This is a genomic window from Streptomyces sp. NPDC054813 (assembly GCF_053611365.1).
In genome coordinates, this window is sequence record NZ_JBSHAF010000008.1 from 275939 (window position 1) to 331711 (window position 55773).

51 protein-coding genes (1 of these 51 running past the window's edge) are annotated in these 55773 nt (G+C 72.7%); 24 read left to right on the forward strand and 27 right to left on the reverse strand.

Annotation, left to right across the window (positions count from 1 at the left end):
• Positions 1–225: 225 nt before the first annotated feature.
• The gene (locus ACWGJB_RS18695) at positions 226–2694 is read right to left on the reverse strand and encodes an endonuclease/exonuclease/phosphatase family protein (RefSeq protein WP_453381238.1); all 2469 of its coding nucleotides are present in this window, start codon (positions 2692–2694) and stop codon (positions 226–228) included.
• A gap of 171 nt (positions 2695–2865) precedes the next feature.
• Positions 2866–4005 carry an SGNH/GDSL hydrolase family protein gene (locus ACWGJB_RS18700; protein ID WP_453381239.1) on the reverse strand — a complete coding sequence of 380 codons (1140 nt, stop codon included), beginning with the start codon at positions 4003–4005 and terminating at the stop codon, positions 2866–2868.
• Positions 4006–4231: 226 nt separating this feature from the next.
• Here ACWGJB_RS18700 and ACWGJB_RS18705 point away from each other — a divergent pair, with 226 nt between their 5' ends.
• Positions 4232–4585: a VOC family protein gene (locus ACWGJB_RS18705; protein ID WP_453381240.1), complete on the forward strand. Its 354-nt coding sequence runs from the start codon at positions 4232–4234 to the stop codon at positions 4583–4585.
• Positions 4586–4619: 34 nt separating this feature from the next.
• Here ACWGJB_RS18705 and ACWGJB_RS18710 read toward each other — a convergent pair whose 3' ends face one another.
• The gene (locus ACWGJB_RS18710; protein ID WP_453381241.1) at positions 4620–5402 is read right to left on the reverse strand and encodes a DUF899 family protein; all 783 of its coding nucleotides are present in this window, start codon (positions 5400–5402) and stop codon (positions 4620–4622) included.
• Positions 5403–5683: 281 nt separating this feature from the next.
• Between ACWGJB_RS18710 and ACWGJB_RS18715 the strand changes: the two genes are divergently transcribed.
• The 4 genes from ACWGJB_RS18715 (at position 5684) to ACWGJB_RS18730 (ending at position 8925) form a co-directional block, all read left to right on the forward strand.
• Complete coding sequence (locus tag ACWGJB_RS18715; RefSeq protein WP_453381242.1) at positions 5684–6517, forward strand: GAF and ANTAR domain-containing protein; 834 nt, start codon at positions 5684–5686, stop codon at positions 6515–6517.
• Between the two features lie 49 nt (positions 6518–6566).
• Positions 6567–7418, forward strand: a complete 852-nt coding sequence (locus ACWGJB_RS18720; protein ID WP_453381243.1) for a YihY/virulence factor BrkB family protein — start codon at positions 6567–6569, stop codon at positions 7416–7418.
• Between the two features lie 21 nt (positions 7419–7439).
• Positions 7440–7781 carry a response regulator gene (locus tag ACWGJB_RS18725; RefSeq protein WP_453381244.1) on the forward strand — a complete coding sequence of 114 codons (342 nt, stop codon included), beginning with the start codon at positions 7440–7442 and terminating at the stop codon, positions 7779–7781.
• 142 nt (positions 7782–7923) lie between these two features.
• On the forward strand, positions 7924–8925 hold the full coding sequence (locus tag ACWGJB_RS18730) for an NAD-dependent epimerase/dehydratase family protein (protein ID WP_453381245.1): 1002 nt from the start codon (positions 7924–7926) through the stop codon (positions 8923–8925).
• Positions 8926–8956: 31 nt separating this feature from the next.
• Here the strand turns inward: ACWGJB_RS18730 and ACWGJB_RS18735 are convergent, their stop codons facing one another.
• Positions 8957–10069: a sensor histidine kinase gene (locus tag ACWGJB_RS18735; RefSeq protein ID WP_453381246.1), complete on the reverse strand. Its 1113-nt coding sequence runs from the start codon at positions 10067–10069 to the stop codon at positions 8957–8959.
• 1 nt (position 10070) lies between these two features.
• A complete protein-coding gene (locus ACWGJB_RS18740; protein WP_453381247.1) occupies positions 10071–10808 on the reverse strand; it encodes a response regulator transcription factor in 738 nt (245 codons plus the stop codon).
• 215 nt (positions 10809–11023) lie between these two features.
• On the opposite strand from ACWGJB_RS18740, the gene ACWGJB_RS18745 reads away from it, so the two are divergent.
• The 3 genes from ACWGJB_RS18745 to ACWGJB_RS18755 all read left to right on the forward strand — a co-directional run bounded on the left by ACWGJB_RS18745 (position 11024) and on the right by ACWGJB_RS18755 (position 13312).
• The gene (locus ACWGJB_RS18745) at positions 11024–11728 is read left to right on the forward strand and encodes a glycosyltransferase family 2 protein (RefSeq protein ID WP_453381248.1); all 705 of its coding nucleotides are present in this window, start codon (positions 11024–11026) and stop codon (positions 11726–11728) included.
• A 250-nt stretch (positions 11729–11978) separates the two neighbouring features.
• On the forward strand, positions 11979–12605 hold the full coding sequence (locus ACWGJB_RS18750; RefSeq protein WP_453381249.1) for a TIGR04282 family arsenosugar biosynthesis glycosyltransferase: 627 nt from the start codon (positions 11979–11981) through the stop codon (positions 12603–12605).
• Positions 12602–13312: a class I SAM-dependent methyltransferase gene (locus tag ACWGJB_RS18755; protein WP_453381250.1), complete on the forward strand. Its 711-nt coding sequence runs from the start codon at positions 12602–12604 to the stop codon at positions 13310–13312. Before ACWGJB_RS18750 ends, ACWGJB_RS18755 begins: the two co-directional genes overlap by 4 nt.
• Here ACWGJB_RS18755 and ACWGJB_RS18760 read toward each other — a convergent pair.
• Together ACWGJB_RS18760 and ACWGJB_RS18765 are read right to left on the reverse strand one after the other, a co-directional pair.
• Entirely contained in the window at positions 13201–13725 is a 525-nt protein-coding gene (locus ACWGJB_RS18760; protein ID WP_453381251.1) for a hypothetical protein, read from the reverse strand. The genes ACWGJB_RS18755 and ACWGJB_RS18760 overlap by 112 nt on opposite strands.
• Entirely contained in the window at positions 13725–14963 is a 1239-nt protein-coding gene (locus ACWGJB_RS18765; protein ID WP_453381252.1) for a molybdopterin-dependent oxidoreductase, read from the reverse strand. Before ACWGJB_RS18765 ends, ACWGJB_RS18760 begins: the two co-directional genes overlap by 1 nt.
• Positions 14964–15076: 113 nt before the next feature.
• Here ACWGJB_RS18765 and ACWGJB_RS18770 point away from each other — a divergent pair, with 113 nt between their 5' ends.
• Positions 15077–16420, forward strand: coding sequence for a hypothetical protein (locus ACWGJB_RS18770; RefSeq protein WP_453381253.1), 1344 nt, complete (start codon positions 15077–15079; stop codon positions 16418–16420).
• Between the two features lie 145 nt (positions 16421–16565).
• On the opposite strand, the gene ACWGJB_RS18775 is transcribed toward ACWGJB_RS18770, so the two are convergent.
• On the reverse strand, positions 16566–17042 hold the full coding sequence (locus ACWGJB_RS18775; protein WP_453381254.1) for a MarR family winged helix-turn-helix transcriptional regulator: 477 nt from the start codon (positions 17040–17042) through the stop codon (positions 16566–16568).
• Between the two features lie 112 nt (positions 17043–17154).
• Between ACWGJB_RS18775 and ACWGJB_RS18780 the strand changes: the two genes are divergently transcribed.
• Both ACWGJB_RS18780 and ACWGJB_RS18785 read left to right on the forward strand, forming a co-directional pair.
• Positions 17155–18231 (forward strand): substrate-binding domain-containing protein, encoded by a 1077-nt coding sequence (locus ACWGJB_RS18780; protein ID WP_453381255.1) that lies wholly within the window; start codon positions 17155–17157, stop codon positions 18229–18231.
• A gap of 136 nt (positions 18232–18367) precedes the next feature.
• Complete coding sequence (locus ACWGJB_RS18785; protein WP_453381256.1) at positions 18368–20068, forward strand: purine-cytosine permease family protein; 1701 nt, start codon at positions 18368–18370, stop codon at positions 20066–20068.
• A 16-nt stretch (positions 20069–20084) separates the two neighbouring features.
• Here ACWGJB_RS18785 and ACWGJB_RS18790 read toward each other — a convergent pair whose 3' ends face one another.
• Positions 20085–20690: a TetR/AcrR family transcriptional regulator gene (locus tag ACWGJB_RS18790; RefSeq protein WP_453381257.1), complete on the reverse strand. Its 606-nt coding sequence runs from the start codon at positions 20688–20690 to the stop codon at positions 20085–20087.
• Positions 20691–20888: 198 nt separating this feature from the next.
• On the opposite strand from ACWGJB_RS18790, the gene ACWGJB_RS18795 reads away from it, so the two are divergent.
• Complete coding sequence (locus tag ACWGJB_RS18795; protein ID WP_453381359.1) at positions 20889–21776, forward strand: aldo/keto reductase; 888 nt, start codon at positions 20889–20891, stop codon at positions 21774–21776.
• A gap of 172 nt (positions 21777–21948) precedes the next feature.
• A complete protein-coding gene (locus ACWGJB_RS18800; protein ID WP_453381258.1) occupies positions 21949–22860 on the forward strand; it encodes an alpha/beta fold hydrolase in 912 nt (303 codons plus the stop codon).
• 406 nt (positions 22861–23266) lie between these two features.
• Here ACWGJB_RS18800 and ACWGJB_RS18805 read toward each other — a convergent pair whose 3' ends face one another.
• Positions 23267–24394, reverse strand: coding sequence for an NAD(+)/NADH kinase (locus ACWGJB_RS18805; protein WP_453381259.1), 1128 nt, complete (start codon positions 24392–24394; stop codon positions 23267–23269).
• A 62-nt stretch (positions 24395–24456) separates the two neighbouring features.
• Positions 24457–24687: a response regulator transcription factor gene (locus ACWGJB_RS18810; protein WP_453381260.1), complete on the reverse strand. Its 231-nt coding sequence runs from the start codon at positions 24685–24687 to the stop codon at positions 24457–24459.
• 229 nt (positions 24688–24916) lie between these two features.
• On the opposite strand from ACWGJB_RS18810, the gene ACWGJB_RS18815 reads away from it, so the two are divergent.
• Positions 24917–27325, forward strand: coding sequence for a SpoIIE family protein phosphatase (locus ACWGJB_RS18815; protein ID WP_453381261.1), 2409 nt, complete (start codon positions 24917–24919; stop codon positions 27323–27325).
• A gap of 34 nt (positions 27326–27359) precedes the next feature.
• On the opposite strand, the gene ACWGJB_RS18820 is transcribed toward ACWGJB_RS18815, so the two are convergent.
• From ACWGJB_RS18820 to ACWGJB_RS18830, 3 genes are all read right to left on the reverse strand, one after another.
• A complete protein-coding gene (locus ACWGJB_RS18820) occupies positions 27360–28310 on the reverse strand; it encodes a serine/threonine-protein kinase (protein WP_453381262.1) in 951 nt (316 codons plus the stop codon).
• 201 nt (positions 28311–28511) lie between these two features.
• Positions 28512–28931: a TIGR03668 family PPOX class F420-dependent oxidoreductase gene (locus ACWGJB_RS18825; protein WP_453381263.1), complete on the reverse strand. Its 420-nt coding sequence runs from the start codon at positions 28929–28931 to the stop codon at positions 28512–28514.
• A gap of 15 nt (positions 28932–28946) precedes the next feature.
• Positions 28947–29588, reverse strand: a complete 642-nt coding sequence (locus tag ACWGJB_RS18830) for a phosphoribosyltransferase (protein ID WP_453381264.1) — start codon at positions 29586–29588, stop codon at positions 28947–28949.
• Positions 29589–29844: 256 nt separating this feature from the next.
• Here ACWGJB_RS18830 and ACWGJB_RS18835 point away from each other — a divergent pair, with 256 nt between their 5' ends.
• Together ACWGJB_RS18835 and ACWGJB_RS18840 are read left to right on the forward strand one after the other, a co-directional pair.
• Positions 29845–30285 (forward strand): SRPBCC family protein, encoded by a 441-nt coding sequence (locus ACWGJB_RS18835; protein WP_453381265.1) that lies wholly within the window; start codon positions 29845–29847, stop codon positions 30283–30285.
• A gap of 106 nt (positions 30286–30391) precedes the next feature.
• Positions 30392–31045 (forward strand): Crp/Fnr family transcriptional regulator, encoded by a 654-nt coding sequence (locus tag ACWGJB_RS18840; RefSeq protein ID WP_453381266.1) that lies wholly within the window; start codon positions 30392–30394, stop codon positions 31043–31045.
• A gap of 203 nt (positions 31046–31248) precedes the next feature.
• On the opposite strand, the gene ACWGJB_RS18845 is transcribed toward ACWGJB_RS18840, so the two are convergent.
• From ACWGJB_RS18845 to ACWGJB_RS18865, 5 genes are all read right to left on the reverse strand, one after another.
• Positions 31249–32400: an XdhC family protein gene (locus ACWGJB_RS18845; RefSeq protein WP_453381267.1), complete on the reverse strand. Its 1152-nt coding sequence runs from the start codon at positions 32398–32400 to the stop codon at positions 31249–31251.
• A gap of 124 nt (positions 32401–32524) precedes the next feature.
• Positions 32525–33982, reverse strand: a complete 1458-nt coding sequence (locus ACWGJB_RS18850) for an NCS2 family permease (RefSeq protein ID WP_453381268.1) — start codon at positions 33980–33982, stop codon at positions 32525–32527.
• A 146-nt stretch (positions 33983–34128) separates the two neighbouring features.
• On the reverse strand, positions 34129–36528 hold the full coding sequence (locus ACWGJB_RS18855; protein WP_453381269.1) for a xanthine dehydrogenase family protein molybdopterin-binding subunit: 2400 nt from the start codon (positions 36526–36528) through the stop codon (positions 34129–34131).
• Between the two features lie 5 nt (positions 36529–36533).
• Positions 36534–37103, reverse strand: a complete 570-nt coding sequence (locus tag ACWGJB_RS18860; protein WP_450765207.1) for a (2Fe-2S)-binding protein — start codon at positions 37101–37103, stop codon at positions 36534–36536.
• The gene (locus ACWGJB_RS18865) at positions 37103–37993 is read right to left on the reverse strand and encodes an FAD binding domain-containing protein (protein ID WP_453381270.1); all 891 of its coding nucleotides are present in this window, start codon (positions 37991–37993) and stop codon (positions 37103–37105) included. The genes ACWGJB_RS18860 and ACWGJB_RS18865 overlap by 1 nt, the downstream gene beginning before the upstream one ends.
• A 352-nt stretch (positions 37994–38345) precedes the next feature.
• On the opposite strand from ACWGJB_RS18865, the gene ACWGJB_RS18870 reads away from it, so the two are divergent.
• The 3 genes from ACWGJB_RS18870 to ACWGJB_RS18880 all read left to right on the forward strand — a co-directional run bounded on the left by ACWGJB_RS18870 (position 38346) and on the right by ACWGJB_RS18880 (position 41742).
• Positions 38346–40046, forward strand: coding sequence for a PucR family transcriptional regulator (locus tag ACWGJB_RS18870; RefSeq protein ID WP_453381271.1), 1701 nt, complete (start codon positions 38346–38348; stop codon positions 40044–40046).
• Positions 40047–40399: 353 nt separating this feature from the next.
• Positions 40400–41167: a hypothetical protein gene (locus ACWGJB_RS18875; protein ID WP_453381272.1), complete on the forward strand. Its 768-nt coding sequence runs from the start codon at positions 40400–40402 to the stop codon at positions 41165–41167.
• 74 nt (positions 41168–41241) lie between these two features.
• The gene (locus ACWGJB_RS18880) at positions 41242–41742 is read left to right on the forward strand and encodes a DUF2231 domain-containing protein (RefSeq protein ID WP_453381273.1); all 501 of its coding nucleotides are present in this window, start codon (positions 41242–41244) and stop codon (positions 41740–41742) included.
• Positions 41743–41934: 192 nt separating this feature from the next.
• Here ACWGJB_RS18880 and ACWGJB_RS18885 read toward each other — a convergent pair whose 3' ends face one another.
• Complete coding sequence (locus ACWGJB_RS18885) at positions 41935–42702, reverse strand: GntR family transcriptional regulator (protein ID WP_453381274.1); 768 nt, start codon at positions 42700–42702, stop codon at positions 41935–41937.
• Between the two features lie 163 nt (positions 42703–42865).
• Between ACWGJB_RS18885 and ACWGJB_RS18890 the strand changes: the two genes are divergently transcribed.
• Positions 42866–43690 carry a (2Fe-2S)-binding protein gene (locus ACWGJB_RS18890; RefSeq protein WP_453381275.1) on the forward strand — a complete coding sequence of 275 codons (825 nt, stop codon included), beginning with the start codon at positions 42866–42868 and terminating at the stop codon, positions 43688–43690.
• Between the two features lie 315 nt (positions 43691–44005).
• Complete coding sequence (locus ACWGJB_RS18895; protein ID WP_453381276.1) at positions 44006–45040, forward strand: DUF2637 domain-containing protein; 1035 nt, start codon at positions 44006–44008, stop codon at positions 45038–45040.
• 79 nt (positions 45041–45119) lie between these two features.
• Here ACWGJB_RS18895 and ACWGJB_RS18900 read toward each other — a convergent pair whose 3' ends face one another.
• The 3 genes from ACWGJB_RS18900 to ACWGJB_RS18910 form a co-directional block, all read right to left on the reverse strand.
• On the reverse strand, positions 45120–45569 hold the full coding sequence (locus ACWGJB_RS18900; protein WP_453381277.1) for an ATP-binding protein: 450 nt from the start codon (positions 45567–45569) through the stop codon (positions 45120–45122).
• A gap of 307 nt (positions 45570–45876) precedes the next feature.
• Entirely contained in the window at positions 45877–46341 is a 465-nt protein-coding gene (locus ACWGJB_RS18905) for a hypothetical protein (RefSeq protein ID WP_453381278.1), read from the reverse strand.
• Between the two features lie 133 nt (positions 46342–46474).
• Positions 46475–47095 (reverse strand): hypothetical protein, encoded by a 621-nt coding sequence (locus ACWGJB_RS18910; protein WP_453381279.1) that lies wholly within the window; start codon positions 47093–47095, stop codon positions 46475–46477.
• Between the two features lie 178 nt (positions 47096–47273).
• Between ACWGJB_RS18910 and ACWGJB_RS18915 the strand changes: the two genes are divergently transcribed.
• Positions 47274–48653, forward strand: coding sequence for a helix-turn-helix domain-containing protein (locus ACWGJB_RS18915; RefSeq protein WP_453381280.1), 1380 nt, complete (start codon positions 47274–47276; stop codon positions 48651–48653).
• A 1-nt stretch (position 48654) separates the two neighbouring features.
• On the opposite strand, the gene ACWGJB_RS18920 is transcribed toward ACWGJB_RS18915, so the two are convergent.
• A complete protein-coding gene (locus tag ACWGJB_RS18920; protein WP_453381281.1) occupies positions 48655–50397 on the reverse strand; it encodes a pyruvate dehydrogenase in 1743 nt (580 codons plus the stop codon).
• Positions 50398–50457: 60 nt separating this feature from the next.
• Complete coding sequence (locus ACWGJB_RS18925; protein ID WP_453381282.1) at positions 50458–52044, reverse strand: protein phosphatase 2C domain-containing protein; 1587 nt, start codon at positions 52042–52044, stop codon at positions 50458–50460.
• 487 nt (positions 52045–52531) lie between these two features.
• On the opposite strand from ACWGJB_RS18925, the gene ACWGJB_RS18930 reads away from it, so the two are divergent.
• Both ACWGJB_RS18930 and ACWGJB_RS18935 read left to right on the forward strand, forming a co-directional pair.
• The gene (locus ACWGJB_RS18930) at positions 52532–53512 is read left to right on the forward strand and encodes a helix-turn-helix domain-containing protein (RefSeq protein WP_453381283.1); all 981 of its coding nucleotides are present in this window, start codon (positions 52532–52534) and stop codon (positions 53510–53512) included.
• A gap of 21 nt (positions 53513–53533) precedes the next feature.
• Positions 53534–54019 carry a DUF456 domain-containing protein gene (locus tag ACWGJB_RS18935; RefSeq protein ID WP_453381284.1) on the forward strand — a complete coding sequence of 162 codons (486 nt, stop codon included), beginning with the start codon at positions 53534–53536 and terminating at the stop codon, positions 54017–54019.
• Positions 54020–54023: 4 nt separating this feature from the next.
• Here ACWGJB_RS18935 and ACWGJB_RS18940 read toward each other — a convergent pair whose 3' ends face one another.
• Complete coding sequence (locus tag ACWGJB_RS18940) at positions 54024–55205, reverse strand: SGNH/GDSL hydrolase family protein (protein WP_453381285.1); 1182 nt, start codon at positions 55203–55205, stop codon at positions 54024–54026.
• A gap of 325 nt (positions 55206–55530) precedes the next feature.
• Positions 55531–55773: the 3' end of a methylated-DNA--[protein]-cysteine S-methyltransferase gene (locus ACWGJB_RS18945; protein WP_453381286.1), read on the reverse strand. Its footprint extends 252 nt past the window's final position; 243 of the gene's 495 nt are visible here — the last part of the coding sequence; its start codon lies beyond the right edge, outside the window — the gene reads right to left on this strand; its stop codon occupies positions 55531–55533.

Consider the following 55773-nt stretch of genomic DNA (forward strand, 5'->3'; position numbering starts at 1 on the left):
TACGTACGCTGCCCGGCATGCCCCGGCCCGTGCCGGAGGTCCGCGAGTCGCTGCTTCGGCAGGCGCGGGGCGCGGCCCCGGTCGGGTTTATGGAACGGGGGGGGGCCGGGCCAGACGGGGGCGCGGCGGGGGGGGGCTCCGGAGCGCCGGCTCGGCGCCGTCCGTCATCGAGGGGCGTCCGATGCGGGAAGCGGTGGAAGCGGGTCCCGGTGACGCCCGTTGCCGTTATCCCTTGTGCGGCTTCGGCTGGTGGGCCTTCCAGCCGCAGTTCTTCACGTCGATCCGGACGACCTGCGGGTCGTGGTCGCTCGCCTGGTCGGCGAACTCGGAGTTGATGTGCACGACGTCGTAGTCGTAGCGGGTGATGGAGGGGCTGGTCAGGATGTGGTCCAGGGTCTGGCTGTTGCCGTCGTAGACGTAGCTGTAACGCTGGGACACCGGGAGGGTGTTGATGAGGTCGGTGAGGTCGTTGCCGTCGTCGGTGAGGGTCTTGACGGCGTCGGAGAACTCGAAGTCGTTCAGGTCACCGGCGGCCACGATCTCGGCCCGGGGGTCGGCGGCTAGCAGCGACTCGACGAAGGCGTTCTCCTCCTGCGCCTGGAGACCCCGCTGCGTCTCCGAGGAGCGGGTCGGCTCCTGGTAGCGGCCGTGGACCGGGTCGTCGCCGCCCTTGGAGATGAAGTGGTTGGCGATGACGAAGACCGTCCGGCCCTGGAAGACGAACTCGCCGACCAGTGGCTTGCGGCTGTCCGTCCAGGCGGCACCGGCCGGGTCGATCCGGCCGGGGGAGGCGGACAGGTGGGCCTGGCCCCTGCGGTCCTTGACCACTGAAACGGCCGTGGTGGAGACGTCACCCGAGGAGGCACGGTCCACGAAGGAGACCCGCTTGGCGTTGAAGAGGAACACCTGGCGGATGTTGCCGCCGGGCTCGCCGCCGTCCTTGTCGTTGACCGGGTTGACGTACCGCCAGGAGTACTTCGGGCCGCCGGCCGCGACGATGGCGGCGGTGAACTTCCCCAGGGTCGCCTCGGCGGAGACGGTGCCGTCGTCGGTGGCGCCGTTGTCGTCCTGGATCTCCTCCAGGGTGACGATGTCGGGCGAGGAGAGGTTCTTGACGACGCCCTTGGCGAGCCGGGCGAACTTGTCGTCGCTGTCGGTCGGGTCGAGGTTCTCGACGTTGTAGGTGGCGAGCGCCAGTTCGTCATGCTTCTGCTTGCGCGTCACCTCCTGCTTGAGACCGTTGTCGACGGCCGTGCCGGTGGTGGCGGCCGAGGGGGCGAGCAGGTAGCCGCCGAAATCGGAGTAGTCGACCGGGCCGGTGGTGGTACCGGACAGCTCGTCACCGACGTTCAGGACGGGCGTCGTACCGTCGGCCGAGACGATCTCGATGCGGCCGGTGTTCTGCTGGTCGTAACCGCCGTAGAGGGTGCCGCCGCGCTGGGTGGGGTTCTCGTGCGGCTTGGCCGTCACGAACATCTCGCCGTAGGTGTTCGTCGCGCCGACCACGCGGGCGTCCGAGACCGAGGCGCGCATGCCCTCGATGGACTCGTAGAAGTCCTGGGAGTAGACGGTCGGCTGGAGGGTCAGGCCCTCGATGCTGCCGCCGTTGTCGGTCGGCGTGTACGCGCCCGGGATGGTGGCGGCGTTGAGCGCGACCGCGTCCGGGAGGGCGTTGCCGGTGGAGAGGGTGGTGGAGACCGGGCTGCCCAGCTCGGTGACCGACTGGGCGGCGGAGGCCGGGTAGTACTCCGAGACCCTGCCGCTGACCAGGACCGAGTCGCCGACCGAGACGGTGGGCGTGGCGGAGCCGGTGTAGACGAACAGGCCCTCGCTGGTGGCGGGGTCGGCGTCCGGGGTGGGGTCCTGGATCCAGTAGCCCTTGCTGCCGGTGGTGCGGACGGCGGTGACGATGCCGGGGACGCCCACCACGCTCTGGCCCTTGAGGGGCGAGATTCGGGTGGTGCCCTGGATGTCGTGGATCCGGAAGGCGCCGGGCGCGGTCGGGCCACCGGTGCCACCGCCGCCGCTGCCGCCGCTCGCGGTGTCGCCCGCGCTGTTGGTCGCGGTGGGCGTACCGGCCGTGAAGTCGGCCGAGTTGTCGTCGGTGTCGGCGAGCGAGGCGGCCCGGGACACCGAGGTGGTGTTGCTCGTCGCCGGTGCGTCGCTGCCCTCGCGGACGACGGCGGTGCCGTAGCCGAGGAGGTCCACGACCCGGGCGTCGCCGGTGCAGTCGGCGGCCGTCTTGCAGGTCAGTGCCGTGGTGCCCTGGACCAGGGCCACGGTGCCGGCGGTGGCGGACATCGCGGTGTTGCCGGTCGCGTCGGCGGTCGGCAGCGCGGTCGTGCCGCCGGCGCCCGCGCCCTCGCCGACCAGGTAGCTGCCGCCGGCCGGGAGCGAGCCGGTGAGCGGGGTGACCTGCCACGGTGAGCTCGCGGAGGCGGAGGCCGGGAGGTACTGGACGCTGTAACCGTCCAGCGGGTAGGCCGCCGTGGAGCGGTTGGCCAGCTCCACGAAGTCGTTGGTGAGCGTCGCCCCGGAGTTGCCTCCGCCGCCGTACGCCTCCGAGATGACCGCGCTCGCCGACGGGGTGGCGAACGCGGCGGGCAGCGGCGCCACGATGACGGCCGCCGTGGCCGCCGCGGCCACGAACGCGGCGCCGGCTACCCGCGATGCGCTGGGTCTGTGAATCTGCACGAGGATGACTCCTTCAACGTCCGCCGGGGAGAGGGCACATGACGTGCCTTCGACCGGTGGGATCCATGCGACCGGCTGAGGTTACGCGCGTAGAAATGGCGTAACAAGGCGTGTGCGGTTAAATCTGCGGGTCCAGTCGGACTGTGCACGCGCGTCACGATCACGCCGGATCTACCGCAACAGCCCCGCCTCGCCGAACGCCCGGGGCAGGAAGCGTTCGGCCATGCGGGCGTAGCCGGCCGGGTTCGGGTGCAGGCCGTCGGGGAGGTCGGCGACGTCCTCGGGGCCGAAGAGCGTGGTGCCGTCGATGACGTGGAGACGGTGGTCACCGGCCTTCCGGCGGCGCTCCACATGCTCGGTCAGCAACTCCCGGACACGCTTCAACGTCAGTGCGCCCACCGCCAGTTCGGCGGGGCGGTCGAGGGTGTGGACCTTTCCGTCGGTGCCCGGCAGCGTGGGGCCGGGCGTGGTTTCGACGGCCGGGCAGACGATGGGGCTGACGACGAGGACCGGTGTGTCCGGGTGGCCGTCGCGGACGGTGTCGAGGAAGCCGTGGAACGCCGGCACGAAGGTGCGCTCCCGCAGGGTGTCGCCGGCCACGATGTTGATGCCCAGTTCGAGGCTGATCGCGTCGGCGGGCAGGTCGCGGATGGCCCGGGCCATGAAGGGGTCGAGGTGGCACTCGCCGCCGAGGCCGAGGTTGACGAGGGAGCGGCCCGCGCGCCGGGCGACGATCGCCGGCCAGGTGCCGGTCGGGCGGTCCGCCTCCGAGCACTGGCTGATCGAGCTGCCATGGTGCACCCACACCGGGCCGCTCGCCGGGGCCGGGCGCACCGACGCGCCCTCCGGGACCCGTACGTCGACGAGCTGGGTCGCCCGTGCGTTGGACAGCCAGATCTCGACCCGGCGCTCCCGGGGTTCGGCGCCGGGCGTGAACCGCAGGGTGGCCGGTGGGGCCGGCTGGTCGTCCAGGGCCATGGTGACCGGGTCGACGTGGACGAGGGTCTGGTCGGAGGTGGTGACGGGGGCCCGCAGTTCGCCGTCGACGACCAGGTCGAAGACGGCGTCGGAGGGCTCGGATCCCGTCATCACGGCCTGGGTGAGCCGGGCGTCCACTTCGATCTCGGTGGCGTCCGTGAGCATCTCCAGCCGTACCCCGGAGGGCATGGTGCTGACGATCTCGTAGCCGGTGTCCGCCAGTTGGGCGCGTCCGGGGCCGGGAGCCCGGTGCAGGACGATCCCGGCCGGTCCGGGGGTCTTCTCCAGTGCTCCGACGACACAGTCGAGCGCGAGAGGGAGGATGGAACGCACGTGGCGGCTCTCCTTGGGGACGGCGTGGCAGGCTACTCCTGCCCCGGATCCCGGCCGGTGGTCAGAATTCCGCCGCCGACCTGCTCCGGGGCACGATGATCATGCCCGTTCGGGCAGGTCGCGGACCGGAGCCGGCGTACCTCCTCGCCCCGGGCGTGCGGAACGACAGCGCGCACGACCGACCGCTGCCGATGCCCGCACATCGCCGTGCTGGCAGGATGACGGCATGGAACGTGTGCTTGGAATCGGTGGATACTTCCTGCGGGCCGCAGACCCGGCGGGGCTCACCGCGTGGTACCGCGACTGTCTGGGCCTGGACATCGACGGCCACGGGCTGTGGCAGCAGCAGGCCGGGCCCACCGTCTTCGCGGCCTTCGAGTCCGGGACCGACTACTTCGGCTCCCGTACCCAGCAGACCATGCTGAACTTCCGGGTCCGCGACCTGGACGCCATGCTCGCCCAGCTCCGCGCCGCGGGAGCGGACGTGGCCGAGGAGACGCAGGACATGGACGGGATCGGCCGGTTCGGCTGGGTCACCGACCCCGAGGGCAACCGCATCGAACTGTGGCAGCCCGCCTGACCGTGCCGGCACCGTGACGCGGACCCGGCCGGTGTCAGTGGTGGTGGCCGTGCCGGCCCAGGGTCTGCACGGGGGTCGCGCCGGGGCGTGACCACTGCGGCACCGGGCGGCTGGTCGGGCCCCAGGTGGCGTTCCCGTCCGCGTCCGAGCGCCAGGACCAGCACGGGCTGTCCCCCTTCGGCCGGCCCTCGGGGTTGTCCTCCCATGTCTCGCCGCGGCCGTAGGGTGTCATGTCGAGCAGGCCGAGGGAGCCGTTGACCCGCTCGTTGCCACGGCCCGTGGTGGAGTAGGTGAGGAAGACGCGGTCGCCGTCCCGCAGGTAGCCGGCGAGGTAACCCATGTGGCCGCCGGCCGGGCCGTCCACGTCGCGCACCGAGTACCAGGGCTGGGTGTAGCCCATGAACTCGACGTAGGGGGCCACCTCGTCCCACCGGCCCGTGGTCAGGACGGCGTACGAGACACCGCGGGCATTGAGGTAGACGGCGTCCTTCAGGTGCCAGGCCGTGGTGGTGCAGCCCTCGCACTGCCCCTGGTGCGGCGCGCCGTCGTGCCACATGTGCTTGTAGACCACGAGCTCGTCGCGGCCCTGGAACAGGTCGAGGAAGGGGACCGGGCCGTCGGCTCCGACGACCTCGACCGTGCCGTCGAACTCCACCATCGGCAGCCGGCGGCGGGCCGCGGCGATCGCGTCGCCCTCACGGGTGTGGGCCTTCTCGCGGACCAGCAGCTCGTCCCGGGCGGCCTGCCAGGCGGCCAGGTCGACCACGGGCGGACGCCCGGGCGGCGCGGGGGTCGGTTCGTCCGGCGTGGCGGTCATAATGTCCTCCGTGGTGTCTGGTATCGGGCACCGTCGTACGGCCGAGGCCTACGACGGTCACCGGAAACAGACTCCCGCCCCGGCCGGAACTCATCGCTGCGGAGGACTCCGGCACACCGTCGAGGGTGTGGTGGGAGCAGGTGGCCTGTCGGAGCGCTCAGCGGGCATGCGTACGGTGAGGGCCGATCGGGCGCTTCGGGTTGCGGACATCCTGGCACGGTGTTCCGGCGCGAGCGGCCGCACGGCGCCGTGATCCCGTTGCCGGACGAGGAGGTCTGCCTGTGGCCGAGTACCCGAACACCCCTGCTCCGCCGCCGACCGACGCGGCCGAAGCCGAGGAGCAGCGGATCATGGACGAGCGCAACAGGCGGCTGGCGCGTGCCGGTGTGGCCCGCGCCGAAGAGCTGTTGCTGACGTACTACCCACTCTCGTCGCGCGAGGAGTCGTTCCAGCTGCTGCGCGACACCTCCCAGCGGTTCAACCTCAAACTGCACACCCTCGCCGCCGCCGCCGTCCGGCTTCCGGTCCCCGAGGCGACCTCCCCCCGGTGGGTCACGGGCCGCCCGCAGGGGGGCCCGCCCCCGCTGGCCGCCCTGCGCACGGACGGAACGCGCCCGGAGAGTCAGGGGGCGGTCCTCGATGCCGCGCTGCGGCACACCCTGCGCATCACGGGTACCCGGATGGGCAACGTGCAGCTGGTGGAGAACCGGCTGCTGCGCATGGTGCGGCACACCGGGCTGAACCGGCGCTTCACCGACTACTTCACCTTCGTCGACAGCGGGACCACCTCGTGCGCGCAGGCGGCCGAGGAGGCACGGCAGGTCACCGTGAAGGACGTCCGCTCCTGCGACACCTTCGACGAGGGCTCCCGGCAGACGATCCTGCAGGCCGGCAGCCGCGCCTGCCACAGTGTCCCCCTGGTCAGCCCGAAGGGCACCGTGGTCGGCATGATCTCCGCACACCACGAGCACCCGCTGCACGAGCTCGCACCGGCCCAGCTGGCCGCTCTGCAGCAGCTCGGCGGCGAGGTGGGCCGCTGGCTGCTCTGGCACCACAACACCGTGGTGGTCGAGGCCCTGAACCATCTTCATGTCCGGGCCGCCCGCCGACACTGAGCCCGGCTGCTGCCGGTCGCGGGCACCGGGGGGTGAGAGCATCCGTCTCATGGATGACGTGGGCGGTCGTACGGCTCGGTGGTGGGGGGCGCTGCGCCGCACCCCGGTGTCCGTCTGGAACGACGACGTCACGGACTGGGCCGCCGCGCTGACCTACTACGCGGTCCTGGCCCTGTTCCCCGTACTGCTGGTGATCCTCTCGGTCCTGGGGCTGACCATCCCCACGGCCAGACCGGAGGTCATCGAGCGCATCGCGCAGGCCGCCCCGCTCGCGTCCCGTGCTCTGCTGCGCGGCACCCTGCGGCAGATGGCCGGACAGTCGTCGGCGGCCTGGACGCTGATCTTCCTGGGCGGGGCCGGAGCGCTGTGGTCGGGATCCAGCTATCTGAGCGTCTTCCGACGGGCGTTGCACGCCATGCACCGGATCAGCTCGCAGCGGCCGGTGTGGCGGACCGCGCCGCGCATCATCGCCAGGGCCCTGGTCCTGATCCTGCTGCTTCTCACCTCCGTGCTGGCGTTGTTCCTCACCGGCAGCCTGGCCGGCTTCCTGGGCCGGGCGCTGGATCTCGGCACCGGGCCGCAGGCCGCCTGGCATGCGCTCCGGTGGCCGCTGGTGGTCGCGGTCGCCGTCGTCACGGTGCTCGTCCTGTACCACTCGGGCCCCGAGTCCTCCCGCCCCGTCGCGAAGATGGCGCCGGGCGGTGTGCTGGCGGTGGTTCTCCTGCTGGTCGTCTCGCTGGGCTGCACCGTCTACACCTCCCATGTCGGCAGCTACAACCGGCTGTACGGTTCGCTGGGCGGCGTCGTGATCTTCCTGATCTGGCTGTGGCTGTCCAACCTGGCCCTGCTGGTCGGCGCCCAGTTCAACGCGGAGCTGGCGAAGACCGCTCAGGAGGAGTGAGCCGGACCTCCGGACCCGCTCGTGTTCCAGTCCAGGCGCAGCACGGCGAGGTCGTCGGTGTGGCGCCTGGACTACCTGCGCGACCCGGACAACGAGCGCCCCGACCTCATCGTGCTCGACCTCAACATGCCCCGGATGAACGGGCGCGAGTTCCTCGCCGTGGTGAAGGAGGACGCGGATCTGCGGACCATCCCGGTCGTCGTACTGACCACGTCCGTCGCACCCGACGACGTCAACGGCGCGTACCAGCACCATGCGAACGCCTATGTCACCAAGCCCGTCAACCTGGAGGAGTTCGAGACGGCGGTGCGCAGCATCGACGCCTTCTACCTCGACATCGCCGTCAAGCCCCCCAAGGCGTAGGGGCGGTATCCGGCCGGGGGAACGTGGGCCCGCGCACGGCACCCGGGTAAGGGGAGCAGGGTGACCATGGCCGTTCTTACGGAGTCGTGACGTGCGGGCGCGGGCGCGTGGTCCGGTGCCCGCGCGGGCCTAGCGTGGCCGTATGCGTGTACTGGTCACCGGCGGTGCCGGGTTCATCGGGTCCCATGTCGTCGAGGCGCTGACGGCGCACGGGCACGAGGCGGTCGTTTTCGACGTGCGCGACGATCCGGGCGCCGACGTACGCAATCCGGCGGCGGTCGGGCGGGCGCTCACGGGCGTGGACGCGGTCTGTCACCAGGCCGCGATGGTCGGGCTGGGCGTGGGTTTCGGGGACGCGGCGGAGTACGTCTCCCGCAATGATCTCGGTACGGCCGTGCTGCTGGCCGCGATGGCCGAGGCGGGGGTACGGCACCTCGTGCTGGCCGGGTCGATGGTCGTGTACGGGGAAGGCCGGTACGAGTGTCCGCGCCACGGCGTGGTACGGCCCGGGCCGCGCGCGGTCGCCGATCTGGAGGCCGGGCGGTTCGAGCCGACGTGCCCGGTGTGCGGGGCGGAACTGGCTCCGGGGCTGGTCGCCGAGGACGCACCGGCCGATCCGCGCAACGTGTACGCCACGACCAAGCTGGCCCAGGAACACCTGGCCGCCGCCTGGGCCCGGTCGACGGGCGGGACGGCGGTGTCGCTGCGCTATCACAACGTGTACGGGCCCCGGATGCCCCGTGATACCCCCTACGCCGGCGTGGCCTCCTACTTCCGTTCCGCGCTCGCCCGGGGGGAGGCGCCCCGGGTGTTCGAGGACGGGCGGCAGCGCCGGGACTTCGTGCACGTCCGGGACGTGGCCGCCGCCAACGCCGTGGCCCTGGAGGCGCGGCCGGAGCCGGGTGCGCTGACCGCGTACAACACCGGCAGCGGCGAGCCGCACACCGTCGGGGAGATGGCGCGGGTGCTGGCCGCCGCGTACAGCGGATCCGAGCCCGTCGTCACCGGCGAGTACCGGCTGGGCGACGTACGGCACATCACGGCCGACTCCTCGCGGCTGCGGGCCGAGCTGGGGTGGAAGGCCGAGGTCGGGTTCGCGGAGGGGATGCGCGAGTTCGCGCAGGCCGGGATGCGGGGCGCATAGGCCCCCCATGGACCGGTGGTGCTGCCCACGATCAGGAAGCGGCGGTGGGCAGCACCACCTCGAAGCGGCAGCCACCGGGAATGTTGTGCACGGTGGCACGCCCCTGATGGGCTTCGACGATCCCCCGGACGATGGCGAGGCCCAGGCCCGCGCCCGCCGGGGGCGTCCGGGCGTGGCTGCCGCGCCAGCCGGTGTCGAAGACACGCGGCAGGTCCTCCTCGGGGATACCGCCGCAGCCGTCCGTGACGGACAGCACGACACCCTCGGGACCGCGCTCGGCGGCGACCGCGACCGTGCCGTCGGGCGGCGTCCGGCGGATGGCGTTCACCAGCAGGTTGCCCAGCACGCGGCTCATCTCCTTGCCGTCCACCTCGACGGGCACCGGCTCCACCCGGTCGCCGACCAGCCGTACGCCCTGCTCGCGAGCGAGCGGGTCGGCGCCCGCGAGGGCGTCGCCGACGAGGTCGTACAGCGACATCCGGCTCGGGCTCAGCGCAAGGGTCCCGGCGTGGATGCGGGAGAGTTCGAAGAGGTCGCCGACCATGTCGTTGAGGCGCTCGACCTCGGTGCGGATCTGCTTCAGATAGCGGTCCGGGTCGGTGGCGACCCCGTCCTCCAGCGCCTCCGACATGGCGCGCAGACCGGCCAGCGGGGTGCGCAGGTCGTGCGAGATCCAGGCGACCAGCTCCCGGCGCGAGGTCTCCAACGCGCGTTCCCGCTGCCGGGATTCGGCGAGCCTGGCACTGGTGGCCGCCAACTCGCGGCTCACTTCGGCCAGTTCCGCGGTGGCCGGGACCGCAGGCGCGGCGAAGTCGCCTTCCTCGCCGAACGAGCGGGCCGCGAGCGCGAGTTCACGGCTGCGCGCGCCGACCCAGCGGCCCAGTATCAGCGCGCTGGCGAGCGACACCGCGGCCGCCATCGCGACCACCGTCGTCACCACCGACAGGTCGTGCGAGGAGAGGAACATCGCCCAGGCGACGGCCAGGGTGCCGGCGAGCATCGCGACCACGCCCACCGCGGAGACGACGGCGATGGACAGGGTGAGCGAGCGGCGCCGGAGCAGGCGCAGCGCGGCGGCTCCGGCGAGCCCGGTGAGGGCGGCGCCGGCCAGGGCGTAGAGGGCGATCAGCAGGGTGTCGCGCATGTCAGTCGGTCTCCTCGTCGGCCTCGGGGTCGAAGCGGTAGCCGACGCCCCACACCGTCTGGATCAGGCGCGGCCGGGCCGGATCGTCCTCGACCTTGGCCCGCAGCCGGCGGACATGGACGGTCACGGTGGACAGGTCGCCGAAGTCCCAGCCCCACACCTCGCGCATCAGGTCCTCCCTGCTGAACGCCCGCCCCGGGTGCCGCAGGAAGAAGGCGAGGAGGTCGAACTCGCGCAGGGTGAGGGCGAGTTCGGTGCCGTTCCGGGTGGCGCGGCGGGCGCCCGGGTCGAGGGTGACGCCGGCGGTGGAGAAGGAGTGCGCGGCGGGCGCGGGGCGGGCGCGGCGCAGCACCGACTCCACCCGCAGGACCAGCTCGCGGGGACTGAAGGGCTTGGTGACGTAGTCGTCGGCGCCGACCTCCAGGCCCAGGATCCGGTCGTCCTCGTCGCCGCGCGCCGTGAGCATGATGACCGGGACGGGGGCGCGGCCGCGCAGCCGCCGGCAGACCTCCAGACCGTCCATGCCGGGCAGCATCAGGTCGAGCACCACCAGGTCCGGCCAGTGGACGGTGGCCCGGGTCAGGGCGGTGGGGCCGTCGCCGGCGTGGTCGACCAGGTACCCGGCACGGTCGAGATACCCGGTGACGACCTCGGCCACGGTCGGATCGTCGTCGACGACCAGGACCCGGGTGGCCGCGGGGGCGGCCCGGTCCTCGGTGAGCTCGTACGGCTGCTGCATGCCTCCACCCTCGCACCCGGGCGTCGCGGGTGTCGCACCCGAGGGCGGGCACGGGGCGCGACGTCCGCGTTTCGTAAGAAGCCGGGGAGGCGGACCGCCGGTCCCGACGTCCGTGTTTCGTAAGAAACCGGCGATCTGGCCCGCCGGTTCCGACGTCCGCGTTTCGTAAGGAGCCGACGCCCGTTATGTCTGGTTCACGTTCGTAGGGTGACACCGTGACCACCTCACCAACCTCCCCGACGACGGACGTGGACGTCGTCCTCCCCTGTCTGAACGAGGCCGAGGCCCTGCCCTGGGTGCTCGGCCGGATCCCGGCGGGCTGGCGGGCCCTCGTGGTGGACAACGGCTCCACGGACGGCTCCGCGGACATCGCCCGGGCGCTCGGTGCGACCGTCGTCCACGAGGCGCGGCGCGGCTTCGGCGCGGCGTGCCATGCGGGGCTGACCGCCGCGACCGCCGACATCGTCTGCTTCTGCGACTGTGACGCCTCGCTGGATCCGGGGCTCCTCGTGCCGTTCGTGCGGGAAGTCCGCGACGGCGAGGCGGACTTGGTGCTCGGCCGACGGCGCCCGCAGGGCCGGGGGGCCTGGCCGGCGCATGCCCGGGCCGGGAACCTGGCGCTGGCGCGGATGCTGCGGCGCCGTACCGGGCTGCGGCTGCACGACCTCGGTCCGCTGCGGGCGGCGCGGCGCGAACCGCTGCTGGCGCTGGCTCTCGACGACCGGCGCAGCGGCTATCCGCTGCAGATGGTGGTGCGGGCGGCGGACGCGGGATGGCGGATCACCGAACGCGATGTGGCGTACCTGCCGCGCACCGGCACGTCCAAGGTGACGGGGACCTGGCGCGGCACGTGGCAGGCGGTGCGGGACATGAGCCGGGTGCTGAAGGAGCGACCTCGGGTGCGGGTCGGTGGGGGCTGAGCGCGCCCACGCGGCGGAGCCGCACATCGATACAGCCCCCGCGCCCCTTACGGGGCGCTTCGCCCGCCGCGTCCTACCAGCCGCGGGGAGCGTCGCAGCTCCCCAGCAGCGGGCAAGTCGTGCCTCCCCCAGTGCCTCAAGGGCCTGGGAGGTGCCCCCAGGCGGCACGGGTGGGCGCGGGCGGCACCCTGCCGGCGCCGGTAAGCGACACCCCCGCCCCACCCACCCGCACCAGCCAAGGAACCCCCACATGACCAGCCTCCTCGTGATCGCGAAAGAACCCCGCCCCGGCAGGGTCAAGACGCGGCTCACCCCGCCGTTCTCGCCCGAACAGGCCGCCGCGCTCGCCGAGGCGTCCCTCACCGACACCCTGCACGCCGTGGCCCGGACCCCCGCCACCCGCCGCATCCTGGTACTCGACGGAGACCCCGGCCCCTGGCTGCCGCCCGGCTTCGACGTCGTACCGCAGTGCGCGGGCGGCCTCGACGCGCGTCTCGCCGACGCCTTCGCCCGCTGCTCCGGCCCGGCCCTCCTCATCGGCATGGACACCCCCCAGGTCACCCCGGCCCTGCTCACCGTGGACTTCGCGGACTGCGACGCCTACTTCGGTCCCGCCGAGGACGGCGGGTTCTGGGCGCTGGGGCTGGCCGACCCGGACCCCGCGCTGCTGCGCGGGGTGCCGATGTCCACGGCGGAGACCGGCGCGGTACAGCGGCGGCGGCTCGTCGCCGCCGGGCTGCGGGTCCAGGACCTGCCTCGGCTGCGGGACGTGGACACCGCCGCGGACGCCGCCGCCGTCGCCGCCCTCGCCCCGCACGGCCGCTTCGCCGCCCGCCTGGCCCGGTACGCGGCGGACAGCGGGACGGGCCGCCGATGACCACGTCGCCGCCGGTCGCCTGGACCGGCGCCGACCCCTACGCCACCGCCCTGCGCACCGGCCGCGGCCCGCTGTTCCTGCGCCGCACCGACGGGTGGCTGCTGCCCCTGGACGTCGAGCGCTGGTGCGCGCGGGCCGACCCGGTCGACCGGGAGGTCCTGGACCGCTGCGAGGGCGCCGTCCTCGATGTCGGCTGCGGCCCGGGGCGGCTCGTCGCCGAACTCGCCGCCCGGGGCCGTACCGTCCTCGGTATCGACGTCAGTACGGCCGCCGTCGAGCACACCGTGCGCCTCGGCGGCCAGGCGCTGCGCCGCTCGGTCTTCGAGCCGCTGCCCGGCGAGGGCCGCTGGGGCACCGTCCTGCTCATGGACGGCAACGTCGGGATCGGCGGCGAGCCGCGCGACCTGCTCGACCGGGCGGCCCAACTCCTCGCCCCCGGGGGACTGTTGATCGCCGAGACCGCCCCGGTGGACGTCGACGAACGCGCCCGCGTCCACCTCACCGACGCCCAGGAGGCGGTCGGCGCCCCCTTCCTCTGGGCGCGGCTCGGCACCGCGGCCCTGCTGCGGTACGCGTGGGGCTGGGAGCGCTCCGGTCAGTGGGCGGCCGGCGGGCGCCGCTTCGTCGCCCTGCGCAGCCGGCACGCCAGCAGCAGCGCCGAGCCGCCGAAGAGCACGGCGGTGATCAGCAGCCAGCGGGCCAGGTAGCCGTCCGCCGAGCGGCCGGTGGCCGACCGGTAGTGCCCGGCCACCATCCCGCTGATCAGCGGGAACCACACCAGCAGAAGCAGCGCGGAGAGCGCGGCCGGGACCCGGACGTACATCGCCCTCCCCCACTGCCCCAAAGGCGTGGGCGATACCCCCACCCGGCGCCCGGCGGCGCCCAGCCCGCGGACCGCCACCCGGTCGGCCAGCGAGTACAGCGGCAGCAGCACGAGGTCGTGCAGCAGGGCCGCACCCACCACCCACAGCACCACACCGAGCCAGTCGCCGGACAGCAGCCGTACGCCGGCATAGGCGGCGAGTGCGAACGAGCAGGCCAGCAGGAGGAGTTGCAGAGGGCTGCCGAGCGGGAGGCGCAGCCGCCGCAGCAGGGCGCGGACGGGCAGGGGCGAGCGCATCACAGGTCTCCGAAGGTCATCCGGGCCACCCACTTGGTGTTGAGGACACCGGGCGCGGCGGGCACGATCACGCGCGCCGGGTAGCCGTGGTCGGGGGACAGGTCCTCGCCGTTCACCTGGAGGGCGAGCAGGGAGCGCGGGTCGGCGACCTGGTTGGCGCGCAGGGCCGCGCGGCGGAAGGCGCCGTGCAGCTGGATCGACTCCACGAGCACGTCCGGCGGATCGCCGTCGTAGCCGACGAGTGCCGCGAGGTCGCGCAGCCGCACCCCGCGCCACCACTGGTCGGCGGTGGACCAGCCCTCGACGCAGGCGATGGGCAACGCGGCGCTGTGCAGGGGCAGTCGGAGCAGTTCGGTGCGGCTGAGGCGGACCGTCCGGCCGTCGCGTCCGGTGACGACCAGCCGCCAGGCCTCACCGCCGGTCACCTTGGCGTCGATCCCGGCGTACGCGGCCGTCTTGTTGATCTGGAAGCCGTTCGGCCCGCTGCCGGGGTCGGCTCCGCCGTGCGGCGCGAGCAGGGCGGTGCGCCGCAGCGCGCCCCCGATGCTCTGTCCGGCCGTGGTGACGAGCAGCAGCAGGGACGCGCCCCCGACGAACCAGAGCGCCCCGCGCCGGGACACGGTCGGCGCGTCCGGCCGGGTGGCCGCCAACTCTCCTTCGTCCCGCCGCCGTTGCCGGACCGCCCGGAGCGCCGTCGGCATCTTGAGCGCCGCATGGGCCACGAAGGCGGCGAAGAACACCCAGGCGCCGTAGAAGTGCAGGGGGTAGAAGGAGCCGGGGAAGACGTAGTCGAGCTGGACGTTGAGGACGCCGGTGGTGAACTCGAAGAGACCGCCGCCGACCAGCAGCAGCAGTGAGATCCGCTCCAGCGCGTGCGCGAGCGAGCGGGCCGGGGGCAGTGTGAACAGCTTCGGCACCACCGACCACAGCTTGGCGAGCAGCACCGGGATCAGGGTGACGCCGAGGGTGACGTGCAGGCCCTGGGTGAACCGGTAGAGCCAGGACGGGTTCGTCGGCCACGAGAACAGGTAGAAGCCGAGGATGCCCTTGTCCGGGGTCTGGTCGTTCACCGGGGCCAGGTTGGGGTTGTAGGCGGCGTACGACACCAGTCCGGTGACGAACAGCACGGTGATGCCGACGAGCAGCACGAGGCCGAGCACCGAGGTGAACCAGGTGCCGCGCAGCGGGCTGCGCCAGAAGCCGGGTGAGGTGGGAAGCCGTGGGTCGTCGTGTCGCATGGTCCGACCGTAGGCCGGGAAAACCCCCGGAACGGGTGCGCGACCCATGACGAAAGTCTGACGCCGGCCGCCTGATCCACTCTTTCGCCCGGTCACCGACCTAGCGTTCCGGTGTGACCCGCGCTCCCCACCGTGATCGCCCCGCCGATCTGTACGCCGTCCTCGCAGCCGCCCTGCTGGTGCTCGTCGCCGTCCTGGTCGGCCGGCACCTCCAGGACACCTACCGCGTCCTGTTCGTGCACTGGCCGCCGCTGTTCGCCGACTGGGACCCGCACGTGGGCCCGGGCACCCCGGCCGCCGTACTGGTCGCGGCCGCCGTGGTGGCGTACGGGCCGAACCTGGCCGTGCGGCTGCCCTGGCGCGGGCTGCTCGCCGCGGCCTGGGGGACCTGTCTGGCCTGGACGTGGTCGCTGGCGCTGGTCGACGGCTGGCAGCGGGGCGTGGCCGGCCGGCTCACCAGCCCGAACGAGTACCTCACGGTCATCGGCCGTTTCCACGACATCCCGGCGACCCTGCGCGACTTCACCCACCACATCGTGAGCGGCACCCCCTCCCCCTGGCCCGCCCACATCGCCGGGCACCCGCCGGCGGCCACCCTCACCTTCGTCCTCCTTGACCGGGCCGGGCTGCACGGCGGCGGCTGGGCGGGCGCCTGGTGCATCACCGTCGGGTCCACGGCCTGTGTCGCCGTGCTGATCGCGGTGCGGGCACTGGCCGACGAGCGGCTCGCCCGGCGGGCCGCGCCCTTCCTGGTCATGGCCCCGGCCGCGGTGTGGGTGGGCGCGTCCGCCGACGGGTACTTCGCGGCGGTCGCCGCCTGGGCGGTGGCCCTGCTGGCGCCGGCGGTGACCGGACAGTCCGTGGGGTGGGCGGCGGGCGCGGGACTGCTGTACGGCCTGACCGTCTATCTGTCGTACGGCCTGACGCTCTTCGCACTCATCGGGGCGGCGGTGCTGGTGCTCGGCCGGCGTCGGGTCCGGGCCCGGCCGGTGGTCCTCGCCCTGCTGGTGGCCGGGGCGGCGGTCGTCCCGGTCGTGTTCACGCTCGCCGGGTTCGACTGGTGGCAGGGGTACCGGCTGCTGGTCACCCGCTACTACCAGGGCGTCGGCGGCACCCGCCCGTACGGCTACTGGGTGTGGGCCAACCTGGCCTGCACGGTGGTCATCACCGGTCTGGCGACGGTGGCGGGGCTGCGGCGGGCGGGCACCACGCTCGTCCACCGCCGTACGACGGGCTCCGCACCGGTCCGCCTCGCCTTCCTGGTGGCGGTCGCGCTGCTCGCGCTGCTGGTCGCCGACGTGTCCGGGATGAGCAAGGCGGAGACGGAGCGCATCTGGCTGCCGTTCGCGATGTGGCTGCTCCCGGCGTGTGCGTTCCTGCCCCGGCCGCGCGCCTGGCTGGCGGCACAGGCACTGCTCGCGCTCCTGATCAACCATCTGCTGTTCACCGGGTGGTGACCCTCCGCCGGTGAATCCGGCGGTCTCCCGCTGAACGCCGTCGTCCGGATGCCGCCGTTCAACGCACGGCCGCCCGGGAGGCGGTGGCGCTCTGCCCCGCCGGGGCGATACACGTCCGCGAGGACTGACAGCCCGCACGCGGGCGTCAGGCGGGCCGGGCCGCGCTCGGTACGCCTGCCGCCCGGGCGTCGGCCGTCGGGGCGTCGGCCGCCGCCGTGAGCCGGGGCAGCAGCCGGGCGAGTGCTCCCCCGTCGGCTATTTCGGCTAGCAGCCGGGCCTGGTCGGTGCGGACCCGGCGGGCGGCGCGCCGGTACAGGTCGTCGCCACGCGAGGTGAGGTGGAGCAGAACGCGGCGGCGGTCGTGCGGATCGGGGCGGCGGTACACCAGGGTGCCGGCGACCATGCGGTCCACGAGCTTGGTCAGGCTGGGCGCCGGCATCAGCGCGTACTCGGCGATCTCGGACATCGGATGCCCCTGGCCGTCCCCGACGATCGACAGGACCCGCCACTCCTCGACCGTGCAGTCCTCCTCGGCCAGCACCGCGGCCAGCCGTTGCACGACGCGCCGCTCGGCGTGGCTGAGAAGGTGGGCGAGGTCCGGCGAGGAGGGTACGGACGGCATTGCCGGTGTCCTTCCGATAGGTCTACTGTGCGCGCACAATACGAGCCTCCGCGAGGGCGCCGGGGCCCGGGACCGGAATCCGCGTTCCCCCTGCCCGCACGGAGGTGGCCTGATGCACAGGGCGCCGCCGAGCGACCCCTCGGGCACGCCCCTGGTCGTCGCCCTGGTGGTGCCGTTGCAGGGACCGGCGGGGGTCTTCGGGCCGTCGTGCGAGGCGGCCGCGCACCTCGCCGTGGAGGAACTCAACTCCACGGGCGGCGTGTTGGGCCGGGAGATCCGACTGCTCACGGTGGACGGCGGGGCGCCGCCGCGGCGGGTGGCGGCCGAGGTCGGGTCCCTGGTCGCGCTGGGCGCCGTGGACGGGGTGGTCGGCTGGCACACCTCGGCGGTACGGCAGGCGTTGCTGCCCCGGATCGCGGGCCGGGTGCCGTACGTCTACACCGCCCAGTACGAGGGCGGCGAGCGGACTGAGGGCGTCTTCCTGACCGGTGAGACCGATGCCGCCCAACTGCTGCCCGGTATGCGGCTGTTGGCGGAGGCGGCCGGGGTACGGAGCTGGTGCACGGTGGGCAACGACTACGTCTGGCCCCGGGTGACCGCCCGCGCGGCCCGGACGTATGCGCGGGAGTGCGGGGGCCGGGTGCGGGACGAGGTGTTCGTGCCGCTCGGAACGGACGAGTTCGGGCCGGTGCTGCGCCGGATCGAGCGGTGCGAGGCGGACGCGGTCCTGATGCTGCTGGTCGGGGCGGACGCGGCCCGCTTCAACCGGGCGTTCGCCGGCTACGGGCTGCACCAGCGGTGTCTCAGGCTGAGCACCCACATGGACGAGAACATCCTGCTGGCCACGGGCGCGGAGGCCACCGACGGGCTGTGGGCGACGGCCGGTTTCTTCGAGACCCTCGCGACCGCGGAGAGCCTCGACTTCAGCGCCCGGTACGCGGCCCGGTTCGGCGTGCACGCACCCGTCGTGGGGAGCCTCGGCGAGTCGTGCTTCGAAGGGGTACGGCTGCTGGCGGCACTGGCCGAACGGGCCCGGTCGCTGGACGTGCGGACGATGTGCGCGGTGCGGGACTCGGTGTCGTACGAGGGCCCGCGCGGTGCCGTACGGCTGCACGGCAACCATCTCGCACAACGGCTGTACCTGGCGCGGGCGGACGCCTTCGACTTCCATATCGTCACCCAACTCTGACCCCAACTCCCCAACTCCGCCCGATACTTCCCACGGGAAGTATCAAGCTTTGTCTTTTAAAGCAGGTGAAACGTTCGGGAAACAGCGCGCAGCGACTCTTCCGTGCAAACGACCGGGGACGAGAGAGGGCAGAGTCGTGACGGAAATCGTCGGCAAAGAGGCGCCACCGGCCGTGGTGGACGGCGGCACGGACGGCAAACGGACCTACAACGACTGGGCGAAGAACGACACACTGGAGGACTACTCGCTGCGCTACGCGCCGAAGTCCTTCCGCCGCTGGACCCCGTACGTGGTGGCCACCACGGCGCTCGGCGGTATCGCCTATCTCGCCGACTTCGCCATCGGCGGTTCGATCGCCATCTCCAACGGGTTCTCCAGCGCGATGGTGGCGATCCTGACCGCGGCGGTGGTCATCTTCCTCACCGGCATCCCGATCTCGTACTACTCGGCCAAGTACTCCATCGACATGGACCTGTTGACCCGGGGCGCCGGCTTCGGCTACCTCGGCTCGACGCTCACCTCGGTCATCTACGCCAGCTTCACCTTCATCTTCTTCGCCCTCGAAGGCTCGATCATGGCGCAGGCCCTGGAGCTGGGCCTGCACATCCCGCTCGCCGTGGGCTATCTGATCTGCTCGGTCATCATCCTGCCGCTGGTCATCTACGGCATGACCGCGCTGTCGAAGATGCAGGTGTGGACGCAGCCGGTGTGGCTGGTGCTGATGGTCGCGCCGTTCGTGTCGATCGCGATCCAGGAGCCGGGCAAGTTCTCGGAGTTCACGCACTTCGCGGGCAACTCGCCGACGGGGTCCGGCATCAGCATGCTCGGGGTCGGCGCGGGTGCGGGCGTCGCGCTGTCGCTGATCGCGCAGATCGGTGAGCAGGTGGACTATCTGCGGTTCATGCCGGACAAGACGCCGGAGAACGGCAGGAAGTGGTGGGCGGCCGTGCTCTCCGCCGGTCCGGGCTGGGTGGTGCTCGGCGCGGCCAAGCAGATCGGCGGCGCCTTCCTCGCCTTCTACATCGCCGGCAGCGTGGGCCTGGCCACGGCCAACGAGCCGATCCAGCAGTACGTGTCCGGCTTCAAGACGTTCGCGGCGCCGGTCGCGCTGGGCCTGGCCACGTTCTTCGTGATCCTCTCCCAGATAAAGATCAACTCGACGAACGCGTACTCCGGTTCGCTGTCCTGGTCGAACTTCTTCTCCCGACTGACCCACCGTCACCCGGGCCGGGTCGTCTACATCTTCCTCAACGTCGGCATCGCGCTGGCCCTGATGGAGGGCGGGGTGTTCGGCTTCCTGAACACCGTGCTCGGCTTCTACTCCAACGTGGCGATCGCCTGGATCGGCGCGGTCGTCGCCGACCTGGTCATCAACAAGCCGCTCAAGCTGAGCCCGTCGTACATCGAGTTCAAGCGCGCCCATCTGCACAACTTCAACCCGGTCGGCTTCGGCTCGATGCTGATCGCGTCGGCGGTCTCGATCGCCGCCTACTTCAACGCCTTCGGGGAGTACGGCAAGGCGTACTCGCCGTTCATCGCGTTGTTCCTGGCGATGGTGCTCTCGCCGCTGTTCGCGGTGCTGACCAAGGGGAAGTACTACATCGCCCGCGTCGACGACCTGGCGGAGCCGCTGCTGGGCGCGGACGGGCTGCCCTCGGCGGCCGTGCTGACCTGCACGGTGTGCACGACCGAGTTCGAGCGGCCGGACGTGGCCAACTGCCCGTTCCACGCCGGGGCGATCTGCTCGCTGTGCTGCAGCCTGGAGAAGGACTGCCACGACTCCTGCAAGAGCGGGCCGGTCGCGCTCGCCATGCCGGCGGTACGCTCCGCGGACTGACCGGCCCCACCACCCCTCACCGCTCCGGCTCGTGCCCCTCGGCGCGGGCCGGAGCACCTGTGTGCAGGCCGTCCATGAGGAGCCGGATCTGGCGCTCGGCCTGCCCCTTCCAGTCCCCGTCCACGTCCAGGCGCAGCAGGCCGCCCATGGCCCGCACCACGTCACCAGTGTCCATGTCGGACCGGAGCGTCCCCGCGGCGACGCCCGCCGTGAACAGGGTGCCGATCGTGTCGTAGACCTTCGCGTACGACTCCCCGCCGTCGGGTCCGGCGCTGCGCAGCGCCTCCGACATGTGCTGCTTCGTCACCAGCAGGCCGGCCAGCCGACCCATGAACTCGCGCAGCGCCCGGTCCGGCGGCAGCTCCGCGAGCAGCTCGTCCCCCACGGCGCACAGCTGGTCCACCTCGTGCTCGTAGGCGGCGAGGACGAGGGACTCCCGGGTCGGGAAGTGCCGGTAGAGGGTGCCGATGCCGACCCCGGCCGCCCGGGCGATGCTGTCGAGCGGCGCGTCCTTGCCGGTGCGCGTGAACTCCTCCAGGGCCGCCGCCACGAGCTTCTCCCGGTTGCGGCGGGCATGGGCGCGCACGGGCCGTGCGGGCCGTGCGGGTCCTTGTCCGTTCATGCGGTACTCCCCTCCAGGCCGGTCACCGTACCCGGCATTCTTCCCACTTGCTTACCGGAGGATCCTCCGTTAGCGTCATTGCTACCGGAGGATCCTCCGGTAACTGTCATCGTACGTACCGCGAACATCGAACGGAGACATGCCGTGGACACGGTTTCTCTCGGTGGCCTCACCACCTCCGCCCAGGGGCTCGGCTGCATGGGCATGAGCGAGGGATACGGCCCGACCAGCTGGGACGACGCGACCGCCACCCTGCACCGCGCCCTCGACCTGGGCGTCACCCTCATCGACACCGCCGACGCCTACGCCTTCGGACACAACGAGGTGCTGGTGGGCCGGGCCATCGCCGGCCGGCGTGACCAGGTCCAGCTCGCCACGAAGACCGGCATCGACCGCATGGGCAGCGACACCTGGGTGCTGCGCGGCGAGGCGAACTACATCAAGCGCGCCTGCGACGCCTCCCTGCTGCGGCTGGGCGTCGACCACATCGACCTCTACTACCTGCACCGGCCGCCGCAGACCGCCGAGATCGAGGAGTCCGTCGGCGCCATGGCGGAGCTGGTGAAGGAGGGCAAGATCGGGCACATCGGCCTCTCCGAGGTGAACGGCGAACTGCTGCGGCGCGCCAGTGCCGTCCACCCCATCGCGGCCGTACAGAGCGAGTACTCGATCTGGTCCCGTGACCTGGAGACCACCGTCGGGGACGCCCTGCGTGAGCTGGGCGTGGCGCTGGTGGCGTACTCGCCGCTCGGCCGGGGCTTCCTGACCGGCACGGTCGACGTCACCGCCCTGCCGACGGGCGACGCGCGACGGCGGCTGCCGCGCTTCCAGACGGTGGCCAACAAGGCGATCGCGGACGCCATCCGCGCGCTGGCCCGGGCGCGGGATGTCGCCCCTGCGCAGCTGGCGCTGGCCTGGGTGCACGCGCGCGGCGCGCGGCTCGGCGTGCCCGTGGTGCCCATCCCGGGGACGAAGCGCGTGAAGTGGCTGGAGCAGAACGTGGCCGCCGCGGGCATCGAACTGACCGCCGAGGAGATCGCCACGCTGGACGGACTGGCCGCACAGACGGTGGGTGGCCGCTACTGAGCCCCGCCGCGACCGCCCCCGACCGGCGCGAAGCCGCCCCCGACCGGCGCGCGGGCGCCGGTCAGGGGCGGGGTCGGCCTGTGAGCGCCCTCACATCGTCCGGTTCGAACTTCTCTTGGTCCCCGGCGTCCTGCCGTTGTCACCACGAACCGCCGGACACGGAGAAGAAGCCATGACCGAACCCCTGACCGATCCCCTCGCCACCGGAACGCACACCGTCGAGACCGACGGTCTCGTGCAGCGCTACCACGTACACGGCACCGGGCCGGTGTGTGTCGCGCAGTCCGGCGGGCCAGGGATCGCCTGGGAGTACCTGCGGATGCCCGAACCGGAGCGGCATCTCACGGTCGTCTACCCGGAGCCGGTCGGCAGCGGCGGCTCCGACCGCCTGCCCTCCCACCCGCACGGCTACAGCCGGGCCCGCTACAGCCGGTTCCTCGGCGCGCTGATCGAGCACCTCGGCGTCACCGAGGTGCACCTGCTGGGCCACTCGCACGGCGGCTTCGTCGCGCAGTACCACGCCCTGCACCACCCCGAGCACATCGCCGGAGTGATCCTCTACGACAGCCTGCCGGTGACCGGTCCCGAGCACATCGCCGAGACCGTCGGCCAGTTGGAGGCGTTCGCCGCCCGGAACGCCGACCGCCCCGGGCTCCCCGAGGTACTGGCGGCGTTCCGGGCCATTGCGTCCGTCGACAGCGACACCGCGCGCACCGCGGTCGCCCGGGGGCTGTTCCCCGCGTACTTCGCGGACTACTGGGGCCGGGAGGCGGAGTTCGCCCCCCTCCGGGCGGCTGTGACGTCCACCTACCTCTCCGGTCTGGACGAGGACCTCTCCCCGATCGTCGTCGACGACCGCGCCGACCTCGGCCGGCTCTCCGTGCCCGCCCTCGTGCTGGCCGGCCGCCACGACTTCATCTGCGGAGTGCGGTGGGCGGAGGAACTGCACGAGCTGATCCCCGGCTCGGACCTGCTGATCCTGGAGAACAGCGGGCACTTCGGCCACATCGAGGAGCCGGAGGCCTTCGCCCGGGCGGTGACAGGCTTCGTGACCAGCACCCGCCAGGAAACCCGGTCCCTCTAGGCGATGCGTGCGGCCGCCCCGGCGGTGGCACGCCGGGCGGCCCGGCGGTCGACGCGGACCGGCTCCCCCATTTACGGCGAGGTGTGTACTCCCGGAGCGAAGCGCTCACCCTGAGCTCGACCGGCGACCGGCGACCGGCGACCGGCGACCGGCGACCGGCGACCGGCGACCGGGGCGAACTCTTCACCGGTCTGCACGGCGCGGGCTGGGTCGGCGTGCCCGACATCGAGGCACCGCGGAGCGCCGGAGCGCCCCCTGAGGCCCCGGCGCTGACGACCGGACGGCGCCCGGAGTGGGGGGGACGGCGCGATGGTCAGCCGCGGTCGGCGCGGGAGCCGCCGAGGTCAGCCGCGGGTGACGCGACGGCCGCGGAGGTCAGCCACAGGAGACGCGACGGCCGCGGAGGTCAGCCGCGCCCGGGTGCCGGGGCGGCATCGCCCTCCACCACCTCGACGCACGGCTCTTCCGGCTCGGCGCCCACCAGACTGGCGGGCAGCAGGGAGAGATGGGCCATGTCGCCGGGCGGGGGCGTCCGCGTCGACCACAGGGGCGCGGGGGTGCCGTCGGCGACCGCGGCCGGGGCGTCGGTGAGGTTCATGCGCTCGCGCAGCCGGCCGTAGAAGTCCATCGGCGCGAGCCGGACCACCCGCAGCCTGGCCGGGGCGGCGTACACACCGATCCAGTCCCCCGGTCCCAGGACGCCCCGCACCTGTCCGTCGACGCTGACCGCGGCCTGCCCCGAGCGTTCCAGGACACGCAGGCCGACGGGCTCGTCCGGGGCGGTGACGACCGACCGGTTGAACGTCATGTGCGGAGCGACCGGCGTGAAGACGAGCGCGTCCGCGCAGGGCGAGACGACGGGCCCGCCGGCCGCGAAGCTGTAGGCGGTCGAACCGGTCGGGGTCGCCACCAGCAGCGCGTCGGCGGAGTAGGAGGCGAGCAGCCGCCCGGAGACGTACACGCCGACGGACACCTGGCGGTCCCGGGACAGCTTCTCCAGTACGACGTCGTTGACCGCGGTGACGTGCAGGGGCACACCCCAGTCGGCGTCCTCCTCGCAGTCGGTGCGCACCTCGGGCGCCGGCAGCAGCGGCCCGCGGCCGTAGCGCATCAGCCCCTCCATGTCGGAGGGCACCTCCAGCCGGCGGGAGGCGCGCATGGTGAGCAGCATCCGGCTGTCGACGGTGAACCGGTCCTCGCGGATCGCGTCCAGCGCCTCCCGCACCGAGCAGGCCGCCACCTCGGTCAGGAAGCCGACCCGGCCCAGGTCGACGCCGAGGACCAGGGCGTCGTGGTGGGCGGCGAGCCGGGCGCCGCGCAGGAAGGTGCCGTCACCGCCGAGGGTGACGATCAGGTCGGGATCGCCCGCGGCCGCGACCTCCTCCCCGGAGCTGTGCCGTCCGCCGTCGTGCCAGACGTCGATGTCCGTGCACCGCACGTCGTGCTCCGCCGCCCACGCCCGTACGGTTCGGGCGGCGTCCACCGCCTCCGCCCGGCCCCCGTGCACCACCAGTCCGAGCCCGTTCACCGTCATCTTCCGCCTCCAGGACACCGTGCTCAGCCGTTGTCCCCCACGCTGTCACGGCCGGGCGGATCTCACAGGCCAAGAGAGATGGCCAGCCGGGTGAGCTCGGCCGTGGTGTTGATGTCGAGCTTGGCGCGGATCCGGCGGAGGTAGGCGTCGACGGTGTGCCGGGAGAGCCCCATCAGGCGTGCGGCCTGCAGGTATGTGCAGCCCGCTGCGATGTGCTTCAGCGTCTCGCGCTCACGCGGGGCCAGCGCGACGGCGGTGGTCTCGGTGTGCTGGGTGACAACGGCGAAGCTCATGAGGATTCCCTTGCCGGATTGACCGATAGTGGCGATTTGTCCGTTTACAAAACCCTGACAAGCCGACGTCATGACACTGTCCGCCGTCCGTCACAGGCGTGTCACAGGAACCCCGGGTGCGCATGTCGGCGGCGGCCGGGTGGTACCGGCGCGGACTGGTGCTCCGTGTCGGCCGGGATCATCCTGGGAGAAGAGCCGGCCGTGCAGGTTCCGCGAAGGATGAGCGGCGATGGAACGACGTCCCACCCCTCCCAGCAACCGGGCGCAGACCCACGCCGTACCGCAGGGGGCCTACACCGCCGCGGTCACGGTCGACGAGCGGGGTGCCGTGACCGGCTGGAGCGACGGGGCCAGGCTGCTGCTGGGCTACCCGCCCGCCGAGATCCTGGGGCAGGAGGCCGCCCGGCTGCTCGCCGAGCCGGACGGAGTCACCTGGCGCGAGGCGGCCGCCGGCGCGCGGTGGAGCGGGACCGCGGCCCTGCGCCACCGGGACGGGCACCGGCTGGACCGGGACGTACTCGTGCACCGCCGGCCCTCCGGCGATCGGCCGGGCGGCACGGAGTGGCGGGTGGTGTCCGCCGTCACCGGACCGCCGGTGGCCGCCGCCGACCGGACGCTCGGGGAATGGGCCTTCGGCCAGTCCCCGTGCGTCGCCGCCGTCTTCGACGAGGAGCTGCGGCTGGTGCTGGCCAGTGTCGGGATGCAGCGCGGCCTGTCCCTCGCCGAGGGCACGATGCGCGGGCTGCGGCTGACCGACATCGCGCCGTACGAGGGCGGCGCCGAGGCCGAGTCCGGTATGCGGCGGATCCTGGCCGGCGGCGGCCCCGAGGACGTCCACCTGCGTCCGGACCCGGCCGACCCCGACCAAGACTGGCACGGATGGCTCGCCCCGCTGACGGACACGGACGGGCGGGTGCGGGCGGTGACCCTGACGGCCCACTCCGATCCGTCCGAGCAGCTGGTATGGCGGCGGATGCTGCTGCTGAGCGACGCCGGGGTACGGATCGGCACCAGCTCCGACGTGCAGCGCACCGCGCGGGAGCTGGCCGACGTCGTCGTCCCCACCTTCGCCGACGCCTGCGCCGTGGACCTGCTGGACGCCGCCAGGCCCGGTGCACCGGCCGCCGACGGCCGCGCGCTGCGACGGGCGGCCGTACGGGCGGCGCCCCAGAGCCCACCGCTCCCCCATCCCTCCGGCGAGGTGCTGCGCTGCCCGCCCTGGTCGCCGTCGGGCCGGTGCCTGGCGGAGGGACGGGGCACGGTGTACGCGAGCGACGACGAGATCGTGACCCGCTGGACGCGGGAGGATCCGCTGGCGGCCGCGTGGATCCGGGAGAGCGGGGCGCACTCGCTGATGGCGGTGCCGCTCCGGGCGGCCGGCACCATGTTCGGGGTGGCCCTGTTCGGTCGGAACCTGCGCAGCGAGCCGTTCGACCCGGAGGATCTGTGGCTGGCCGAGCAGCTGGCGGCCCGTGCCGCCACCAGCATCCACGGCGCCGAACGCACCCAGCGCCAGCACACCACCACGATGACCCTGCAGCGCAGCCTGCTCCCGCAGACGCTGCCCGAACAGGCGGCGCTGGACATCGCCACCCGCTATCTGCCCTCGGTCAGTCAGGCCGGCGTGGGCGGCGACTGGTTCGACGTGATCCCGCTGTCCGGGACCCGGGTCGCGCTCGTCGTGGGCGACGTGGTCGGCCACGGCGTGCGGGCCGCCGCCACCATGGGCCGGGTCCGCACCGCCGTCCGCACCCTGGCCGACGTCGACCTGCCGCCCGACGAACTCCTCAGCCACCTCGACGACCTGGTCGTCCACCTCTCCGCCGAGGAGGCCGGCGCCGACAACGCCGAGGAGACCGCCGGCGGCGTCGGCACCACCTGCCTGTACGGCGTGTACGACCCGGTCACCCGCCGGTTCACCGTCGCCCGGGCCGGACACCCGCCGCCCGCCGTGGTCACCTCGGGCACGGTCCACTTCCTCGACGTGCCGGCCGGACCCCCGCTGGGCCTGGGCGGGCTGCCCTTCGAGTCCTTCGAGACGGAACTGCCCGAGGGCAGCCTGATCGCCCTCTACACCGACGGTCTGCTCGAACCCCGCGACCATGACATCGACGAGGCCCTCGACAAGATGTTCGACGCGCTCGCCCGCCCCGCGCAGAACCTGGACACCGTCTGCGACCGGGTCCTGACGACCATGCTCACGCACCGCCCCGACGACGACATCGCCCTGTTGGTCGCCCGCACCCGGGCCCTGCACGCCGACCGGGTCGCCACCTGGGAGCTGCCCTTCGACCTGGCCGCCGTCGCCGATGCCCGCAAGCACGCCACCGACCAGCTGGTCGCCTGGCAGCTGGAGGAGGCCGCGTTCATCACCGAGCTGATCGTCAGCGAGATGGTCACCAACGCGTTCCGGTACGGCCGGCCGCCCGTCCGGCTCCGGCTCATCCACGACGACCACACCCTCACCTGCGAGGTCTTCGACTCCAGCAACACGGCCCCGCACATGCGGCGGGCCCACACCTACGACGAGGGCGGCCGCGGCCTGCTCCTCGTCGGCCAGCTCACCCAACGCTGGGGCACCCGCCACGCCACCACCGGCAAGACCGTCTGGGCGGAACAGTTCCTCACCGGGGACTGAGCATTCCGGCGGACTCGGAGCGGACTCGGAGGGGTCAGGGACCGAACACCGGGCGGGCCCAGGCGGGCGGGCCGGGGGTGGGTCCGGTGCCCCGGCGGACCGTGGGGGTCCGGTCGGTGGGGCGCTCCGGCGAGGCCGGCTCTCCCGGTACGACGCCGTACGCGGCGAGCCGCAGCGCGCCCACGAACTCCAGGCAGGAGCCGTAACGGTCCTCGGGGACCTTGGCCAGCGCCTTGGCGAACACCTCGTCCAGCCCCGGCGGCAGCCCGGTCCGCACCTCGCTCAGCGCGGGCGGCCGGTCGTACTGGTGCGCCCAGAGCAGGGCGATGTCCTCGTCCCGGACGAACGGCGGACCGCCGGCGAGCATCTCGAAGACCACGCAGGCCAGGCTGTAGAGATCGCACCGGCCGTCCACCGGGCGGCCCGAGATCTGCTCCGGCGCCACATAGTCCAGCGTGCCGACGAACTCGCCGACCGTCGTGAACCCCGTCAGCGACAGCGACTTCTTGGTGAGCCCGAAATCCGTGAGATAGACGTGCTCCGGGTGGTCGCTGTCGGTGCCCCGCGCCACCAGCACGTTGCCGGGCTTCACATCCCGGTGCACCAGATCGTGCTCATGGGCCGCGTCGAGCGCCGAGGCGACCTGGGTGGCGATCCGCAGGGCCGCGGCCACCGGCAGCACGCCCTCCTTGTCCAGCAGCGCGCGCAGATCCGGGCCCGACACGTAGCGCATCGCGATGTACAGCACGCCGTCCGTCTCGCCGGCCTCGAAGATCGGCACGATGTGAGGGTGGTCGAGGGCGGCCGCGACCCGCGACTCGTAGGTGAAGCGGCGGCGGAAGGTGTCGTTGCGGGCCATCTCCGGGGCGAGCAGCTTCAGGGCGACGGTGCGGTCCAGGCGCAGGTCCGTGGCACGGTAGACGACGGCCATCCCGCCCCGTCCGATCTCCCCCTCGACCTCGTAACCCGCGATGCGCGTCGCCATGGCATGTCCACCCCGTAGCGTGTCAGACCTGTCCAAATCGTAAACCAGCGGTGCGGCGTCCCGCCTGGGCGGCGGTGCTCACGCACATGGGCGGTGGGCGACGGCCGAGAAGACCTCTGCCCGCCACTTCCAGTAGGCCCGCGGTGGGCGGCGGGGTCACGTTCCGACAGCTCGGGACTTGACCTGGGGAAATCCCGGTCCTTAAGGAGCGGCCGCCTGCCAGCCGGTCCAGTGCGACACGGTCACGAGGACGACCGGACCGCTCGGCGGGCGTTCCCGGTACTGCGGGTATTTCTCCCGAAGCGGTTCGATGACCGCCGTGTCGACGGGAATCACCCGCGCGGTACCGTCCGCGCGAACCCACCACAAGTGGTCCCAGTTCTCGTCGTACTCGTCCACGAGCAGGCTCACGGCCGGCTGTGCGGCGATATTGCGCAGCCGCTTGAGGCGGGGCGTGGTCTTGGGTTTGTGGTCTACGGCGGTGACGATCCCCTCGGCCCCGTACCGCGCGAAGACGATGGGCACCAGATGCGGGCGGCCGCTCTCGTCGACGGTGGCGAGCCGTGCCACGCGTGCCCCGGCGAACCGCCGCCGCGCCTCGTCCTCGCCCAGTTCCGGCACGGCGTCCCCTCCCCGTCAGGCGTCGCCCAGCGCGTCCAGCACGTCGGCGTCGGTCAGCTGCGCGAAGTCGTCGTACCACTGGCCGACCGCGTTGAACACCTCCGGCCGGTACGGGCAGACGACGAGGTCGGCCTCGGCGGCGAGCGTGTCCAGGGAGTCGGGCGCGCCGACGGGGACGGCGAGCACGGTCCGGGCGGGACCCCGGCCCCGTACGTGGCGCAGCGCGGCGCGGGCGGTGGACCCGGTGGCCAGGCCGTCGTCGACGACGATCACGGTACGGCCGCGCAGCTCGGGCGCCGGCCGCCCCTGCCGGTAGCGGCGCTCGCGGCGGCGCAGTTCCCGCCGCTCCCGTTTCACCACGGGGGCCAGGGTGTCCTCGCTCATGCCCAGGTGTGCCAGGGTCGCCCGGTCGAGGAGCGGCGGGTCGTCCCCGGCGATGGCGCCGACACCGAACTCCTCGTGGTGCGGGGCTCCGATCTTGCGTACGACGAGCACGTCGAGCGGGGCCGACAGCTCGCGCGCGACCTCCGCGGCGACGGCCACGCCGCCCCGCGGCAGCGCCAGCACGATCGGGTCCGGCAGGTCGCCCTCGTCGCTCAACTTCCGCAGTACGGCGGCGAGTTCGCGACCGGCCTGGACGCGGTCCCGGTAGCGCACGGCTCGTCCTCTCCGGTCGGGGTCGGCCCCCTTCTTCCATGGTCACACCCGAAGGTGTCGAAGACCGAGTCCGTCCAGAGAATTCGTACACACATTCTATACACGGTGCACATAATGAAAGCAGGCGGTTTGCCCGCCCATGGCGGGAATCGTACGGACCCGGGACCGGTTCCGGCCCGCCTTGGACGTTTCTGTCGGCCCTGTGAACAGACGGTGTGCACCCCGCGGAGCCTGGCCGATTCCCTACGATCGTTCCGTGGTCACCTTCCTTCTCCAACGCACGGCTCCGCTGCCGATCGACGAGGCGTGGCGCCGGCTCACGGAGTGGTCCGCGCACGCCGATGCGGTCCCTCTGACCCGCATCACCGTGCTCACCGATCCGCCGACCCACGAGGGCACGGTCATCGTGGCCCGTTCCGGGCTCGGGCCGCTGTCCTTCGAGGACCCCATGGAGGTGACCGTCTGGGAGCCCCCCGAGGACGGCGGCTCCGGCCGCTGCCGCCTGGTCAAGCACGGCCGGGTGGTGCTCGGCTGGGCCGAACTGGAGGTGCACCCGGGGCCGGGCGGCCGTACCCGCGTGGTCTGGCACGAGGAGCTGCGGGTGCGGGGGCTGCCGTCGGCCTTCGACCCGCTGGTGCGCAGGGCCTCCCAGGCGGTGTTCGGACGGGCGGTCAACGCCCTGCTCAGGAAGGCGTAGGCGCCGCCCCGGTGGCCACCCCTTGGCAGATCCCGGTCGCACGATGGACAGTGGCCCTCCGGTGCCGAACGGTCACCGTGGGTCGATGCGGCCGGGAGGCTCGGAGGTGGCGTTCTTCTCACCCGGGGAGATCAAGCTGTTGCGGGAGGCCGGGCACCCGCGCGGGTGGGTCCGCGGCGAGGTGCTGATGCGGGAGGGCGAGGAGGCCGACTCCGTCGTCCTGCTGACGGCCGGTCTGGTGAAGGCGACGGTCGACTCCGCCAACGGCTACACCAGCCTGCTCGCCCTGCGCGGCCCCGGTGAACTCCTCGGCGAACTCGCCTGCGTCGACGGCGGCCCGCGGGGCGCGACCGTCACCGCGATGCGACGTTCGGAGGGCGTGGTGGTCGCCGCGGACGCCTTCCTGCGGCTCCTGGAACGGGACCCGGGACTGTGTCTGTCCGTCCTGCGCAGTGTCGTGGGCCGGTTACGGGACTCCGACGGGCTGCGCGCCGAACAGGGCGCCCGCACCACCCGCGCGCGGGTCGCCGGGCTGCTGGTGAAGCTCGCCGTGCAGTACGGCTCGGCCGCGCCGGAGACCCTGCCGGGTGCCGTCTCCGTTCAGGTCAACCAGCGTGAACTGGCCGCCGCCACCGGGGCGTCCAGGGAGTCGGTGGTGCGCTGTCTGCGGGCGATGCAGCAGGAGGGCCTGGTGGCCACCGGGCGGGGCCGCACCGTCGTACTCGATCTGGCGGGGTTACGGCGCTGGGCCGAGGAGTGACCCGCTCGGCTCGCGCCACGAAGCCGGAAGGCGTGCACCGCAAACGCATCAGAACGGAACTCCCCTCGCCGAATGCGTCATTTGACGCTGTACCACGCCCCAGAAGGCGCTTCCATCGACCCCTGGCGCCCGGACCGGTACGGCGATCGGGGGAACGGACCGGGCGCTCCGCTCCCTGTGGGGTGGCCTGGCCCCGGGGGGAGTCAGGCCACCGACCCGATCCGCCGCGTCGGCGTCGATGTCGTGTCGTGGTGGATCGGGGTGTGGGCGCCGGTCAGGGAGATTCCGCTGCCGCCGCGGCGGTTGGCGACGATCTCGGCCGCGATCGACAGGGCGGTCTCCTCGGGCGTACGGGCGCCGAGGTCCAGGCCGATCGGGGACCTGAGGCGGGCCAGCTCCAGTTCGGTGACGCCGACCTCGCGCAGCCGCCGGTTGCGGTCCAGGTGGGTGCGGCGGGAGCCCATCGCGCCGACGTACGCCACCGGCAGGCGCAGGGCGAGCCGGAGCAGCGGGATGTCGAACTTGGCGTCGTGGGTGAGGACGCACAGGGCGGTACGGCCGTCCACCTGCGTGCGCTCCAGGTACGTGTGCGGCCACTCGACGACGATCTCGTCGGCCTCCGGGAAGCGGGCCTTGGTGGCGAAGACCGGCCGTGCGTCGCACACCGTCACGTGGTGGCCGAGGAACTTGCCGACGCGGACCAGCGCCGCCGCGAAGTCGATCGCCCCGAAGACGATCATCCGGGGCGCCGGGACAGAGGACTCGACCAGCACGGTGAGCGGCGCTCCGCAGCGGGAGCCCTGCTCTCCGATCTCCAGGGTGCCGGTGCGGCCCGCGTCCAGGAAGGCACCGGCCTCGGCGGCCACCGTGCGGTCCAGCTCGGGGTGGGCGCCGAAGCCGCCCCGGTAGCCGCCGTCGGCGTCCACGAGGAGGGCGCGGCCGAGGAGTTCGGCCGGTCCGGTGACGATGCGCGCGACGGCCGCCGCCTCCCCCCGCACGGCGGCGGCCAGCGCGGCCTCGGCCACCGGCCGGGCGGGGTCGTCCGCCCGTACCGGGGTGACGAGGATGTCGATGACGCCGCCACAGGTCAGGCCGACGGCGAAGGCGTCCTCGTCGCTGTAGCCGAAGCGCTCCAGGACGGTGTCGCCGTCCTCCAGCGCCTGCCGGCACAGCTCGTACACGGCGCCCTCCACACACCCGCCGGAGACCGAGCCCACGGCGGTGCCGTCGGCGTCCACCGCGAGGGCGGCGCCGGGCTGGCGCGGGGCGCTGCCGCCGACCGCCACCACCGTGGCCACGGCGAAGTCACGGCCTTCCGCGACCCACCGGTTCAGCTCCTCGGCGATGTCCAGCATCTCTCGGTCTCCTTCGGACGACGTTGGGGAGATGCGCCCCCGAAGGGGCGCGGGGAACTGCGCGACCAGCCACGACGGACCCGCGGACGACCGCTGGCCCGTCACGGCCGGACCGGCGGAGCGCCTAGTGGATGCCGAGCCAGCTCTCTATGGGATTGAGGGCGAAATAGACCAGGAAGATCACTGTCAGGCCCCACATGAATGCTCCGATTTCCCGGGCCCTGCCCTGAGCTGCCTTGATGGCGGTGTAGGAGATGACGCCGGCGGCCACACCGGTGGTGATGGTGTACGTGAAGGGCATCAGCACGACCGTCAGGAACACCGGGATGGCGGTGGCCCGGTCGGCCCAGTCCACGTGGCGGGCGTTCATCAGCATCATCGCGCCGATGACCACCAGGGCGGCCGAGGCGACTTCCTGCGGGACGATCGCGGTGAGCGGGGTGAAGAAGAGACAGGCCGCGAAGAACAGGCCGGTGACCACCGAGGCGAGTCCGGTGCGGGCGCCCTCGCCGACGCCGGTCGCCGACTCGATGAACACGGTCTGCCCGGAGCCGCCGGCCACACCTCCGATCGCGCCGCCCGCCCCGTCGATGAACAGCGCCTTGGACAGGCCCGGCATCCGGCCCTTGTCGTCGGCGAGCTTGGCCTCGGTGCCGACGCCGATGATGGTGGCCATCGCGTCGAAGAACCCGGCGAGCACCAGCGTGAAGACGATCATCGCGACCGTCATCGCGCCGACCTTGCCCCAGCCGCCGAACTCGACGTGCCCGAAGAGCGAGAAGTCCGGCATGGAGACGGCGGAGCCGTGCAGTTCGGGGGCGCCGTTGGCCCACTGCCTGGGGTCGATGACACCCAGGCCGTTGAGTACGGCGGCCACGACGGTGCCGCTGACGATGCCGATCAGGATGGCGCCGGGGACGTTCCGGGCCTGGAGCATGAAGATCAGCAGCAGGGTGCCGGCGAAGAGCAGCACCGGCCAGCCGGTGAGTTCGCCCGCCGGGCCGAGGCTGAGCGGGGTGGCCTTGCCCTGGTGCACGAAGCCGGACTTGTAGAGACCGATGAGGGCGATGAACAGGCCGATGCCCATGGTGATGCCGTGCTTGAGCGCGAGCGGGATCGCGTTCATGATCATCTCGCGGAGGCCGGTGACGACCAGGAGCATGATGACCACGCCGTACAGCACGCACATGCCCATCGCCTGCGGCCAGGTCATCTGCGGGGCGACCTGCGAGGACAGCACGCCGGAGACGGAGAGGCCGGCGGCGAGCGCGAGCGGCACCTTGCCGACGAAGCCCATCAGCAGCGTGGTGAAGGCCGCGGCGAACGCGGTCGCGGTGATCAGGGCCTTCTGGCCGAGGGCGTCCCCGGCCACGTCCTTGCCGGACAGGATCAGGGGGTTGAGCAGGAGGATGTACGCCATCGCCATGAAGGTGGTGACGCCGCCGCGGACCTCACGCGCGACGGTGGAGCCTCTCCGGGAGATGTGAAAGTACCGGTCGAGCCAGGACCGTCCGGCCGGGACGCGGGTTCCCTCACCCGCGTCGTCGGCGACGGTCTCCGGCTCCAGTGACTGCTGGGTCATATGGGCCTACTCCCAAGGTTCAAAGGGGCACCCGCGACGTGCCTTCGGCGACGCACGGGATTTGGGGAGGTGCCCGACCCGGGGGACGGCCCGAGGCGAACATTCAGGGTCCTGGGGGACGGAGTCCCCCAGGAGAACTCACCGGATCAGACCCCGGAGGGTCCGGTGCCGGTGAGGTGTTCCGGGCGGACCGGCGTGCGGTTCAGCTCCAGACCCGTCGCGTTCCGGGTCGCCGCGAGGACGGCCGGGGTCGACGACAGGGTCGGGGCTTCGCCGATGCCACGGAGCCCGTACGGGGCGTGGTCGTCGGCGAGTTCGAGGACGTCGACCGGGATGGTCGGCGTGTCGAGGATGGTCGGGATCAGGTAGTCGGTGAAGGACGGGTTCCTGACCTTCGCGGTCTTCGGGTCGACGATGATCTCCTCCATCACCGCGACCCCCAGGCCCTGGGTCGTACCACCCTGGATCTGGCCGACGACGGACAGCGGGTTGAGCGCCTTGCCGACGTCCTGGGCGCAGGCCAGCTCGATCACCTTGACCAGGCCCAGTTCGGTGTCGACCTCGACGACCGCGCGGTGGGCGGCGAAGCTGTACTGGACATGGCCGTTGCCCTGGCCGCTGTGCAGGTCGAAGGGCTCGGTCGGCCGGTGCCGCCACTCCGCCTCGATCTCGACCGCCTCGTCCCCGAGCACGTCGGCCAGGTCGCTGAGCACCTCGCCGCCGTCGGTGACGACCTTGCCGCCCTCGAGGAGCAGCTCGGCGGTGGCCCAGGCCGGGTGGTACGTACCGAACTTGCGGCGCCCGAGTTCCAGCACCTTCTCGCGGACGAGCTCGCAGGAGTTCTTGACGGCGCCACCGGTGACGTACGTCTGGCGCGAGGCCGAGGTCGAACCGGCGCTGCCCACCTGGGTGTCGGCCGGGTGGATGGTGACCTGGGTGACGCCGAGTTCGGTACGGGCGATCTGCGCGTGGACGGTGACCCCGCCCTGGCCGACCTCCGCCATCGCGGTGTGCACGGTGGCGACCGGCTGCCCGCCGACCACCTCCATACGGACCTTGGCGGTCGAGTAGTCGTCGAAGCCCTCGGAGAAGCCGACGTTCTTGATGCCGACCGCGTAGCCGACACCGCGTACGACGCCTTCGCCGTGCGTGGTGTTGGACAGGCCGCCGGGCAGCTGCCGTACGTCGGCCTGCTCGCCGGCCGAGAGCCACTGCTGCTCGGGCGGCATGGGCATCGCCTTGACCCGGCGCAGGAGTTCGGCGACCGGGGCCGGGGAGTCGACCGGCTGGCCGGTGGGCAGCAGGGTGCCCTGCTCCATGGCGTTCAGCTTCCTGAACTCCACCGGGTCCATGCCGAGTTGCCCGGCGACCTTGTCCATCTGCGCCTCGTAGGCGAAGCACGCCTGGACCGCGCCGAAGCCGCGCATCGCGCCGCAGGGCGGGTTGTTGGTGTAGAGGGCGATGGCCTCGACCTCGACGTCGTCGACGACGTAGGGGCCGATGCCGAGCGAGGAGGCGTTGCCGACGACGGCCGGGGAGGCGGAGGCGTAGGCGCCGCCGTCGAGCACGATCCGGCACTTGACGTGCGTCAGCTTGCCCTCGCGGGTGGCCCCGTGCTCGTAGTAGAGGCGGGCCGGGTGGCGGTGGACGTGGCCGAAGAAGGACTCGAAGCGGTTGTAGACGATCTTGACCGGCTTGCCGGTGCGCAGGGCCAGCAGACAGGCGTGGATCTGCATCGACAGGTCCTCGCGGCCGCCGAAGGCGCCGCCGACGCCGGACAGCGTCATCCGCACCTTGTCCTCGGGCAGGCCGAGGACCGGGGCGATCTGGCGCAGGTCGCTGTGCAGCCACTGGGTGGCGATGTAGAGGTGGACGCCGCCGTCCTCCTCGGGCACCGCGAGGCCGGACTCGGGGCCGAGGAAGGCCTGGTCCTGCATGCCGAAGTAGTACTCGCCCTTGACGATGACATCGGCCTTCTTGGCGGCCTCGTCGGCGTCGCCGCGGACGATCGGCTGGCGGTGCACGATGTTCGGGTGCGGGACGTGGCCGATGTGGTGGTCGTCGCGGTTCTCGTGGATGTGGATCGCGTCCGGGGCGGTCGCGGAGGCCTCGTCGGTGATGACGGGCAGCTCGCGGTACTCGACCTTGATCTTGGCGGCGGCGCGGCGGGCGGTCTCCGGGTGGTCGGCGGCGACGATCGCGACCGGCTCGCCGTGGTGGCGTACCTTGCCGTGCGCGAGGACCGGGGTGTCCTGGATCTCCAGCCCGTAGTTCTTCACCTCGGTCGGCAGGTCGTCGTAGGTCATGACCGCGTAGACGCCGGGCTGGGCGAGGGCCTCGGCGGTGTCGATCGACACGATCTCGGCGTGCGCGACCGTGGAGCGCAGGATCTGGCCCCAGAGCATGTCCTCGTGCCACATGTCGGACGAGTACGCGAACTCTCCGGTGACCTTGAGCGTGCCGTCCGGGCGGAGCGTGGACTCGCCGACGCCGCCCTTGGTCTGGGAGCCCTGGGTGATCTTGGTGGGAGTGCCGATGGTGGGCATGTCGCTCAGACCGCCTCTCCCTGCCGGGCGGCCGCCAGGCGGACCGCGTCCATGATCTTCTCGTAGCCGGTGCAGCGGCACAGGTTGCCCGAGAGCGCCTCGCGGATGTCCGCGTCGGTCGGGTTCGGGTTGTGCTCCAGCATCTCGTCGGCGGCGACCAGCAGACCCGGGGTGCAGAAGCCGCACTGCACCGCGCCGGCGTCGATGAACGCCTGCTGGATCGGGGAGAGTGGGGTGCCTTCGCCGGTGTGGGAGTCGGTGCCCTTGGCCTGCCAGCCCCGGGCCGCGTCCAGCGAGGTCCCGTGGGCGTCGCCGCAGGAGCGCTGCCGGGCGTGGTCCGCGAGCCCCTCGACGGTGACGACCTCGCGGCCCTCGGCCTGGCCGGCCGCGACCAGGCAGGAACACACGGGCACGCCGTCCAGCCGGACGGTGCAGGATCCGCACTCGCCCTGCTCGCAGGCGTTCTTGGAGCCGGGGAGACCGAGCCGCTCGCGCAGCACGTAGAGCAGGCTCTCGCCCTCCCAGACGTCGTCGGCTTCCTGGGGACGTCCGTTGACGGTGAAGTTGACGCGCATCAGGCGACACTCCCCTTCTGATAGGTGGTGCCGCGGTACGACTCCCAGGTCCAGGTGAGCGTCCGGCGGGCCATCACACCGACGGCGTGCCGGCGGTAGCTGGCGGTGCCCCGGACGTCGTCGATCGGGTTGCAGGCGGCGGCGCACAGGTCCGCGAACTGCTTGGCGACCGACGGCGTGATGATCTTTCCGTTGTCCCAGAAGCCGCCCTCGTCGAGCGCCGCGTTCAGGAAGTCCTCGGCGGTCTTCGCGCGCACCGGCGTGGGAGCGGCCGAGCCGATCCCGGTCCGCACGGTCCGCGTCTCGGGGTGCAGGGCGATCCCGAAGGCGCACACGGCGATGACCATGGCGTTGCGGGTGCCGACCTTGGAGTACTGCTGGGGTCCGTCGGCCTTCTTCACGTGCACCGCGCGGATCAGCTCGTCCGGCGCCAGGGCGTTGCGCTTGACGCCGGTGTAGAACTCGTCGATGGGGATGAGCCGGGTGCCGCGCACCGACTCGGCCTCGACCTCGGCGCCGGCTGCGAGCAGCGCGGGGTGGGCGTCACCGGCCGGGGAGGCGGTGCCGAGGTTGCCGCCGACGCCGCCGCGGTTGCGGATCTGCGGGGAGGCGACGGTGTGCGAGGCGAGGGCCAGGCCCGGCAGCTCGGCGCGCAGGTTCTCCATGATCCGGGTGTACGGCACGGAGGCGCCGAGCCGTACGCTCTCCTCGCCGACCTCCCATTCGTAGAGATCGCCGATGCGGTTGAGATCGAGGAGGTACTCGGGCCGGCGGTGGTCGAAGTTGATCTCGACCATCACATCGGTGCCACCCGCGATCGGCACTGCGGTGGGGTGCTCGGCCTTCGTGGCGAGCGCCTCCTCCCAGCTGGCGGGGCGAAGGAAGTCCATGACCGGCTCTCTTCTCCGTCTCGTGAGTCTCGTGAGTCGTGCGGATTGAGCCAATCCGTGTGCGGCGGGCCCGGCTCGTTCATGTCCTGTTAACGCGGAATGACGTCAGTACACCGCTCCGTACTCCAGTGGGGTCAGTCACCGAAACCATGAAGGAGTTGGCTGGCCAGCACGGGCATCTTGTAGATTCGTATGAACGGAGGTCATCAGTAACCTCCCGGTTTTCCTGTGGAAACGCAGGAAACGCCCAGGCACCTCGTGATCGCGGCCCGTGACCTCGCACGCCGGGCGCCCCATCCATGACACTGCAAGATTCATCGTAGATTTCGAGACACAGAACGGCGGCGACGAGATGCGGCTGCGCGCACTGCTGGACACCGATGCGCTGGGCCTGCGGCTGCTCGGCGGCGAGGACGAGCTGGACCGCACCGTGCGCGGGGTGATGACCACGGACCTGCGTGACCCCAGCCGCTACCTCTCGGGCGGTGAGCTGGTGCTGACGGGCCTGGCCTGGCGCCGGGACGCCGCGGACTCCGAGCCGTTCGTACGACTCCTGGCGCAGGCCGGAGTGGCCGCGCTGGCCGCCGGTGAGGCCGAGCTCGGGGACATCCCGGACGACCTGGTGGTGGCCTGCGCCCAGCACCGTCTCCCGCTCTTCGCGGTGCACGAGTCGGTGGCGTTCGCGACGATCACCGAGCATGTCGTACGGCAGGTCAGCGGCGAGCGGGCCGGGGACCTCGCGGCCGTCGTGGACCGGCACCGGCGGATGATGACCTCGGGTCCGGCGGGCGGCGGCCCGGACGTGGTCCTGGACCTGCTCGGCTCGGACCTCGACCTGCGGGCCTGGGTGCTCTCCCCGACCGGCCGCCTGATCGCGGGCTCCAAGGTGTCCGGGCCCGCGCTGCCGGCCGACGCCTGCGCCCGGCTGGCCGCCGAGCACCTGGCCGCGACCCGCACCGGCCGCCGGAGCCCGCACCGGGTCCTCCTCGACGGCGCCACGTACTCGCTCTTCCCGATCCGCTCCTGGGGGCACCGCCCGGCGGCAGCCGGCGCAGGGCGCTCCCCGCAGGGCGCCCGGGACGTGCGCGAGACCGTGCTCTCGGACTGGCTGCTGGCCGTCGAGGCGGACGCGAGCGACTGGCAGGACGAGCGCCTCGACCTGCTCCAGGGCGTCACCCAGCTGATCGCCGTCGAGCGCGACCGCCGCGACGCGGCCCGCACGGTACGGCGCCGGCTCGCCCAGGAGGTGCTGGAGCTGGTCCAGACGGGCGCGGCCCCGGCCGAGATCGCCGCGCGCCTGCGGGTGGCCGCGCCCGTCCTGCTGCCGGGCCTCGGCGCGGCCCCCCACTGGCAGGTGGTCGTGGCCCGCGCCGAATGGGACGGCGGGGAGGTCGAGGGCGGTCCGGTCGCGCAGTCGCTCCTGGAGGAGATCCTGGTCGACCCGCTGGCCACCGGCCCGGAGCCGTCCGACCGGATAGCGGTCGCCCACACCGGCGACGAGGCGGTCGCCCTGGTCCCGCTCCCCGCGGTCTCCACCGAGCACGACGGCTCGGAGTCCGGTGTGCACGCCGACGCCCTCCTGAAGGCGGTGCGCGGCCCCCTGTCCGCGGGCCTGGACGACGACGGCCGGGTCACCCTCGGCGTCAGTGCGGCCGTGCACTCGGCGGAGGGGCTGCGCGGGGCCCTGGAGGAGGCCCGGCACGCCCGCCGGGTGGCCGCGGCCCGCCCCGGCCGGGTCTGCGCGGCCGGCCACCAGGAGCTGGCCTCGCACGTCCTGCTGCTGCCCTTCGTCCCCGACGACGTCCGTCGCGCCTTCACCGCCCGCCTGCTGGACCCGCTCACGGACTACGACCGCCGGCACCGCGCCGAGCTGATCCCGACCCTCGAGGCGTTCCTCGACTGCGACGGCTCCTGGACCCGCTGCGCCACCCGGCTCCACCTGCACGTCAACACGCTGCGCTATCGCGTGGGCAGGATCGAGCAGTTGACGGGCCGGGACCTCTCCCGGCTGGAGGACAAGCTCGATTTCTTCTTGGCATTGCGGATGAGCTGAGGTCACGCGGGCGTGCGACCGGCTCGCGCCAAGTGCCGTCGCCGTCCCACGACTTTGTGAAATTATTCACCCACCCTCTTGGCCCCGCGTGGCGATCGGTGCTGGAATGCGGCCACCACTTCACAGCTCGACGGCGCGCTGGGCCTGCCCTTCGGATCAGGTCGGTGTCGAGGCAACCCGCCTCGCGACACCGATGAGCGGGGCGTGGTGCGTGCAGCTGCAAGGCGGAGGAGGGAGCCGACGCGGAGCGTCGGTGACCGACGACAACGCCGCAGATGCGCGTGCCACGCCCCGCGACCCCGGGCTGAGCCGAAGGGCAGAACCCTGGGGAGGGCAACGTGGCGTATTCCGCCATGTCTGGGAACGGAACGAACGCCGGTGACGATCCGCTCCAGACCGCGGTATGGCGGTTGCGCTCGCGGGCCTGCTGGGCCGACGCGGCGGCACTGCTGCCGACGGACACGCCGACGTCCTCCCTGCAGCGGGCGGGGCTGATGGTCGAACGGTGTCTCTACACCGAGGGCGGCTGGGGAGAGGCGGAGGATGCGCTGCGGACGGCGGAGGCGGTGGCCCGCACCGACGAGGAACGGGGCGCCGCCGCCTGCGAGCGCGGCCAACTCGCCTACGCGGCCACGCTGCACGGGGTGCGGGACCGGGCCGACGAGGCGCGGGCCGCGCTCGGGAGGGCGGCGGCGCTGATCCCTCCGGGGGCGCCGGGACGGGCGCTTCTCGACTTCCGCCGGGGCCTGCTGGCGGAGAACCTGACCCGCTCCCCGCAGGCGGCGCGGGCGGCCTACCGCCGGGCCCACACGGCCGCCACGGCCCACGCCGACCCGCTGCTGCTGTCCTTCACCTGGCGCCACCTGGCCGGACTCGCCCTGCGCGAAGGGGAGCTGGCGGAGGCCCGGCACGGTTTCGCGGAGTCGCTGCGGATCAGGGAGGAGCTGGGATACCTGGTGGGGACGGCACCGGCACTCGCGTCCCTGGCCGACACGGAACCGGAGCCGGAGGCGTCGCGGCTGCGGGAGGAGGCGGGCCGGCTGTTCCGCCTCCTGGGGGGCGTCCCGACCTGGCTGGCAAGCCAGTTGACCCCACCCACTCCGGGTGCGGCGACCGCCTGAGATTCGCCTCAGAGGAAACTGAGAGTTGGCTGTGCCAGGCTGACGCGCCCCGACCCCCTCAGGAGCGCTTTGCCATGAGCACTGTCAACGGGCTGCCTGCCCACGTCCTGCTGGTCCACATCGTCGTCGTCCTGGTCCCGCTGGCCGCCCTCGCCCTGGTGACGGCCGCACTGTGGCCGCGGGCCGCCCGGCGGCTGGGCATACTGCTGCCCGCACTCGCCCTCGTCGCCCTGGTCAGCGTGCCGTTGACGACCCAGGCCGGCGAGTGGCTGGAGCGGCACGTGACCGACGACGCCCTGGTCCGCAGGCACACCGAGCTGGGTGACGGGCTGCTGCCGTGGGCGCTCGGTCTGTTCGCGCTGGCCACGGTCGTGTGGTGGGCGAGGCGACGCGGCGGGCCGGAGGCGGACGGCAATGCGGGCGGGCGCCTGTCGGCCCTTCCGGTGCGGATCGTCGTGGGCGTGCTGTCGGTGGCCGTGGCGGCCGGTGCGGTCGTCGACGTCTACCGCATAGGCGACTCCGGCGCGAAGGCCGCCTGGCACGACGCGTACGCCAAGACGGCCCAGGGCAGCTGAGGCCACCTCTACGCCGGGTGCGGGTGGGGGCACCTCCCAGGCCGTTGAGGCACCGAGGGAGGCGCGACCGCCCGCAGCCGGGACGTGCCCCGTAAGGGGCGCGGGGAACTGCGCTTGCGGCCACGTCGACCCACGCCCGGGCGACGGACGTCACCCCTGCGGCGGGCCGCCGCGAAAACACCCCTCCGCCGCTCAACCCGCGGTGGCGAAATGCCCGGCCACCAACCGGCGCACCGCGTCCAGCTCCCCCGCGATCAACGCGTCCAGCAACGCCGCGTGCTCACCCGCGTCCGCCATCAGGTCGGCCCGTCCCCCGCGCAGCGGAACCGCCCGCCGGTGCAGGTCCTCCGCGATCTGCACCAACTGCTCGTTGCCCGCAAGGGCCAGCACCGCCCGGTGGAACGCCCGGTCGGCCTCCGCGTACGTCGCCCTGCACCCCAGCGCCGCCGCCCGTACCGACTCCTCGGCCAGCGGCCGCAACGCGGCCCACCGCTCGGCCGGCACGCTGCGCGCCAGCCGCATCATCACCGGCACCTCGATCAGCGCCCGCACCTCGGCCAGTTCGGCGAGTTCGCGGGCGCCCCGCTCCACGACCCGGAACCCGCGGTTGGGCACGACCTCGACCGCGCCCTCCAGGGCCAGCTGCTGCATCGCCTCGCGCACGGGCGTCGCGGAGACCCCGAACCGCTCCCCCAGCGCCGGCGCCGAGTACACCTCACCGGGCGCCAGCTCCCCGCTCGCCAGCGCGGTACGCAACGCGTCCAGGATCTGCCCCCGCACGGACGCCCGCTGCACGGCGGGCCTGGGCTGCGGGATCGGCCGTTCGCAGTGCGTGTGCTCGCCGCGCGCGGCGGGCGCGCCGGCGGGGTGTCCGCCCGTCTCCCGGGCCGGCGCCTCGGACCGCGTCTGCGCCGGCACCCTGGCCGTCTCGGCCGGAGCCGGGTGCGCGCGATGGTTCACGGGTCCTCCTCCGACTCGTCGGGACTTGGGCCATTAACGGTGGGTTGTTACTTGTCCGTCAAGCACCTTAGGCGCCCCGGGCGATAGTTCAAATTTCCGAATGAATGGGTAAGGTAAGGCTTACTTATCCAGCAGTCGGCCCGCACCCGATCGGTGGTAACCCATGGCCTCCCCCGTCTCCGCCGCCTACGCCCGCCTGAGCGAGGTCTGCCCGGACCTGGTGGTCACGGAGCTGGGCCCGGGCGAGCCGGCACCCCGGGGCGGCGACTGGGTCGGCGCCGCCGAGCTCGCGGCGGGCGGGGCCGGTCTGGACTCCTTCCTGGCCTGGGACGAGGACCAGATCCTGCGGGACTACGGACAGCCGGGCCGCCCGGACGTGGTGGCCACCTTCGGCCTGCACCGCTACGGCTGGGCCGCCTGCCTCCTGATCACCCTCCCCTGGTTCCTGGACCGCCGGGTCCCGCGGCTGCCCGTGACGCATGTCTCGTACGACCGGGTGGCCGGCCGCATGGCGATACGCGTCGCCTCCTTCGCCTGCCTGCCGGGCGACCCGGCGGCGGCGCTGCCCGGCGCGGTCGTCGTCGCCGACGAGGAGGCGCTGCGGGCCGAGGTGCGGGCGGCGGTCGCCGAGCACCTGGAACCGGTACTCGGCGCCTTCGGGCCGCGGATGCGGCGGCGCGGGCGCGCGTTGTGGGGCATGGCGACCGACGAGATCGTCGAGGGGCTCTGGTACGTAGCCGAACTGCTCGGCGACGAGGAGCGGGCCGCACCCGAACTCGAACGGCTGCTGCCGGGCGCCACCAAGCCGTACGTCGGCTCGGCCGCCTTCCGGGTGCTGGCCGGCCCGGCGGGCGAGCCGCTGCCGACCCGGGACCGGGCGAGCTGCTGCATGTACTACACGCTGCGCCCCGAGGACACCTGTGCCACCTGCCCGCGCACCTGCGACGACGAGCGGATCGCCAAACTCACGGCGGCCGCAGCGGCCTGAGGCACCCTCAGGCCCCCCCGGGACGAAGCACCCCACGGGATCCACTAAGATCACCGAGGGCGGGATCCCCCTTGCGTCGGCAGGGAATTCACAACTTCCTCACTTGCCGCAGGAACTTTCCGAGGAACCACCCGTATGGGTACTCTTACTCGAACTCAACTCCCGCCCCTCACGCGGCAGTTCGAGCAGAATGCCGCCCTGGGGCAACCCCTTGCACTTCCTTGGCGGTCTCTTGCCCCGAAACCCCCTGAGGGCCGGTGGGATTGGGCCACTATGGCGGGCGATACGCCCTATCCCAATGCAAGGGACCCCTAGATGAGACTGACCGACATATCGCTGAACTGGCTGCTTCCTGGCGCCGTACTGCTCCTGGGCATGCTGGTCGCGGTGGCGGTGCTCGCGCGCTCCAAGCGGTCCGGCGGGGAGCACGCGAAGGACGACTCGTGGGAGCGTAGCGAGGAGCGCCGCAGGCGCAAGGAGGCCATATACGGCACCGTCTCCTACGCGCTCCTGTTCTGCTCCGCGGCGGTCGCCGCGGCGCTCTCGTTCCGCGGTCTGGTCGGCTTCGGCCAGCAGAACCTCGGCCTCTCCGACGGCTGGGAGTACCTGGTGCCGTTCGGCCTGGACGGCGCGGCGATGTTCTCCTCCGTCCTCGCGGTGCGCGAGGCGAGCCACGGTGACGCGGCCCTCGGCTCCCGGATACTCGTGTGGACGTTCGCGGGCGCCGCGGCCTGGTTCAACTGGGTGCACGCGCCCAGGGGTGTCGACCACGCGGGCGCTCCCCAGTTCTTCGCCGGCATGTCGCTGTCCGCGGCCGTCCTCTTCGACCGCGCGCTGAAGCAGACCCGCAAGGCCGCCCTGCGGGAGCAGGGCCTGGTGCCGCGTCCGCTGCCGCAGATCCGGATCGTGCGCTGGCTGCGGGCTCCCCGTGAGACCTACAAGGCATGGTCGCTGATGCTCCTGGAGGGCGTGCGCAGCCTGGACGAGGCGGTCGACGAGGTGCGCGAGGACAAGCGCCAGAAGGAGACGAACCGCATGCGCCGCCGCGAGCAGGACCGTCTGGAGCGGGCCCAGCTCAAGGCCATCAGCCGGGGCCACCGGGGCTTCGTCGGACGCGGCCGGCAGGACGAGGTGCACCAGGTCGAGCGCGGTCCCTCCCAGCCCACTGCGGAGCCTGCCATATCGGCGCCGGAGCAGCTGCCCGTACGCCAGCGGCCCTCCCTTCAGCCAGTCCGCAAAGCGTCTGACCCGATCACGGTCGACCTGACCGCGGAGGACGACACAATGGCGTTGCCGCGCCTCGACTCCCTGGAGCGCAAGCTCAAGGACCTTGAGCAGCAGTTCGGTTGATCGTCTGCTGCCGGACGGCACCTCGGGACGGGGGCGTGACCTTCAGGGTCACGCCCCCGTCCCGTTCGGGAAGGCGGCCTCAGGCGGCCTCCGCGTCCAGTTCGAACCACACCGACTTGCCCACCTCGTGCGGCTGGACGCCCCAGGCGTCCGCGAGGGAGTCGACCAGCACCATGCCCCGGCCGTGGGTGCCGTCCCCGGTGTCCGGGGCGCACACGCGGGGCCGGCGGCCCACGAAGTCCCGGACCTCCACACGCAGTTGGCTGGGTCCCACGACCGCCGTCAGCACCGCCTCGTGGTCGGTGTGGACGAGAGCGTTGGTGACGAGTTCACTGGTGAGCAGTTCCGCGATCTCCGAACGGCCCGGTTTCCCCCAGTGGCGTAGCAGCTCCCGCAGCTCCCGGCGCGCCTCGGGCACCGCCCGCAGATCCGACCGCCCCAGCCGGCGCCTGAGCTGTGACGCGTGTCCCCGTTCCGTCGTGTCGGTCTCTTCCCCCGCTGCCTGCGCCGAGGAGGCCCCGATGGCCACGGGACCGCTCCCTCGTGCCTGACTGTTCATGACCCCCGCCCGCACGCTGTTGCCGGTTCCCCTCCTGATCGAACACGTTCACGGGGATCCTTGCCCGCTCGGGCACGGGCCAGTCATGTCACGCCGATGACGACCGGGTGTTCGGCCATGTCCTGAACCGGCCCCGGCGCGTACGTCGCCTCCCGGACCGCCCCGTACGCGCCAACGGTGCCGCAGACCCGACGTGAAACAGCCCCTCGTACAACCCCCCGAGCTGTTTCACGCGGTCCACGGCACCGCCGAACCTGGCCGAAACCTTCCCTTCCGCCTACTTAGCCCCGAGGCCCTTGGTGCCGATGTGAATGATCTTGTGGGAGCCACGGCTCATGTCGACGAACAGCTTCGTGGTGGTGTTGCGGCTCCAGGTCAGGGTGACGACGGCCTCGGTGTGGTTCTTCGCCGTGCCGTTGTCGGTGACCTTCCACTTGAGCGGGGTGTTCTGGGCCCGCAGCACGCCGTCGGCGTGCTCCCGGTCCTCCCAGGCCGCCAGCGCCTTCAGGTAGGTCGGGGCGATGTAGTACGCGCGCAGCGCGGTGGGCAGGTCACCGCTTCCGTCCGGGTCGGTCTCGGCGTCGATGTAGGCGCCGTAGAAGTCGGCGATCCGGGTGAGGTTGGCGGACGGGTCGCCGGCGACGCTGCGCGGCGCGCCGGCCGACGCCTGGGCGGTGAAGCCGAGCCCGAGGGCCACGGCGAGCACGCCGGCGGTGAGGACGGTGCGGGTCTTGGTGCTCATGTCTGATTCCCCGTTTTCTGTATTTGGTCTTCTGTGCTTGGGCTTCGGTACTTGGGCTTCGGTACCAGGTCGGTACGTGGTGGCTGTCGGGGCCGTCCTCCCCTCCCCCGAGCGGGAGGACGGCCCCCGTCCTTCAGTGGAGCTTCTTCACGGCCGTGGTGGTCGTCTTCTTGAACGCCTTCACCGGCGCGTCCTGGAAGCCGCCCAGCTGCCCCCAGTCCACGACCGTCACGGTGCTCCCCTCCCGGCCGAGCGACAGCAGCCGGATGTCACTGGCGCCCCAGGAGGTCTCGGTGTGCAGGGCGTAGACGTGGGCGCCGTCGCCGACGGGCAGGTCGCCGTGGTCCTGGAAGGCGGCCCGGGTCTCCGGGTCCTCCATCTCGATCCGGTCCGCGCAGGACACGATGTCCTCGTCCAGCTTCGCGACCCGGCCCTTCGCCGCGCGGACGTCGGCCAGTTCGACGCTGACCTGGCGGGCGCTGGTGTCGAGATCGGTCCGGAACTCCCGGTACCAGGTGTTCTGGCCGCCGCCGAGGGCGATGCCCAGGCAGGTGTCCTGCTTGACCACCTCCGGCACACCCGCGGTGACCTTGCCGGCCGTCCAGGACGAGCTCGGGTGCGGCGGCAGGTCGGCCGCCGCGAGGAAGCCGGGCGGCTTCGGGGCGGCCGCCGCCGGGACGGCGAGCGTGGTGCCTACGGCCAGTGCGGCGCCGGCGAGTACGGTGAGCGCGCCTGCTCGGGTGCGCTTGGGCATGGATGGTCCCCCGTTGGATCGGTGCATGGGTGTGGGATGCCGCGGACGGCGCCGGCTGGTCGGTCCGGCCCTGGTCGGTGCGACACCAGAAGCATCGGCCGTCAGCTGCGGCAACCGCAACGGCCACCGCCCGTTCCGCCGGCCTGGAACCATCCCAGCCCTGTTGACGTGCAGGTATATGAGTGCCTGGGATACGGACGACCGGGGGAAGGTGCCCGTGCGCGAGGACGTCGAGGAGTTCGCGGCGCTGCTGCGGCAGTTGAAGGACCGTACGGACCGGAGCTACGGCTCGCTGGCCCGCCGCCTGAACATGAACACCTCCACCCTGCATCGCTACTGCGCGGGCGAGGCGGTGCCGCTGGACTTCGCTCCGGTCGAGCGCCTGGCGGCGTTCTGCGGGGCGAGCCCGGCGGAACGGCTCGAACTCCACGAGTGCTGGTTACGGGCGGTGGCGGCACGGCAGCGGCCACGGACGGCGGAGGACACCGAGCCCCAGGACCCCGAACCGACGGCTCCGGAGGCCTCGCAGCAGACCGAAGCCGAACCGGAAACCCCGGCAGCCCCGGAAGCCGCGGCCGGGAGCGGAGCGGCCCCGGTACCGCAGCCCGGGTCCACGCCCACGCCCCGCCCCTGGTACCGCCGTCGCCGCACCCTGGTCGGCTCGGCCGTGGCCGTCGTGCTCCTGGTGACGCTGGGCAGTCTGATCGCCCCCTCGGACGACCGGCCGCCCGCCGACACCTCGGCCCGGTCCCCCGGTTCCTCCCCCACGACCGCGGCCGGCGACGCCCGGCGCCACCACCCCACGCCCACCGGTCCGACACCGGACGACTCCGGCTCGCCCGGCCGCCGCTCGCCGTCCTCCTCGCCGGACGGCACCAGGACCCCCTCACCCGCCACCCCGAGCACGCCCGCCACCCCCGCCCCGACCGCCGTCCCGCTCGCCTGGACCGCCGGCTCGCAGGTCTGGGAGTTGGGCTGCGACCACGACTACGTCATCGACAAGCAGCCGGCGCAGGTTCCGCCGCCGCCCGTCCCGCAGGACGCCGGCACTTGGGCGGCCACCCAGAACGCGGTGCACGGCCGCGACACGATCGTCCAGATCTCGGTGCAGGGCCGCTCGTCCACCGCCGTCGTCCTGGAGGACCTGCGGGTGCGGGTCGTCGGCCGTAGCGCGCCCGCACCCGGTATCGCCTACTCCATGGCCGACGGCTGCGGCGGCGGGCTCACCCCGCGCTACTTCGACGTCGACCTGGACAAGGACCGCCCCATCGCCCGCCCGGTGGCCGGCGAAGGCCCGGACGGGCAGACCGTCTCGACCATGCGGCTGCCCTACCGGGTCTCGTCCACGGACCCGGAGGTGCTCCGCGTCAACGCGCGCACCGAGGGCTGCGACTGCCGCTGGTACCTCGAACTGGACTGGTCCTCACAGGGCCGCTCCGGCACGGTCCGGATCGACGACCACGGCCGGCCGTTCCGCACCAGCTCCATCAAGGGCCTGCCGCACTACTGGTACGGCTTCGTGAACGGTGTCCGCCAGTGGGTACCGGTCGAGGGCTGAGCTACGGCCTCGGCATGTTGCGCAGGTTGGAGCGGGCCATCTGGACCATCCGGCCCACGCCGCCGTCGAGGACCATCTTGGACGCGGAGAGCGCGAAGCCGGTGACCATGTCGGCCTTGATCTTCGGCGGGATGGACAGCGCGTTGGGGTCGGTGACGACGTCGACCAGGGCCGGACCCTTGTGCTTGAAGGCGTCCTTCAGCGCACCGGCGAGCTGCCGGGGTTTCTCGACCCGTACCCCGTAGGCACCGCAGGCCTGGGCGACGGCGGCGAAGTCGGGGTTGACGTTGGTGGTGCCGTACGAGGGCAGGCCCGCGACCAGCATCTCCAACTCGACCATGCTGAGCGCCGAGTTGTTGAACAGCACGACCTTCACCGGCAGGTCGTACTGCACGAGGGTCAGGAAGTCGCCCATCAGCATGGCGAAGCCGCCGTCCCCGGACATCGACACGACCTGCCGTCGCCGGTCGGTGAACTGTGCGCCGATCGCCATCGGCAGCGCGTTGGCCATCGAGCCGTGCGAGAAGGAACCGATCACCCGGCGGCGGCCGTTGGGCGAGATGTACCGGGCCGCCCAGACGTTGCACATGCCGGTGTCGACTGTGAACACCGCGTCTTCGTCGGCGAGTTCGTCCAGTACGGAGGCCACGTACTCGGGGTGGATCGGGACGTGCTTCTCCACCTTCCGGGTGTACGCCTTCACCACCCCCTCCAGCGCGTCCGCGTGCTTCCTGAGCATCCGGTCGAGGAACCGCCGGTTCTCCTTGGTCCGCACCCGCGGCACCAGACAGCGCAGCGTCTCGCGCACGTCGCCCCACACGGCGAGGTCGAGACGGGACCGGCGGCCCAGCACCTCGGGGCGCACGTCGACCTGGACGATCTGTACGTCGTCGGGGAGGAAGGCGCTGTACGGGAAGTCGGTGCCGAGCAGGATCAGCAGGTCGCACTCGTGGGTGGCCTCGTAGGCGGCGCCGTAGCCGAGCAGTCCGCTCATGCCGACGTCGTACGGGTTGTCATACTGGATGTGCTCCTTGCCGCGCAGGGCGTGGCCCACCGGGGACTTGATCTTCCCGGCGAGTTCCATGACCTCCGGGTGCGCTCCGGCCGTGCCGCTGCCGCAGAACAGCGTCACCTTGTCCGCCGCGTCGATCATCGCGACCAGCTTGTCGAGTTCCTCGTCCCCGGGGCGGACGGTGGGCCGGGAGGTGACGATCGCGCTCTCGACGGGATGGTCCGGGGCGGGTTCGTCGGCGATGTCGCCCGGCAGGCTCACCACGCTCACCCCGCTGCGGCCGACCGCGTGCTGGATGGCGGTCTGGAGCAGCCGGGGCATCTGCTTGGGGCTGGAGATCAGCTCGCTGTAGTGGCTGCACTCCTGGAAGAGCCGGTCGGGGTGGGTCTCCTGGAAGTAGCCCAGGCCGATCTCGCTGGAGGGGATCTGCGAGGCGAGGGCGAGCACCGGGGCCATCGAACGGTGGGCGTCGTACAGGCCGTTGATGAGGTGCAGGTTGCCCGGGCCGCAGGAGCCGGCGCAGGCCGCCAGCTTCCCGGTGACCTGGGCCTCCGCGCCGGCCGCGAACGCGGCGGTCTCCTCGTGGCGGACGTGGATCCAGTCGATGGCGGAGTTGCGCCGGACGGCGTCGACCACCGGGTTGAGGCTGTCGCCGACGACGCCGTAGAGGCGGCGTACTCCGGCGCGGACGAGGATGTCGACGAACTGCTCGGCGACGTTCTGCTTGGCCATGACGGACGGGTGCCCCTTCCCTGTGGGCGGATACCTCCCATCCACGCACAGGGAGCGGCGTCACGCCTCCCAGACGACCGCCGCGGTACGGTCGTCGGCGTAGCCCTTCACCCGCACCTGGGTGTCCGCGAGGAACGCGGCGAGACCCGGCGGGGTACGGCCGGACCAGCGTCGGGCCAGGTACGCGCAGAGGGCGGGTTCGCCGCGCAGCGGGTCGGCGAGCCCGCCGCTGCACATCACCAGGGCGTCACCCGGGCGGGCTACCGAGGCCCGGAAGAGGAAGGGGTCGCGGGGCGGTTCGGGGGCCGGTTCGTAGGGGCTCGGCGGGGTCGGGATGCCGAGGTCCATGGTGAGCCGGTCGCCCTCCGGGGTCTCGGCGGGCGGCGAACCGTAACCGACCACGGCCTCACCGACGGTGTCGGTGTCGACGTGCGGTTCGATGTCCTGCCACTGGCCGTCCCGGAGCCGGAACAGCCCGCCCTCCCCGACCCCGAAGAAGACCCGGGTACGGCACTGGGGGTGGGCGGGGACGAGCAGGCAGCGCAGGCTGGCCGCGTACTCCTCGGCGGCGACGCCCTGTTCGGCGGCGCTGGCGCGGAGTTTGCCGAGGCTGCGGTCGGTGAGCCGGTGCAGCCCGGACTTGAGGTCGCCGCGCCGGGCGGCCTGGATGTCCTCGGTGAGCCGCTGGTGACTGCGGCCCACCGCCCGGGCGATCCACTCGCAGACCTCGGCGGCGGCCCGGTGGGCGCCGGGGGTGGCCCGGGCGCCGGTGGCCGTCGCGACCAGGAGCAGTGCCTGGTCGCCGGAGCCGAACCGGGCGGTGAGCAGGGCGTCGCGGCGCGGCTCGCCCCGGTACCGGGCGGAGTCGCCGCGCTGGGAGACGGCCCGCAGGGTGCAGGTGCCGTAGCGGGCGCCGTCCAGCACGGTGTCGGAGACCAGGTCGTCGAGTTCGTCGGGGTCGGCGGCGGGCAGGGCGGTGGGTTCGGCGTCGTAGGTGGGCGGGCCGGAGCCGACGTAGTCCACGGAGGAGACCGGGGCGGCGGCCGGGGCGGAGTGCGGCGGGAGCGTGGCCAGGTCGGGGCGGGTGGCGGGACGGGAGTCCGCCCAGGCGTCGTCGTCCGCCTCCGCGAACTCCGGGTCCTCCTCGTCCCACGGCCAGGGCTTGCGGACGGTGGCGGTGTTCTCGCCCGGTGCCTCGGTGGGGCCGGCGGGCGCGCGTTGCGCGGGCACGGTCGGGGGCGCGGGCACGGCCGGAGGCGCCGGCACGGTCGGCGGGGCCGGCACGGTCGGCGGGGCCGGCACGGTCGGCGGGGCCGTCGGGCCGGGCGACGGCACCCGAGCGGCCGACGGGACCGGCGCGGCCGGGGGCCCGGACGGGCCCGGCTGCACCGGCACTGCCGGCGGGACCGGCGGTGTCGGCGGGGACGATGCGGCCGGTGGGTCGGGCGGCTCGGCGCCCGGTTCCTCCGCGACGCCCCGCCGTCCCCACGCCCGTCCCCGTCCCGCCACCGTGTTCTTCGCCGAGGCGAAGCGGTCGTCCAGGGAATCGGGTGCGGCCGTGGGGCCGGTGTCCTCGGTGGAGTCGTCGTACAACTGCCCCCACCAGTCGTCCTCATGACGGGTGGGCCTACCCCCTGGCTGGCTCATGCCCCTAATTGTCCACCGCATGGGCCGGATGAAAACGGGGCATCGGGAAAATCCCGCACCCGACCCGGTGTCGAACGGCGTGGACGAGGGACGCGCTGAACACCCGTGCGAGGAAAGAGAATCGACGACACGCGTGAGGGGGATGGTGCCCGTTACACGTGTGAGTCGCCGGGTGGTCCCACCCCCCACGGGAGAACCACCCGGCGACACCTGAGTGACCCGGCCCCAGACCCCCTACGCGTGCGCGCGTCATGGGCCCGGGTCACCGTTCGCACGGCCGGACGCGGTCGCGTCGGCCGGAGGCCAGATTGTGACGGGCATTCCTTGCGACCAGCTGTGAGTCGCGGTTCCGGAACCCCTGTGAAGGTGCTGCGCCGACGTGATCTTGGCAGAGTGACCGCCGGTACGGCGATGATGTGCTGCGGCGGGTTTGCGCCGTGGCCGGTTCCCGCCATGGTGCCCGACTTCGAGGGAGGGACGCGGGTCGATGCTGGCAGCGCTCGGTCTGGACGAGAGGGACGAGTCGGCGTACCGGACGCTGGTGTCCGTGGGCGCCGCCGATGTGCCCGATCTGGCGCGGCGCCTGACGCTGGCCGAGCCGGACACCGAGCGCGCGCTGCGCCGGCTGGAGCGGCACGGCCTCGCGGCCCAGTCCTCGGGCCGGCCCGGCCGCTGGGTGGCGGCGCCGCCCGGGGTGGCGCTGGGCGCGCTGCTCACCCAGCAGCGGCACGAGCTGGAGAAGGCGGAGCTGGCGGCCGCGCTGCTGGCCGAGGAGTACCGGGCGGCGGCCGCCGAGCCGGCGGTGCACGACCTGGTCGAGGTGGTGACCGGCGCCCCGGCCGTCGCCCAGCGGTTCCTCCAGCTCCAGCTGGGCGCCGCCGACGAGGTGTGCGCGCTGGTCACCGGCAACCCGGTGGTGGTCTCCGGAACGGAGAACGAGGCGGAGGAACAGGCGGCCGGCCGCGGGGTGCGCTACCGGGTGGTGGTGGAGCGCGCGGTGCTCGATCTGCCGCACGGGATCACGGAGTTGACGGCGGCACTGGGCCGGGACGAGCAGGTGCGGGTGGTGGATCGGGTCCCGACCAAGCTGGTCGTGGCGGACCGCTCCCTCGCGATGGTCCCGCTCACCTCGCACACCTCGGAGCCCGCCGCGGTGGTGGTGCACGCCAGCGGTCTGCTGGAGCTGCTGTCCGAACTGTTCGAGTCGGTGTGGCGGACCGCGCTGCCGCTCCGCCTCGGCGCCTCCGGGGTGACCGAGGAGCGGCCGGACGCCCCCGACGCCACCGATCTGGAGGTGCTGTCGCTGCTGCTGGCCGGGCTGACCGACGTGAGCGTGGCCAAACAGCTCGACGTGGGCCTCAGGACCGTACAGCGCCGGGTGAAACGGCTGATGGAGCTGGCCGGGGTGACGACCCGGCTGCAACTGGGCTGGCACTCCTACGAGCGGGGCTGGGTGGCCCGGGACTGACCCGCGCGGCACTCTGGGCAGATGGGAGCAGGGGAACTCCTGCTGGTCGGCCTGGTGCTGGTGCTCGGCCTGTGCGGAGTACTGGTGCCCGGGGTGCCGGGTTCGTGGCTGGTGTGGGCCGCCGTGCTGTGGTGGACGCTGTACGACCCGCGCCCGGTGGCCTGGGCGGTCCTGGTCGGCGCCTCGGTCGTGCTGCTGCTGACCCAGGTGATCCGCTGGACCCTGCCGCCGCGCCGGTTGCGGGCCAGTGGGGCCACCCCCCGCATGGGCGTGTACGCCGGGACCGGCGCCGTCCTCGGCTTCGTGCTGCTCCCCGTGGTCGGCGCGATCCCCGGCTTCATGGCCGGGATCTACCTGCACGAACGCCGCCGTCTCGGCCGCCGCGCCGAGGCACTGGCCGCGCTGCGCACGACGATGGACGCGGGCGGCTCCAGTGTGCTGGCCGAGCTGTTCGCCTGCCTGCTGATCAGCGCGGGCTGGCTGGTGGCGGTGGTCTGGGGCGGCTGAGGGCTCAGAGCAGGTCGACGAGCCGGATGGCGGCGGCCAGGGCGCGCATGCCGGCGTCGTTGAAGTGCAGATGGTCGCCGGGGTCGTAGCCGGGCCGGATGCGCGTCGGCTGCTCCGGATCGCGGACGACGGCGTCGAAGTCCACGTACGCGTCGAAGACGTGCCGGGTGCGGATCAGCGCGTTGACCTGCTGCCGTACGCCCTCCCGGGCGTCGGTGTAGCCGCTGAACCCCGCGTAGGGCGTGAGGGTCGCGCCCACGACCCGGATTCCGCGTGCGTGGGCGCGGGCCACGATCGCCCGGTACGCCCGCACGAAGTCGGCGGGGTCCGTGGCCTCCGGGGTGCCCTTGATGTCGTTGATGCCTTCGAGGAGGACCAGGGTCCGGACACCCGCCCGGGTGAGCGCGTCGGCGTCCAGCCGGTTCAGGGCGCCCGGTCCTCCGGTGCTGTCGAGCAGCAGCCGGTTGCCGGAGATCCCGGCGTTGAGGACGCCGATCCGGAAGGGGCGCAGCCGTTCCGCGAGGCGGTCGGGCCAGCGGTGGTTGCTGCCGAAGCTGGAGCCGTTGCCGTCGGTGAGGGAGTCACCGAAGGCGACCACGGTGCCGAGGGTCACGCTGCGCACGTCGACACCGGCGACGTAGTACCAGTTCCCGGTGGTCCTGGTGTACGCGCTCCCGTGCTCGTCGGCGGCCCGGCCTGCGCCGTGCGTGGCGAGGTAGCTGGTCTGGAGCGCGACGCGGTGATAGGTGGCGGGACCGGAGTCGCCCGGGGTCTCGACGGTGACCAGCAGATCGGCGGCGGCCGGGACGGCGAGCGGCACCGGATCACTGACCAGGTCCTGCCCGGCCGGTACGACCGCGGTGCCGGCGCCGTCGAAGGTGGCGCCGCGCATGGACCCGGGTACGGCGTCCGCGCCGGTGCCTCGGCGCAGCGCGACGGTGACCGCGCCGAGCCGTAGCGGTGCGCTGCCGAGCCGGTTGCTGATCCGGACCCGTACCGCACGGCCTCCGACACTGAGATGGACGACATTGCGGTAGGCGGCGCCGGGCACCGCGCGGACGGTACCGGAAGGTGCGGTCTCCCAGCTCCCCGCCCAGAGCGAGGGGCCCGATTCGGCACCGGCCCGCCCCGTCGTACCCATCGCGATCAGCAGCGCCGCGCCGAGGACCCGCCCGACCTTGCCCATCCACACCCGCCCTTCCTGAGGCCCACTGGAGGGGAAGGTGACATACGGATGCCGGGCGGGGCAGCAACTTGACCGGGGGACCACCCAGGTGGCGGAGCCCGAGCCTGGCGGAGCGCGAGCCTGGCGGAGCCGCGCCGTAGAACTGCGGGCCGCATCCCGGCCGCGGGTGGTGTGTGGTTGCTCGCGCAGTTCCCCGCGCCCCTTACGGGGCCCGTCGTAGCCGCGGGCAGTCGTGCCTCCCCCAGTGCCTTGAGGGCCTGGGGGTGCACCCAGGCGGTACGGGTGAGCGCAGCGGCACCCTGCCGGCGCCGGTAAGCCCCCAGCCCTAACCCGCCGCCACCGCTCCCTCCAGCGTCAGCAGCCGCACCTTTCGCTGAAGTCCCCCCGCGTAGCCGGTCATCGAACCGTCCGCCCCGATCACCCGGTGACAAGGCCGCACGATCAGCAAGGGGTTGGCTCCGATCGCTCCGCCGACCGCGCGCACCGCCATCCTGGACGCCCCGATCCGCGCGGCGATCTCCCCGTACGTCGTCGTCCCCCCGTACGGGATGCCGTCCAGCGCACCCCA

Excerpts from the sequence above, each read along its gene's own strand:
- ACWGJB_RS18895 (WP_453381276.1), top strand. The coding sequence starts at position 44,006 with ATGAGACTGACCGACATATCGCTGAACTGGCTGCTTCCTGGCGCCGTA.
- ACWGJB_RS18790 (WP_453381257.1), bottom strand. The coding sequence starts at position 20,690 with ATGAACGGACAAGGACCCGCACGGCCCGCACGGCCCGTGCGCGCCCAT.
- ACWGJB_RS18890 (WP_453381275.1), top strand. The coding sequence starts at position 42,866 with ATGGCCTCCCCCGTCTCCGCCGCCTACGCCCGCCTGAGCGAGGTCTGC.
- ACWGJB_RS18775 (WP_453381254.1), bottom strand. The coding sequence starts at position 17,042 with ATGCCGTCCGTACCCTCCTCGCCGGACCTCGCCCACCTTCTCAGCCAC.
- ACWGJB_RS18805 (WP_453381259.1), bottom strand. The coding sequence starts at position 24,394 with ATGACGGTGAACGGGCTCGGACTGGTGGTGCACGGGGGCCGGGCGGAG.
- ACWGJB_RS18720 (WP_453381243.1), top strand. The coding sequence starts at position 6,567 with ATGGATGACGTGGGCGGTCGTACGGCTCGGTGGTGGGGGGCGCTGCGC.
- ACWGJB_RS18765 (WP_453381252.1), bottom strand. The coding sequence starts at position 14,963 with ATGCGACACGACGACCCACGGCTTCCCACCTCACCCGGCTTCTGGCGC.
- ACWGJB_RS18820 (WP_453381262.1), bottom strand. The coding sequence starts at position 28,310 with ATGGCGACGCGCATCGCGGGTTACGAGGTCGAGGGGGAGATCGGACGG.
- ACWGJB_RS18940 (WP_453381285.1), bottom strand. The coding sequence starts at position 55,205 with ATGGGCAAGGTCGGGCGGGTCCTCGGCGCGGCGCTGCTGATCGCGATG.
- ACWGJB_RS18760 (WP_453381251.1), bottom strand. The coding sequence starts at position 13,725 with ATGCGCTCGCCCCTGCCCGTCCGCGCCCTGCTGCGGCGGCTGCGCCTC.
- ACWGJB_RS18795 (WP_453381359.1), top strand. The coding sequence starts at position 20,889 with ATGGGCATGAGCGAGGGATACGGCCCGACCAGCTGGGACGACGCGACC.
- ACWGJB_RS18920 (WP_453381281.1), bottom strand. The coding sequence starts at position 50,397 with ATGGCCAAGCAGAACGTCGCCGAGCAGTTCGTCGACATCCTCGTCCGC.
- ACWGJB_RS18930 (WP_453381283.1), top strand. The coding sequence starts at position 52,532 with ATGCTGGCAGCGCTCGGTCTGGACGAGAGGGACGAGTCGGCGTACCGG.
- ACWGJB_RS18870 (WP_453381271.1), top strand. The coding sequence starts at position 38,346 with ATGCGGCTGCGCGCACTGCTGGACACCGATGCGCTGGGCCTGCGGCTG.
- ACWGJB_RS18855 (WP_453381269.1), bottom strand. The coding sequence starts at position 36,528 with ATGCCCACCATCGGCACTCCCACCAAGATCACCCAGGGCTCCCAGACC.
- ACWGJB_RS18860 (WP_450765207.1), bottom strand. The coding sequence starts at position 37,103 with ATGCGCGTCAACTTCACCGTCAACGGACGTCCCCAGGAAGCCGACGAC.
- ACWGJB_RS18875 (WP_453381272.1), top strand. The coding sequence starts at position 40,400 with ATGTCTGGGAACGGAACGAACGCCGGTGACGATCCGCTCCAGACCGCG.
- ACWGJB_RS18780 (WP_453381255.1), top strand. The coding sequence starts at position 17,155 with ATGCACAGGGCGCCGCCGAGCGACCCCTCGGGCACGCCCCTGGTCGTC.
- ACWGJB_RS18815 (WP_453381261.1), top strand. The coding sequence starts at position 24,917 with ATGGAACGACGTCCCACCCCTCCCAGCAACCGGGCGCAGACCCACGCC.
- ACWGJB_RS18800 (WP_453381258.1), top strand. The coding sequence starts at position 21,949 with ATGACCGAACCCCTGACCGATCCCCTCGCCACCGGAACGCACACCGTC.
- ACWGJB_RS18845 (WP_453381267.1), bottom strand. The coding sequence starts at position 32,400 with ATGCTGGACATCGCCGAGGAGCTGAACCGGTGGGTCGCGGAAGGCCGT.
- ACWGJB_RS18735 (WP_453381246.1), bottom strand. The coding sequence starts at position 10,069 with ATGCGCGACACCCTGCTGATCGCCCTCTACGCCCTGGCCGGCGCCGCC.
- ACWGJB_RS18905 (WP_453381278.1), bottom strand. The coding sequence starts at position 46,341 with ATGAGCACCAAGACCCGCACCGTCCTCACCGCCGGCGTGCTCGCCGTG.
- ACWGJB_RS18915 (WP_453381280.1), top strand. The coding sequence starts at position 47,274 with ATGAGTGCCTGGGATACGGACGACCGGGGGAAGGTGCCCGTGCGCGAG.
- ACWGJB_RS18880 (WP_453381273.1), top strand. The coding sequence starts at position 41,242 with ATGAGCACTGTCAACGGGCTGCCTGCCCACGTCCTGCTGGTCCACATC.
- ACWGJB_RS18810 (WP_453381260.1), bottom strand. The coding sequence starts at position 24,687 with ATGAGCTTCGCCGTTGTCACCCAGCACACCGAGACCACCGCCGTCGCG.
- ACWGJB_RS18910 (WP_453381279.1), bottom strand. The coding sequence starts at position 47,095 with ATGCCCAAGCGCACCCGAGCAGGCGCGCTCACCGTACTCGCCGGCGCC.
- ACWGJB_RS18850 (WP_453381268.1), bottom strand. The coding sequence starts at position 33,982 with ATGACCCAGCAGTCACTGGAGCCGGAGACCGTCGCCGACGACGCGGGT.
- ACWGJB_RS18755 (WP_453381250.1), top strand. The coding sequence starts at position 12,602 with ATGACCACGTCGCCGCCGGTCGCCTGGACCGGCGCCGACCCCTACGCC.
- ACWGJB_RS18740 (WP_453381247.1), bottom strand. The coding sequence starts at position 10,808 with ATGCAGCAGCCGTACGAGCTCACCGAGGACCGGGCCGCCCCCGCGGCC.
- ACWGJB_RS18705 (WP_453381240.1), top strand. The coding sequence starts at position 4,232 with ATGGAACGTGTGCTTGGAATCGGTGGATACTTCCTGCGGGCCGCAGAC.
- ACWGJB_RS18750 (WP_453381249.1), top strand. The coding sequence starts at position 11,979 with ATGACCAGCCTCCTCGTGATCGCGAAAGAACCCCGCCCCGGCAGGGTC.
- ACWGJB_RS18925 (WP_453381282.1), bottom strand. The coding sequence starts at position 52,044 with ATGAGCCAGCCAGGGGGTAGGCCCACCCGTCATGAGGACGACTGGTGG.
- ACWGJB_RS18710 (WP_453381241.1), bottom strand. The coding sequence starts at position 5,402 with ATGACCGCCACGCCGGACGAACCGACCCCCGCGCCGCCCGGGCGTCCG.
- ACWGJB_RS18865 (WP_453381270.1), bottom strand. The coding sequence starts at position 37,993 with ATGGACTTCCTTCGCCCCGCCAGCTGGGAGGAGGCGCTCGCCACGAAG.
- ACWGJB_RS18935 (WP_453381284.1), top strand. The coding sequence starts at position 53,534 with ATGGGAGCAGGGGAACTCCTGCTGGTCGGCCTGGTGCTGGTGCTCGGC.
- ACWGJB_RS18730 (WP_453381245.1), top strand. The coding sequence starts at position 7,924 with ATGCGTGTACTGGTCACCGGCGGTGCCGGGTTCATCGGGTCCCATGTC.